This window comes from Cyclobacterium plantarum, from assembly GCF_011290685.1.
Classification (GTDB): domain Bacteria; phylum Bacteroidota; class Bacteroidia; order Cytophagales; family Cyclobacteriaceae; genus Cyclobacterium; species Cyclobacterium plantarum.
In genome coordinates this window covers 346,667-404,337 of sequence record NZ_JAANYN010000001.1, presented here as the reverse complement: position 1 = coordinate 404,337, position 57,671 = coordinate 346,667, and the positions used below count along the sequence as shown (strand labels likewise).

General features: G+C 43.6%; 51 protein-coding genes (1 of these 51 cut by a window edge). 20 read left to right on the top strand and 31 right to left on the bottom strand.

Translation table 11 applies throughout. The annotated features are described in order from the left end of the window. The 8 genes in view from G9Q97_RS01720 to G9Q97_RS01685 are tightly spaced (at most 57 nt apart) and all read left to right on the top strand, a layout consistent with a single transcriptional unit that may run on beyond the window. Positions 1–848: the 3' portion of a putative sugar nucleotidyl transferase gene (locus G9Q97_RS01720; RefSeq protein WP_166142515.1), read on the top strand. Its footprint begins 355 nt before the window's first position; only the last 848 of its 1,203 coding nucleotides appear in the window; the start codon falls outside the window, past its left edge; the stop codon is at positions 846–848. Between the two features lie 11 nt (positions 849–859). After that, a complete protein-coding gene (locus G9Q97_RS01715; protein ID WP_166142513.1) occupies positions 860–1,993 on the top strand; it encodes a DNA polymerase III subunit in 1,134 nt (377 codons plus the stop codon). Positions 1,994–2,050: 57 nt separating this feature from the next. Then, positions 2,051–2,494, top strand: coding sequence for an ATP-dependent zinc protease family protein (locus G9Q97_RS01710; protein WP_166142511.1), 444 nt, complete (start codon positions 2,051–2,053; stop codon positions 2,492–2,494). Beyond that, positions 2,494–3,402: a 30S ribosomal protein S6--L-glutamate ligase gene (gene rimK, locus G9Q97_RS01705; RefSeq protein ID WP_166142509.1), complete on the top strand. Its 909-nt coding sequence runs from the start codon at positions 2,494–2,496 to the stop codon at positions 3,400–3,402. Before G9Q97_RS01710 ends, rimK begins: the two co-directional genes overlap by 1 nt. Beyond that, on the top strand, positions 3,402–4,340 hold the full coding sequence (gene hemC, locus G9Q97_RS01700; protein WP_166142507.1) for a hydroxymethylbilane synthase: 939 nt from the start codon (positions 3,402–3,404) through the stop codon (positions 4,338–4,340). The genes rimK and hemC overlap by 1 nt, the downstream gene beginning before the upstream one ends. Beyond that, complete coding sequence (locus G9Q97_RS01695) at positions 4,333–5,184, top strand: peptidylprolyl isomerase (protein ID WP_166142505.1); 852 nt, start codon at positions 4,333–4,335, stop codon at positions 5,182–5,184. The genes hemC and G9Q97_RS01695 overlap by 8 nt, the downstream gene beginning before the upstream one ends. Then, the gene (locus tag G9Q97_RS01690) at positions 5,159–6,106 is read left to right on the top strand and encodes an SDR family oxidoreductase (RefSeq protein ID WP_166142503.1); all 948 of its coding nucleotides are present in this window, start codon (positions 5,159–5,161) and stop codon (positions 6,104–6,106) included. The genes G9Q97_RS01695 and G9Q97_RS01690 overlap by 26 nt, the downstream gene beginning before the upstream one ends. 42 nt (positions 6,107–6,148) lie before the next feature. Next, a complete protein-coding gene (locus tag G9Q97_RS01685) occupies positions 6,149–7,540 on the top strand; it encodes a sodium-dependent transporter (protein ID WP_166142501.1) in 1,392 nt (463 codons plus the stop codon). Between the two features lie 91 nt (positions 7,541–7,631). On the opposite strand, the gene G9Q97_RS01680 is transcribed toward G9Q97_RS01685, so the two are convergent. Together G9Q97_RS01680 and G9Q97_RS01675 are read right to left on the bottom strand one after the other, a co-directional pair. Continuing rightward, a complete protein-coding gene (locus tag G9Q97_RS01680; protein WP_166142499.1) occupies positions 7,632–8,198 on the bottom strand; it encodes a bactofilin family protein in 567 nt (188 codons plus the stop codon). Positions 8,199–8,325: 127 nt separating this feature from the next. Beyond that, the gene (locus G9Q97_RS01675; protein ID WP_291372159.1) at positions 8,326–9,375 is read right to left on the bottom strand and encodes a ParM/StbA family protein; all 1,050 of its coding nucleotides are present in this window, start codon (positions 9,373–9,375) and stop codon (positions 8,326–8,328) included. A 353-nt stretch (positions 9,376–9,728) separates the two neighbouring features. Here G9Q97_RS01675 and G9Q97_RS01670 point away from each other — a divergent pair, with 353 nt between their 5' ends. Beyond that, positions 9,729–10,331, top strand: coding sequence for a porin family protein (locus G9Q97_RS01670; RefSeq protein WP_166143444.1), 603 nt, complete (start codon positions 9,729–9,731; stop codon positions 10,329–10,331). Between the two features lie 19 nt (positions 10,332–10,350). Here G9Q97_RS01670 and G9Q97_RS01665 read toward each other — a convergent pair whose 3' ends face one another. From G9Q97_RS01665 to rpsT, 12 genes are all read right to left on the bottom strand, one after another. Next, complete coding sequence (locus G9Q97_RS01665; RefSeq protein WP_246255326.1) at positions 10,351–10,965, bottom strand: helix-turn-helix domain-containing protein; 615 nt, start codon at positions 10,963–10,965, stop codon at positions 10,351–10,353. Positions 10,966–11,435: 470 nt separating this feature from the next. After that, positions 11,436–12,014, bottom strand: a complete 579-nt coding sequence (locus G9Q97_RS01660) for a hypothetical protein (RefSeq protein WP_166142493.1) — start codon at positions 12,012–12,014, stop codon at positions 11,436–11,438. Between the two features lie 375 nt (positions 12,015–12,389). After that, entirely contained in the window at positions 12,390–13,496 is a 1,107-nt protein-coding gene (locus G9Q97_RS01655; RefSeq protein WP_166142491.1) for a hypothetical protein, read from the bottom strand. Positions 13,497–13,592: 96 nt separating this feature from the next. Beyond that, entirely contained in the window at positions 13,593–16,718 is a 3,126-nt protein-coding gene (locus G9Q97_RS01650; RefSeq protein ID WP_166142489.1) for an efflux RND transporter permease subunit, read from the bottom strand. 59 nt (positions 16,719–16,777) lie between these two features. Continuing rightward, positions 16,778–17,032, bottom strand: a complete 255-nt coding sequence (locus G9Q97_RS01645) for a hypothetical protein (protein ID WP_166142487.1) — start codon at positions 17,030–17,032, stop codon at positions 16,778–16,780. Between the two features lie 171 nt (positions 17,033–17,203). Then, entirely contained in the window at positions 17,204–18,769 is a 1,566-nt protein-coding gene (gene rny, locus G9Q97_RS01640; RefSeq protein WP_166142484.1) for a ribonuclease Y, read from the bottom strand. 70 nt (positions 18,770–18,839) lie between these two features. Then, positions 18,840–19,124 (bottom strand): cell division protein ZapA, encoded by a 285-nt coding sequence (locus tag G9Q97_RS01635; RefSeq protein WP_166142482.1) that lies wholly within the window; start codon positions 19,122–19,124, stop codon positions 18,840–18,842. 2 nt (positions 19,125–19,126) lie between these two features. After that, positions 19,127–19,414, bottom strand: coding sequence for a hypothetical protein (locus tag G9Q97_RS01630; protein ID WP_166142480.1), 288 nt, complete (start codon positions 19,412–19,414; stop codon positions 19,127–19,129). Between the two features lies 1 nt (position 19,415). Beyond that, positions 19,416–21,827 carry a phenylalanine--tRNA ligase subunit beta gene (gene pheT / locus G9Q97_RS01625; protein WP_166142478.1) on the bottom strand — a complete coding sequence of 804 codons (2,412 nt, stop codon included), beginning with the start codon at positions 21,825–21,827 and terminating at the stop codon, positions 19,416–19,418. A 54-nt stretch (positions 21,828–21,881) separates the two neighbouring features. Then, a complete protein-coding gene (locus tag G9Q97_RS01620; RefSeq protein ID WP_166143442.1) occupies positions 21,882–22,499 on the bottom strand; it encodes a DUF1684 domain-containing protein in 618 nt (205 codons plus the stop codon). 6 nt (positions 22,500–22,505) lie between these two features. Further along, positions 22,506–23,201: a RadC family protein gene (radC, locus tag G9Q97_RS01615; RefSeq protein ID WP_166142476.1), complete on the bottom strand. Its 696-nt coding sequence runs from the start codon at positions 23,199–23,201 to the stop codon at positions 22,506–22,508. A gap of 175 nt (positions 23,202–23,376) precedes the next feature. After that, positions 23,377–23,631: a 30S ribosomal protein S20 gene (rpsT, locus tag G9Q97_RS01610; protein ID WP_166142474.1), complete on the bottom strand. Its 255-nt coding sequence runs from the start codon at positions 23,629–23,631 to the stop codon at positions 23,377–23,379. A gap of 288 nt (positions 23,632–23,919) precedes the next feature. Here rpsT and G9Q97_RS01605 point away from each other — a divergent pair, with 288 nt between their 5' ends. After that, positions 23,920–24,978 carry a zinc dependent phospholipase C family protein gene (locus G9Q97_RS01605; protein ID WP_246255325.1) on the top strand — a complete coding sequence of 353 codons (1,059 nt, stop codon included), beginning with the start codon at positions 23,920–23,922 and terminating at the stop codon, positions 24,976–24,978. On the opposite strand, the gene G9Q97_RS01600 is transcribed toward G9Q97_RS01605, so the two are convergent. Next, positions 24,869–26,200 (bottom strand): pyridoxal phosphate-dependent aminotransferase, encoded by a 1,332-nt coding sequence (locus tag G9Q97_RS01600; RefSeq protein ID WP_166143438.1) that lies wholly within the window; start codon positions 26,198–26,200, stop codon positions 24,869–24,871. The two genes, G9Q97_RS01605 and G9Q97_RS01600, sit on opposite strands and share 110 nt — an antisense overlap. Positions 26,201–26,659: 459 nt before the next feature. Next, positions 26,660–28,339: an energy-dependent translational throttle protein EttA gene (gene ettA, locus G9Q97_RS01595; protein ID WP_166142472.1), complete on the bottom strand. Its 1,680-nt coding sequence runs from the start codon at positions 28,337–28,339 to the stop codon at positions 26,660–26,662. Positions 28,340–28,469: 130 nt separating this feature from the next. On the opposite strand from ettA, the gene G9Q97_RS01590 reads away from it, so the two are divergent. Together G9Q97_RS01590 and G9Q97_RS01585 are read left to right on the top strand one after the other, a co-directional pair. Next, the gene (locus G9Q97_RS01590; protein ID WP_166142470.1) at positions 28,470–29,720 is read left to right on the top strand and encodes a DUF349 domain-containing protein; all 1,251 of its coding nucleotides are present in this window, start codon (positions 28,470–28,472) and stop codon (positions 29,718–29,720) included. 77 nt (positions 29,721–29,797) lie between these two features. Next, positions 29,798–30,019, top strand: coding sequence for a DUF2795 domain-containing protein (locus G9Q97_RS01585; RefSeq protein ID WP_010855875.1), 222 nt, complete (start codon positions 29,798–29,800; stop codon positions 30,017–30,019). 85 nt (positions 30,020–30,104) lie between these two features. Here the strand turns inward: G9Q97_RS01585 and G9Q97_RS01580 are convergent, their stop codons facing one another. The 5 genes from G9Q97_RS01580 to G9Q97_RS01560 all read right to left on the bottom strand — a co-directional run bounded on the left by G9Q97_RS01580 (position 30,105) and on the right by G9Q97_RS01560 (position 34,108). After that, a complete protein-coding gene (locus tag G9Q97_RS01580; RefSeq protein ID WP_166142468.1) occupies positions 30,105–30,848 on the bottom strand; it encodes a LytR/AlgR family response regulator transcription factor in 744 nt (247 codons plus the stop codon). Then, a complete protein-coding gene (locus G9Q97_RS01575; RefSeq protein ID WP_166142466.1) occupies positions 30,845–31,888 on the bottom strand; it encodes a sensor histidine kinase in 1,044 nt (347 codons plus the stop codon). The genes G9Q97_RS01580 and G9Q97_RS01575 overlap by 4 nt, the downstream gene beginning before the upstream one ends. Positions 31,889–31,901: 13 nt before the next feature. Beyond that, positions 31,902–32,651 (bottom strand): LiaF transmembrane domain-containing protein, encoded by a 750-nt coding sequence (locus tag G9Q97_RS01570; protein ID WP_166142464.1) that lies wholly within the window; start codon positions 32,649–32,651, stop codon positions 31,902–31,904. A gap of 116 nt (positions 32,652–32,767) precedes the next feature. After that, complete coding sequence (locus tag G9Q97_RS01565) at positions 32,768–33,457, bottom strand: 2-C-methyl-D-erythritol 4-phosphate cytidylyltransferase (RefSeq protein ID WP_166142462.1); 690 nt, start codon at positions 33,455–33,457, stop codon at positions 32,768–32,770. Between the two features lie 3 nt (positions 33,458–33,460). Next, positions 33,461–34,108 (bottom strand): metal-dependent transcriptional regulator, encoded by a 648-nt coding sequence (locus G9Q97_RS01560; protein ID WP_166142460.1) that lies wholly within the window; start codon positions 34,106–34,108, stop codon positions 33,461–33,463. Positions 34,109–34,307: 199 nt separating this feature from the next. Here G9Q97_RS01560 and G9Q97_RS01555 point away from each other — a divergent pair, with 199 nt between their 5' ends. Further along, positions 34,308–35,126 (top strand): ZIP family metal transporter, encoded by an 819-nt coding sequence (locus G9Q97_RS01555; RefSeq protein ID WP_166142458.1) that lies wholly within the window; start codon positions 34,308–34,310, stop codon positions 35,124–35,126. Positions 35,127–35,142: 16 nt separating this feature from the next. Here the strand turns inward: G9Q97_RS01555 and G9Q97_RS01550 are convergent, their stop codons facing one another. From G9Q97_RS01550 to G9Q97_RS01540, 3 genes are all read right to left on the bottom strand, one after another. Beyond that, complete coding sequence (locus tag G9Q97_RS01550) at positions 35,143–36,123, bottom strand: 2-hydroxyacid dehydrogenase (protein WP_166142456.1); 981 nt, start codon at positions 36,121–36,123, stop codon at positions 35,143–35,145. Between the two features lie 217 nt (positions 36,124–36,340). Next, complete coding sequence (locus G9Q97_RS01545) at positions 36,341–37,408, bottom strand: zinc-binding metallopeptidase family protein (protein ID WP_166142454.1); 1,068 nt, start codon at positions 37,406–37,408, stop codon at positions 36,341–36,343. Between the two features lie 306 nt (positions 37,409–37,714). Continuing rightward, a complete protein-coding gene (locus G9Q97_RS01540; protein ID WP_166142452.1) occupies positions 37,715–39,274 on the bottom strand; it encodes an acyl-CoA carboxylase subunit beta in 1,560 nt (519 codons plus the stop codon). 220 nt (positions 39,275–39,494) lie between these two features. On the opposite strand from G9Q97_RS01540, the gene G9Q97_RS01535 reads away from it, so the two are divergent. From G9Q97_RS01535 to G9Q97_RS01525, 3 genes are all read left to right on the top strand, one after another. Continuing rightward, entirely contained in the window at positions 39,495–40,460 is a 966-nt protein-coding gene (locus G9Q97_RS01535) for a Ppx/GppA phosphatase family protein (RefSeq protein ID WP_166142450.1), read from the top strand. Between the two features lie 75 nt (positions 40,461–40,535). Further along, positions 40,536–41,615 (top strand): Ldh family oxidoreductase, encoded by a 1,080-nt coding sequence (locus G9Q97_RS01530; protein ID WP_166142448.1) that lies wholly within the window; start codon positions 40,536–40,538, stop codon positions 41,613–41,615. After that, positions 41,612–42,874: an NRAMP family divalent metal transporter gene (locus tag G9Q97_RS01525; protein ID WP_166142446.1), complete on the top strand. Its 1,263-nt coding sequence runs from the start codon at positions 41,612–41,614 to the stop codon at positions 42,872–42,874. Before G9Q97_RS01530 ends, G9Q97_RS01525 begins: the two co-directional genes overlap by 4 nt. A 521-nt stretch (positions 42,875–43,395) precedes the next feature. On the opposite strand, the gene G9Q97_RS01520 is transcribed toward G9Q97_RS01525, so the two are convergent. Both G9Q97_RS01520 and G9Q97_RS01515 read right to left on the bottom strand, forming a co-directional pair. Beyond that, a complete protein-coding gene (locus G9Q97_RS01520) occupies positions 43,396–44,097 on the bottom strand; it encodes a potassium channel family protein (RefSeq protein ID WP_166142444.1) in 702 nt (233 codons plus the stop codon). 12 nt (positions 44,098–44,109) lie between these two features. Beyond that, entirely contained in the window at positions 44,110–45,852 is a 1,743-nt protein-coding gene (locus G9Q97_RS01515; RefSeq protein WP_166142442.1) for a TrkH family potassium uptake protein, read from the bottom strand. 576 nt (positions 45,853–46,428) lie between these two features. Here G9Q97_RS01515 and G9Q97_RS01510 point away from each other — a divergent pair. Then, the gene (locus tag G9Q97_RS01510) at positions 46,429–47,061 is read left to right on the top strand and encodes a porin family protein (RefSeq protein WP_166142440.1); all 633 of its coding nucleotides are present in this window, start codon (positions 46,429–46,431) and stop codon (positions 47,059–47,061) included. 440 nt (positions 47,062–47,501) lie between these two features. Here the strand turns inward: G9Q97_RS01510 and tnpA are convergent, their stop codons facing one another. The 4 genes from tnpA to G9Q97_RS01490 all read right to left on the bottom strand — a co-directional run bounded on the left by tnpA (position 47,502) and on the right by G9Q97_RS01490 (position 53,337). Then, positions 47,502–47,954, bottom strand: a complete 453-nt coding sequence (tnpA, locus tag G9Q97_RS01505; protein ID WP_166142438.1) for an IS200/IS605 family transposase — start codon at positions 47,952–47,954, stop codon at positions 47,502–47,504. Positions 47,955–48,376: 422 nt separating this feature from the next. Continuing rightward, positions 48,377–50,569, bottom strand: a complete 2,193-nt coding sequence (locus tag G9Q97_RS01500; protein ID WP_166142437.1) for an amino acid permease — start codon at positions 50,567–50,569, stop codon at positions 48,377–48,379. An 85-nt stretch (positions 50,570–50,654) separates the two neighbouring features. Beyond that, complete coding sequence (locus G9Q97_RS01495) at positions 50,655–51,347, bottom strand: head GIN domain-containing protein (protein WP_166142435.1); 693 nt, start codon at positions 51,345–51,347, stop codon at positions 50,655–50,657. A 238-nt stretch (positions 51,348–51,585) separates the two neighbouring features. Next, entirely contained in the window at positions 51,586–53,337 is a 1,752-nt protein-coding gene (locus G9Q97_RS01490) for a DUF5060 domain-containing protein (RefSeq protein ID WP_166142432.1), read from the bottom strand. A 202-nt stretch (positions 53,338–53,539) separates the two neighbouring features. On the opposite strand from G9Q97_RS01490, the gene G9Q97_RS01485 reads away from it, so the two are divergent. The 3 genes from G9Q97_RS01485 (at position 53,540) to G9Q97_RS24740 (ending at position 55,960) form a co-directional block, all read left to right on the top strand. Further along, on the top strand, positions 53,540–53,938 hold the full coding sequence (locus G9Q97_RS01485; protein ID WP_166142430.1) for a DoxX family protein: 399 nt from the start codon (positions 53,540–53,542) through the stop codon (positions 53,936–53,938). Between the two features lie 308 nt (positions 53,939–54,246). After that, entirely contained in the window at positions 54,247–55,437 is a 1,191-nt protein-coding gene (gene fdhA, locus G9Q97_RS01480; protein WP_166142427.1) for a formaldehyde dehydrogenase, glutathione-independent, read from the top strand. Positions 55,438–55,546: 109 nt separating this feature from the next. Further along, positions 55,547–55,960 (top strand): hypothetical protein, encoded by a 414-nt coding sequence (locus G9Q97_RS24740; RefSeq protein WP_222851890.1) that lies wholly within the window; start codon positions 55,547–55,549, stop codon positions 55,958–55,960. 12 nt (positions 55,961–55,972) lie between these two features. Here G9Q97_RS24740 and G9Q97_RS01470 read toward each other — a convergent pair whose 3' ends face one another. Continuing rightward, positions 55,973–57,217 carry a serpin family protein gene (locus G9Q97_RS01470; protein ID WP_166142425.1) on the bottom strand — a complete coding sequence of 415 codons (1,245 nt, stop codon included), beginning with the start codon at positions 57,215–57,217 and terminating at the stop codon, positions 55,973–55,975. Between the last annotated feature and the right edge of the window lie 454 nt (positions 57,218–57,671).

Below are 57,671 nucleotides of genomic sequence, written 5' to 3'. Positions count from 1 at the left end.
AAAAGGTGAATTATGAAAAAGACATTCAATTACTAAGTAGAAACTGGCACATATTTCAATGGAACGGTAATGAAATCCGCAAGGATTTTGACCTGCTGACAAAAAGACGTGTGTCCTGGGGCACTGACGACCCACACACGCATTTGTATCAGGAACCCAATATTTTTATTGAGAAGGGCGCAAAAATAAAGGCCGCCATACTAAATGCTACAAATGGCCCTATATACATAGGTAAAAACGCAGAGATAATGGAAGGTGCTTTGATCAGAGGCCCTTTTGCCCTTTGTGAAGATGCCACTATCAGCATGGGAGCAAAAATAAGGGAAAACACTACGGTTGGTCCAAAATGCAAAGTAGGCGGAGAAGTTTCCAACGTGGTTTTCATGGGCCATAGTAATAAATCGCATGATGGCTACATGGGAAACAGTGTGATTGGAGAATGGTGTAATTTTGGTGCCAACACAGTAGTTTCCAACCTGAAAAACAACCACATGCCCGTAAAGGTATGGGACTATACCAAGGGTGGTTTCAGCGATACCGGATTGCAGTTTTGCGGGGCAATGGTAGCAGACCATGCTAAACTGGGAATTGGATCCACCTTGAATACTGGTACCGTTATCGGAGTAGGGGCTAATTTATTTGGGGAAGGCTTTCCAAGGAAATTTGTTTCTTCTTTTGCCTGGGGAGGTGCTTCGGGATTCAGTACCTTTAAATTGATGCGGTTTGAAGAAACTGCTCAAAAAGCGATGGCCTTTAAAGGAATGGAATTTGACGAAAAAGAAAGGGCTATATTGCAGAAGGTATTTGAGCTCACCAGGCCTTACCGGATTTGGGATAAGGAATTTTAAATAATAACACCATGCTTTTTTCATCTATCCCCGGTCTCGGGGAAACCAAACAAAAGCTTATCAAGGCCATTCAGAAAGACCATCTGGCCCATGCCTTACTTTTTCATGGAAAAGAAGGCAGCCCAAACCTGGCCCTGGCTTTGGCCATGGCTACCTATATCAACTGTAGTCAGCCGGGAGAGGAAGATGCATGTGGCAAATGTCCCTCCTGTTTAAAAATGGGAAAACTGGTCCACCCTGATCTGAATTTCGCGATTCCGCTGCCAGCTTCTTCAAAAAAGAAAGCAGAAAAAAAAGAGGAGGAACAACCCGATTTCGCAGCCTTCTGGAGGAATTTTGTTTTGGAAAAACCCTATGGTAATTTTCAGGATTGGAGTTTACATCTGGGTATCAACAAACCTTTGAGTATTTCCAAAGCGGCAGCAAGGCAGATCGTAAAAACCCTTTCCCTTAAATCCTTTGAGGGCGGCTACAAAATGATGTTAATTTGGGCTCCTGAGACCATGAACCTTTCTTCCGCCAATGCCCTGCTTAAAATCCTGGAAGAGCCTCCTGCAAAAACCATCTTCCTAATGGTCAGTCAGCAGCCGGAAAGTCTATTGACAACCATACTATCGAGAACCCAAAAAATCCATGTCAGAAATTTTACCGATGAAGAAATCCAAAATTACCTGGTGGATCAATCACTATGTGGGAGAATGGAAGCGCAGCAGATTGCCCCACTGACAGACGGCAACCTGCGCGAGGCTATTTTACTATCCCAAAATGTTGCAGACAAAAACACCTTGCTCTTCAGGGACTGGTTGAGAAACTGTTATAAAGCGGATATTCAGTCCCTTATTGACTTTGCAGAACTAATAGGGACTGGCAGTAAAGAGGTACAAAAATCTATTTTATTGACTGGAATAAACGTAATCAGAGAATCCCTGCTCAACAGGACCCAATTAACAAACCTGATGCGTAGCAGCGAAACTGACAGGGAGTTTATTGTGAATTTTAGCAATACCGTGCTGAATGATGAAAAAATCATGGAAATTTATCGGGTACTCAATGATGGCCACTACCATATTGAAAGAAATGCAAATTCCAAAATTCTGTTTTTGGATATGGCTTTTAACCTGGCCAAAATAATCCGGACAGTCTAGCCCATAAAGCTATGGAATTATCCTTGTAAGTTATTGAAATAAATTACCTTTGAACCAATGGAAAAAACAATTTTAGGGAGGAAAGAAAGTATTAGTCTGCCGGAATGGGACATTGGTAAAATAAATGCGAAAATAGATACCGGTGCATACAATTGCACCATTCACGTCTCACGGGCCACTGAAATACAGGAAAGGGGAAAAAAATTATTGGAGTTTATTCCCCTGGAACCCTCCCATAAAGCCTTTTCAGGAAAAAAAATACAAACAGCAAAGTATAAAGTAAAAAAAGTGAAAAATTCCTTTGGCCAGATGGAAAAACGCTACCTGGTGCTGACTTCGCTGACTATTGGAGACGCTTCCTTTCCGGCAGCATTTACCCTTTCCAACCGATCAAATATGAAAAATGCCGTGTTGTTGGGAAGAAAAATCCTGAAAGGCCGGTTTTTGGTAGACGTGGATAAAGTTAATTTGGCCGGAAACCCTAAGCCTAAAAATCAGTGATGAAAATAGCCGTATTGTCCCGAAATTCAAACCTGTATTCTACCAAAAGATTGATACAGGCTATCAGGGAAGCAGGCCATGAAGCCATGGTGATCGACCACTCTGCTTGTGATTTGATTATCGAGCAAAATGGTCCTTATATTCTTTATAAAGGAGAGAAGCTCAAATCAATTGATGCCATTATTCCCAGGATAGGGGCGTCTGTTACTTTTTATGGAACTGCTGTGGTCCGACAATTTGAATTGATGGGTGTTTTTTCTGCAGTGGAGTCCCAGGCCATAGTACGCAGCCGGGATAAATTGAGATCTTTACAGATTTTATCCAGAGAGGGTCTGGGAATGCCAAAAACGGCATTTACCAATTTTTCGAAAGGTGGAGAAAAACAGTTGGTGGAGATGGTTGGAGGTGCACCGCTTATCATCAAACTGCTGGAGGGTACCCAGGGTCTGGGAGTTGTATTGGCTGAAACCAGAAAAGCCAGCCAATCGGTCATTGAAGCTTTCCATGGCCTTAAAGCACGCATTATTGTCCAGGAGTTCATAAAGGAAGCCAAGGGAGCGGATATCAGGGCTTTTGTAGTAAACAACAGGGTGGTAGGTGCCATGAAGCGACAGGGAGCAGATGGGGAATTTCGGTCTAATTTACACAGGGGAGGAAAAGCAGAAGTCATAAAACTGAGCCGACTGGAAAAAGCAGCCGCTTTAAATGCTGCCAAAGCGCTCGGCCTTTCAGTTGCTGGCGTGGACATGCTCCAATCTGACCGCGGTCCATTGATTTTAGAGGTAAACAGTTCTCCGGGGCTGGAAGGGATCGAAAAAGCTACAGGAATAAATATTGCCGGAAAAATCATTTCCTATATAGAAAGTGCAGTGGAGAAAAAAACCTTAAAAAGAAAAAACGAGCAGTAATGGATCCGATTCGCATAGGGACAAGGGGAAGCAAACTGGCGCTTTATCAGGCCCACCATGTAGCAGACTTATTGACAAGCAAGGGCATTTCATCTCAGATTGTCATCATTGAAACCAAAGGGGACAAGGTACTTGACGTGGCCATTTCAAAAATTGGCAGTAAAGGCGTATTTACCGAAGAATTAGAAAACCAGTTGGCGGAAGGTAAGATAGACATTGCCGTGCATAGTGCCAAAGATTTACCTTCGCGACTGCCCGAAGGATTTGAAATCATTGCTTTTACCGAAAGGGAAAAGGTGAATGATGTCATCATCAGTCACCAAAAAGAATTCCCGGAACTCAATAACCGGGAGAAACCATTGGTGCTTGGCACTTCTTCCACCAGAAGAATCGCTACTTTAAAGCATTATTATCCAAATGTAAAAACAACCGATATTCGGGGGAATTTGCAAACCAGAATTGCAAAAATGGAAAAAGGGGTCTGTGATGGTTTGCTATTGGCTTTTGCAGGGGTACATCGGATGGGGTATGACCACCTGATCCGAAAAGAATTGGACTTGAAGCAATTTATTCCGGCAGTGGGCCAGGGCAGTATAGGTATAGAAGCCCACCAACTCCTCCCCGCGGAAATTAAGGAATCCATTTCTCTGGCCGTTAACCATGTTCCTACAGCTGTCTGCCTGCGGGCGGAGCGGAGCTTTTTAAAGGTTTTGGAAGGTGGCTGCAGTATTCCTGCCTTTGCCCTGGCCCAATGGAAAGGGGACCTGGTGGAACTGAAGGGCGGGTTGATGTCACTGGATGGGAAAAACAGACTTTATGATCTCTTTATTGGTCCGGAACAAAATGCGGAAAGTTTGGGTCACCAACTTGCTGAAAGCATATTGACCATGGGAGGGGATCAGGTTTTAAAAGAAATCAAGAAAACGCTAAATGAATAGGTTGAAAATAATCCAATGGATAAGCTGTGTGGCCTACCTTAGCCTTTCCCTTTCCTGCGCCACGGAAAAGGATTACCTGGTGACCATAGACACCAAATTTGGGAAGATGTATGCCGTTTTGTATGATGAAACACCCCGGCATAAGGAAAATTTTATTGATCTGGCAAGTTCTGGAAGGTATGATTCTACTGAGTTTCACAGGATCATCGATGATTTTATGATCCAGGGAGGGGACGTATTTACCAGGGAGGGCTTACCGAAAGAAGAATGGTACACGCTGCCTGCGGAGTTTGACCCTTCCCTTATCCATGAAAGGGGAAGTATTGCCGCTGCCAGGCAGGGTGACAACCTGAATCCGGAACGGGAATCCAGTGGTTGTCAATTTTACATTGTGGAAGGCCGGGTATATGAAGAGCAGGAGCTAACTACCGATATGCGGAAGCTGCAAATGGCTTTTTCAAAATACATACAGCTGGACAGCAATATGGGATTAAGGGAAAAATACAGTAAACTTTACCAAAATCAGGAATTTGATAGTTTAAATGCCCTAATGCTTTCCAAAAAAGCAATGATGGAACAATTTTTTAACTTAAATTTGGGAAAAGACATCCGGGAAAATCAAGTCAGGGCATACACCAGTATAGGGGGAACCCCACATTTGGATGACACCTATACCGTATTTGGAAAAGTAATCAAGGGTCTTGATGTAATGGAAGCGATAGCGCAACTGGAAAAAGGACCGAATGACAAACCTGTTACACCCGTTTACATCAAAGTAAATGTTGAATTAGTGGCTAAGAAGAAAATATCTGAAGATTATGGATATCAATATCCTGAAGAGTGAAAAACCAAAAATATTAATTACAGGAGCCAACGGTCTGGTAGGACAAAAAATTGTCAAGAAAATTCTTATTGACGGGAAGTATGATGTCATAGCCACAGGAATAGGAATCTGCAGGTTACCAGGGGAATGGGAAGGATATGATTATGAGGAAATGGACATTACCCATTTCAAAGAGGTAATGGAGGTATTCCGCATCTATGCTCCGCAATACGTTATCCATGCAGCTTCTATGACAGATGTAGACAGATGCGAGGTAAGCAGACACAACTGTTACGAGCAAAATGTGAAAGCCACTCTAAATATAATTCAGGCTTCCACCCAATGCCAATCCCATCTGATCTTTATTTCAACTGATTTTATTTTTGATGGCAAAAATGGTCCTTATGATGAAGCAGACAAACCAAACCCTTTAAATTATTATGGCCAAACCAAACTGGAGACAGAAATAGCCATCCAAAAGTACCCTTACAAATGGGCTATAGTAAGGACCAATCTGGTATATGGCATTTCCCATGATATGAGCCGTTCCAATATCATTCTTTGGGTTAAAAAAGGATTGGAACAAGGTAAAACGCTTGAATTGGTAGACGATCAGTTCAGGACACCAACATTGGCAGAGGACCTGGCGGAAGGCTGCCTTCTCATTGTAGCCAAAAAGGCCAGTGGGATTTTTAATTTGTCCGGAGAGGAGTTACTTACTCCCTATGACATGGCCATAATAACGGCAGGTTTTTTCCATCTGGATGCCACAAAAATCAAAAAAACAGATTCCAGCCATTTTGGGCAGGTGGCTAACAGGCCCTTGCGAACCGGGCTAATCATTTCCAAAGCCAAAGAAATTCTGGGCTTTAGTCCAAAAAGTTTTGCCGAAGGAATTGGTATTATGGCAAAACAAATTAAATTAGCTGAATATAAAACCTGACTTCTTTTTTCTTTTTGTACATCACTCAACTCAATTAACTATATGCAAAAATCTATTAAAACACCCTCAAGAGGGCAATGGGGATCCTCATTTGGTTTTATTATGGCCGCTGGAGGATCGGCAGTGGGTTTAGGTAATATTTGGCGGTTCCCATATATAACAGGTCAAAATGGAGGTGGTGCATTTGTTTTTGTTTATGTGCTTTGCGTCTTATTGATAGGTCTTCCACTACTCCTGAATGAAATTGCATTGGGTAGAAAATCAGGCAGAAACCCGGTAGGAGCGATTAAAACAACAGGGGGAAGTAAATTCTGGCAATCAGCGGGTGTTTTGTGTGTCATGGTTTGCTTTGCTGTTTTGAGTTATTATTCTGTCATTGCGGGATGGACCATAGGTTATATTTTTACTGAATTGATCAATATACCGATCGACTTTGAAGATTTTGTCCAAACACCCTTATACGTCATTCCCCTGTGCATGATCTTTATACTCATGACCATCATGGTGGTATTGGGAGGCATTTCCGGTGGTATTGAAAAAGCTGCCAAATTTTTGATGCCCGTTTTGTTTCTCATTATCATTCTCATTGCAGCCAGGGCCGTAACCTTGCCCGGAGCAAGTGCGGGTATAGAATATTACCTTTCTCCGGATTTTTCCAAAATCAACGGAAAAGTAATCCTTTCAGCCCTTGGACAGGCTTTCTTTAGTTTATCTGTTGGTTGGGGCTTAATGATAACCTTTGGTTCCTATTTGCCCAAAAATAACAATGTAATCCGTTCATCCGGATGGATAGCCGGTATGGACAGTATGGTGGCCTTAATGGGTGGTTTGATGATTTTTCCGGCCCTCTTTGCCCTTTTGCCAGGAGTGAGTCCAGACGAAGGTCCCGCTCTTGTATTCAATGTTCTTCCCAGGGTTTTTGATCAAATCGAACCTTTTGGAAATATCATAGGAGGCATGTTCTTTCTTCTATTGCTCGTAGCGGCCCTCACATCGAGCATTTCCATGCTGGAAGTACCTGTAGCCTATTTTATTGATGAAAGAAAATGGTCCAGAAAAAAAGCCGCATGGACCATAGGTATTGCCGCCATGATCCTAAGCATACCCTCATCCCTAGCTGCAGTACAGGGCAATTTCTTTAACAAAATGGGTTTCAACTTCTTTGGAAAACAAATTTCAGGCTTCTTCGATTTAATGGATTTTTTCTTCGGGACGCTAGCCATTGTGGTCATCTGTCTGATGCTAAGCCTATATACCGGCTGGATAAAAAATGTCAAAGAATACGCAGGAGAGTTATCCATGGGTTCAGCTTCGTTTGAAGGCTTCCCAAAAAAGGCATGGATCTTTTTTATCAAGTGGATATGCCCCATCGTCATCATTCTTGTATTGTTAAACATGGTAGGTGTTTTTGGAGAACCGGGAGAAGGTGGCTAAGATTATTTGGCGGAGGAAAATGCATAAAAAAATGGCAATCCCAGAAGGGATTGCCATTTTTTATTTTCCTTAGAAAATCTGTGAATTTACTTTACCAGGACCTGGGATAATCCATGTTAGTATCAGAATCGCCATCTGTTGAAGAATCGGTATACGTCTTTGTTTTGGGCTGGGATATGGGCTTCACCGGCACCTCCTTGTTCCTCTTCGTAGTGGAGCGATCATCTAACATGGAGTAAAGCTCCTCTCTGCTTACCGAATTGATTTTGCTTGATTTGGAAGCTTCCTCAACTTCTTTGGGTGCCAATACCTGAATACCACTATTGATTTGGGCTCCCTTGTGGATAAAAATGGAACTGGTTTTGATATTACCTGAAACCTTTGCATTGGCATAAATGGTCGTTTCTCCTTTAATGAACAAGTCACCAACAACTTCTCCGCTAATGCTGATTTCTTCTGCAATGATATCGCCGGTAATAGAGGCCTTTTCTCCCACCACTACTCTTTTATCGGTCCGAATACTGCCTACCAATATTCCGTCCGCACGTATATCACTTTTAGAGATGATGTCTCCTGTAAGTTCAAATCCAAGTGACAAAACCGTCACTTTTCCCACATTTGGTTCTTCGTTTTGTTGCTTGTTGGATCCAAATTTCATCTGATTATATTTTGATTTTCAAAGGTCATATTTTATCCCTTCTGAAGGTTCCCGACTTTCTGGATAATCTCCTATGATGGACTTCATCCATTTGTGTGTCGGCTGAGCCATTTTTGATTTTATATGACTAATCTTCTTTTTCTTGTTTGAATGTAGTAAGGATAGTTGAGCTGTTTCCCAGGTCCAACCCAACAGCCTTATCCTTAGCCCCTCCACCTATGGCCAAACTATTATAGCAATAACCTATCGAAGCCATTTGTTCTGGAGAATCTGGAACATGCACATTTAATAACCCATCAAATTCATCCCTGAAAAGATTTACCAACTCCACATAATTGGCCCCACCTCCGGCCAAATAGAGATCTGCGGATTTAGAAAAATCACTATCGGAGAAAGCTTTTCTTATGGATGGGGAAATCACGTCATTGTAATATTGGGTGATCACCTGCTTGCGCAATTCTCTTAAGTCTAAACGTTTTCTGTTTAATATAATTGTACCCTCACTAAAGTATTGATCGATCTGATGTTCGGTTTTCAGATCAAGGTAATTGTCCTTCTGAAGCTCTCTGGTAATCAGATTAATGGCATACCGCAGTCCAAAGGTGGACACACTTGACCTTTGTACCAAGCCTCCTTCTGTGCTCAAAATGGCTTCCATAGTACCATAGCCCAGACTTATCATAAAGAAATTTTTTGGTGCATCACTGTACATTTGCCTTACAGCCATACTGCAACCCACCACTTCGGGAATTACTGCTACCCTGTCTACTTCAACAGCCATTTTTTTTCTGCCCCCTCCACCGAAGGTCTGGGTATCATATTCAATTATGTGTTCATTTTCCAACAACCGATATGCATTTTCCTTAAAAACCTGAAAAGTGGAAAATGGAAAACCTGTAGTCACTGTAATGGGACTACCCAACTTCTGGGAGGCCAAAAGAAGTCCGGCTTTCAAAAAGATTTTGTAATCAATTTCTTCAGGTGAACTATTGATGTTTCTGTGAGGCGATGTACCTTCAGACAATGCCAAGTCCCCAACCAAATAACCAATATTGTCATGGTAAATTTTAAGTCCCGAGACCAAATCCTTTGCCACGTTCCTGAGCTCAAGATTACTGCTTTCCAATACACTGGGGTACTTTATTACTTCTATCATGGAATTTTTATTTGCTTTTATCTTTTATAAAACAATTTACCAAGTCCTTTTTCTTAAATATAAGATTAAAAACTATCAAGACCTTAGAAAGTTAAACAAACCATTTCTTTGAAATTTAGGCTTCTTACAAACTTAATTATTTTTCATCAATATATTAAGGAAGCAGGTGACTAACCTTCAGTATAAAGACAAATTAAAGGAACCTTTGCGAAATAACAAGCTACTGCGGCAAGTTTATGCCCATAATTTTGTATTTGATATAAAATCAAGCAATTTTGTATTCTGTCAATAAAAAATTTCAATACCATCTCGGTATCCTGATCGTTTCAAAGCTGGTTTATTTCATGCTGCAACTCAAATTAAAAGGATCCACCATGAAAAAGGTGCTCAAAAATAACCTTATTTTAATGATTTTCCTGTTGGCTTTCGTCCAAACACATGCACAGGAATTTTCTATTGGACCCAAAATCGGTATATCTCAGGGGAATATTTCCGTTAATGGGACAGACTTTACCAAAGGCAATGAAAAACTGGGGTATCATGCGGGTTTATTTGCCAGGCTGGGTGGAAACCGTATTTATATCCAACCCGAAGTGCTATACACCAATACAGGGGGCGAATTTCAAAATTCACAGGGAAACAACACGGTTACCTATACCGCCAGTTTCGATAGAATTGATATCCCTCTGATGGGCGGATTTAAAATCGCCCGGGTTTTCAGGGTTCAGGCCGGCCCAGTGGCCACATTTATCATTGACAGTGAGTTTAGCTCAGGCAATGCTCCCGGTAGCTTTGATCCGGATTATAACAGCACCACTTTAGGCTACCAGGCAGGTATTGGATTAGATATTGCCAATATGATTTTAGATTTTAAATATGAAGGGGCTTTGGGCAAACATGCAGAGTCAATTGCAGGTTTCGCCACAGATCAAAGGCAAAATCAATTGATGCTTTCATTGGGTATTCGTCTTTTTTGAAAGTCATACGAAATCCCACTTAATGTGGAGACTTACCCACCTGATCTAAAAATATCCTGGGTTTTTGATTCAGTTTCTTAAACTGGCTGGGCGTTAAACCCGTTACTTTCTTAAATTGAGCAGAAAAGTGCTGTACGCTACTGTAATCAAGACTCCAGGCGATTTCGCTGATATTCATTGATTCGTAACTCAGCCATTCCTTTGCCTTTTCAATTTTTAAGCCGATAAAATATTGCTCGATGGACATTCCTTCCATACTGCTGAAAAGATGACTCAACCTGCTGTAGGGTAGACCTGTTTTACTGGACAGCAAGTCTGAAAGCGGTGCCTCACCTTTCATGTCACCCCCCTCCAACAGCTGAATTAAGGTAAGCTTCGTCATTTCTACCCAAACTGTTTCCCTGGACCTGGCCAAAGAAAATCCCAAAGCCGTAAGCTTTTCCTCAAAGTCTCTTAAAAATGATTCATCAGGCCTTTGCTCAAACAGCACCTGACCGAGTTCAACCCGCTCAAAATCCACCATCATGGATTTGAGAACCTCCTGTACAGCCATGATACATCTTGGGCATACCATGTTTTTGATCCCGACTTTATGCATGGTATTCAAACAAGGTAAAGGGAAAATAAATTTCATAGTTAAAAAAACGGATCAGTCCCCCATTGCCTGTTTGTATTTTCCCTGGCATTGATCCTAAATATTTAAGAGTTGGACAAAATTACCTGAAAGACCGCATGAACCTTCCCCGAAAACCCTTTTTACGGCTCTTTTATGAGGGAAAAAGATGTGGCAACCCCTTCTTAACATGGGCTTACCTGGCCCGTCTCATTTTGAGTCTTCTGATGACATTCATGTGAATTAGTTGTAATTCAATGGATTGAAAAACCCCTTGTAACCCGGGTTTTTAATTCTCCAGCTGTCAAAGTTTGAGAAGACTATATTTCCCTGAAATTAGGTCAGAGGCAAGAAAAACATTCCGTTGCAAAACCAATTGATTTTAAATGGAATTATCCATAAAACGGACTGGCTTTCCGATTTCAGGATCTCATAAAAAAAATAGGCTGCCCGAAGGCAACCTATTTGCATTGTTGGTGGCTAAATTTATATTATAGTGCGGAAATATAATTTCCAAATCCGCTTTTATCAGATACCTTGAAGCTGATGTTCTCCAACGATCCTATTTTTTCAAACTTGAATTTTTTGCCGAAAGTATCACCTGAAATTGCTTCTTCGAAAATCAATTTTCCCTTTTCGAAAATCTCAAGTTTCTTTTCGGTACCATCCAGGTTTTTCAAAACAAATGCGAGGGTTTGGTTATCCAGAACCTGCACTTTTGCAAAATAGGTTTTTTCGACACTTTTAGGACCTAAGTAAACTTCAAAATCTTCCAGTTTCCCTGCCTCAGCAGCAAAAACCTCAACCTGATAGTTGCCCAAATCCAACTTGTTCAAATCATAATTTTTGAAAAAAACCTTTTCGGCTTCAATGATATCCCTGAAAATCACCCTGTTGTCTTCATTTTTGAATGCCACAGTGATTCTTCCCTCGGGAATTCCCATGTATTTCAACTGGAATTTGTTTTCACCTACCTTTTCAAGGGTAACGATAGGGTTTTCAACAGGTGCTGTAGCGAATACCGCCGTGCTTAAAGAAAAAACGAGTAATGTTACAATAATTAATCTCATGGTAATAAATTTTTAAAGGTTTAGACACTTTTAAAACCTCTTCCCGGGAACCTCCCGAAAAATTTTTGTTTGAGGCTAATTATTTTGGGCGGGTAATTGAATTACTTACGTAAGTATGACACAAATGTAACAGAGAGGATTATACATTGCAAATATATCAATGAAAATATGTAAAAATTAACTATTAATTAATATAAATAGTTAAATATTATGTATTCCTAAATTTAAAAGTAGTGTATGTATGGAACAAAAAATAAGAAACAGGGTGATTTTTTCACTTTAAATACAGGAATAAACAAAATAAAATTTTTTTTAAGGGTAAAAATTGCCCGAAAATAAAATAATATTAAAATAAAAACAGGGACAGCATCTTATTTAATCTAATTCATTGAAATTCAGTTTATAAAAAATATTGTACTCCCTTTCCACCTCGGGCTCGAGATTATCATTAACATAAATAAAACCGTTTTCATCTGCAAAATCCAGTGCCCCATGCACTGGTAATCCATCCAAAACCCCAATTTGTTCTCCGTTGTCCACGACCATATAATAGGGTTTTGCAAAAGCCTCCAAGGCCTCTTTAAATTCCGGTAAATTGTAGTATTGCTCTGATTTGGACCTCAGCTGGGTAATGAGATCAACAGGTATTTTTGTCTTGAACTCAACCAGTAACCGCTCACCGACATACCTGACATAGGTAAAATTGGGATAATCTGAGTAACCTTCCACCTCCTGTCCCCTTTCCGGAAGTCCTTCGGGTAGAAAGCGATGGGACAATTCCACTACCTTTTTCAATTCAGGATATGCTTTGGAAAAATCGTATATAAAAAGTTGATTGCCAATTGCCGGTAAAATGGCCATTTCATGCAGATGGCGGTGATAAGCCACAATGGGTTGGCTTTGCCCGACAAAATCTCCCATCTTTCGGGGAGTCCATTCCTCAGGGTAGGTTTCCAAAAGGTCCAATTGTCCGTTTTCTACGGCATAGGCAAAGACTGTTTTAACCTTTTCATAATATTCCGGCGTTTGAATTTTATCCTTTTCGATGGTTTTGGGATCAAATAAATTTTGCTCCTGCCCAATAATAATCCCTTTTCCCGATTTAGTAAAACTTCGGAAAAAAGTACGATAACTATAAATGGACATGGCGTAAATATCCAATTGAATGGGTTCCAGCAATTTCACCTTCTTTCCTTTCATGTCAAAAATGTGGTAGCCGTTGAAAATTCCCTGGGCCACCCAACGGTCCTGGTCCAAAAATCCATATCCAATCGCTCCATTGGCCCCCACCCCATCCGGGCCTTCATTCAGGATGTCATATTCCTTTAATACAAGGCCTTTATCGTTTACCAGATAAGGCTTTCTGCTCCTGGTCCCCCGCATCAGAAAATGACCCGTGCTCTCCAGGTAATCATCAATGACCAGGGGACTGAGTTCGTCTACCATGATGCTGTCTACCAGACCCAAAGTCAGTTTTGTCATTGGCCCAGATTCTTTCTGATTTTCAGACCTCTTGCATGCATTGCAAAAGAAAAACAATAAAAGGGCGTAAATGCATTTGTTCATAAAAACCTGGTATTAATCATTTTTGGTATTTTTTGGTGCAGACTGCTTTTTCCACAAGAAAACAGGTAAAGCCAGGAAAACACCTACCATGCTAAAAAGAAGGCCTCCAATGGTACCAATGGCCAAAGAAAACCAAAAAATTTCATTCTGCCCCTCCATGACAAAAGGGATCAGACCAAAACAGGTAGACAATACGGTCAATAAAATTGGGGTCGCCTTCCCGGCTACTGCTTTTAACACATTTCTGTTATACTTTCCTACCGTCCTGTTATTTAAATCATTGACTATAAAAATAGCTGCATTGACCGCCAATCCCCCCAACATCACAAAGGCAGCATAGCCCCCCTGATCAAAATAAAAATCAAATACCGAAAAAATTAGGAACAAGCCTATGAAAGAAATGGGTATGATGAAAATTATAAAGAGGGGTTGCTTGAAATTTTCAAACAATATGGAACAGATAAAGAAGATTCCCAAAACCAGCACCAGGAGCAAACCATATTGTCTTTTGGCCTGATCGTAGTTCCAGGTATAGGTCTGCCGGCTCGCGGAATAACCTATAGGCATACTGGCCTTCATTTCTTCCAACACTTCATCCAGGTATTCCCCGCCAAATTTGGCGGAGCCCATGTAATCAAAGGAAACCAGACGAATGTATTGCCGGTCTTCTTTATGCAGGGCATTGGTGGTAGTCTCTTTTTGGAGGGAACCAAAGCCTGAAACTTTAAAGATCCTGTCTTCCCCTGTGATAAGGCTGCTATTTTCCAAATCGTACCTGGAAAAACTGTCAGATTGTTTTTCTCTCACTACCAGGCCATATTGCGCTGAAGCCACCTCCAAAAACAAAGAAGGCTGTTCGTGTCTGGACATGTCATTGAGGGCATTCACCAGCTCATACTGATTTGCCCCGGCCATGGCGAGCCGCTGCTGGTCCAGCCTCAGGACATACTCCTCTGTTTTCTGCTCGCCATAACTCAGTCTTTCATTGGTGTTCACTTCCTGTATCCGGCGATGAGACAATAGCTTTTCTGCCAGAATTTCGGCTTGTTTTTCCAACTCCGTAAAGTTGTACCCTCTCAATTCGGCCCGAAATGAAGGAATCCCTTCCCCGCCGGGACCGGTATAAAAGCCCTGCCCTACCCCATAAATATTCCATCGTACCCCGCTCCAGTCGGTGGATTTCATGGCCAGTCTCCCTTTGAGCCTGTAGGGGAGGGCAGAGGTTTCGTGGGCTTCTTTAAAGGTAATCTCTATCCTGGCACTTTGCCCCGAATTGACGCTAGTCACAAACTTATCTATCCCCTCCACTCCTTTGAGGTAGTCTTCAAATTCTCTGATTATAAAATCCATCTGATCCAGGGTGTTGCCAAAGGGCAAACTGGCATTGACTATCAAACGTGTCCTTTCGGCTTCCCTGTAGGCCGATTTTTCAAACACACCCCGCACAAACATCCTCAGTGTACCACCCAATGCCTTGTCCACATAGGGCCGTATTTCTTCCTGATATACCGTGCTTCCCACAGAATTGTTGTACCATTCCTTATCTTCCCATTTTGCGGGAAGATAAAAAATGGGCAATCCAAAAAGGAGCAACAATGCCGTGATGAAGGCCTTCCTGTACCTGGCAAAAAATGAAATGGAACGAGAAAACACATCGAATGCCCTGACCCTTTTCCTCAAACTGGAAATGGTAAGTCTCCTGCCCCGGGCCCGGGCCCTTCCAAAAAGCAAATCATAGATGGCCGGCGTAAACAGCAAGGCCACCAACAGGGAATTGCCCAGCATCACCGCCACGACAATAGAAAATTCACCTAAATTTTTACGGTCCTCTTCTGGCAACAAAAACACCATCAACAAAGCTGCAATGGTCGTCAGCGAGGCTGCCAGCAATGCCAAAAAGACCTTTCTGTTTTTATGTTTGTGCAAATGGTCGATCATGATAATGGCATTGTCTACGATCAAACCAAATGAAATGGTCAACCCGGCCAGTGAATACAGGTGTATGTCGACTTCAAGCAGGTAAAGCATGATGACGGTGAGACTAACATTCACCAAAATACCCAGGAATAAGGTAAGCAGATAGCGCAGATTTCTGTTGATCAGAAAGATAAATACAATCAATATCAATATGGATAGCCCCGATCTTTTATAGATTTTTTGGAGTTCCTTTTCCAGGAAAGAGGTATTGTCAAATTCCAGCCTCACATCCATGCCTTCGGGAAATAAGGCACTGGCAGTATTTACCTTGTCCTTGATGTTTTGGGCCAACAACACCTTGTTTACTCCATCCCGGCTGTAAATGGTCAGGTTTACGGAATTGTTGCCATTGATTCTGTAGTATCGCTGTGGAGCCGCTTCTTCCATGGTCAGGGTAGCTACGTCTTTAAGGAAAATATCCTTACCCTCAATCCTGCCTATAAGCAGGTTTTCCAGGGCCTCCAGGGAATGAAGGGAACGGTCAATTTCCAGAAAAAGCGATTCACCGGACACATTCATGGCCAGGCCCGGGTAATTTTTACCAAAGGAATTCCGCAATTTATTCTCCAAAAAGGACCTGGAAAACTGAAATGCCTGAAGTTTTTGAATATCATAGGTTACGAAAAGGTACAGTTCATTGGCCCCCCTTACCTCCATTTCCTCAATCGCCTCAATACTGTTCAGGGAGGCTACCAATACATCCTCCGTAATTTTTTTAATTTCAAAAGAGGCGAAAGGGCCATTGATACTAAACGTAAGGATGGGGCTTTTTTCCTGGATGCTCCTTTGCGAGGACTGGGTGATCACAGGGTAGCTGACTTTACTGTCCATGGAGGGATATACCTGCCGGATCAATGCCGCCACCTCAAATTTCTTGTACTCCATATCCGTGTGCTTGTCAAATCTAAGCTGAATGGATCCCTGGTTATAGTTGGAGACAGATGTTGTCTTTTTTAGCTCAGAAATTTGAGATATTGCCCCTTCCAATGGAGAAGTGGCGAGTTTTTCCACCAACTCCGGAGAGGCACTTCTTACCGAAAAGCTGATATTCAAAACCGGCTCCTTTTCTCTTGGATTGAGGTCCACCGACAATTCCGGCAGTAAGGCGAAGCCTATGATGGAGACTACGAAAAAGGCGATGACCAGACGAAAGGGTGTCATGTTTTAAGGGTTAAATATGAAGTATCAGCCTTATGCATGGTTGTATATTTTATTGGATCTCATAGAAATAAAAGGCCACATGGTCCAATTCTTCTTCCACCTTGTAAATCAAACATCAGAAATTCCGACCTGTCCGGTTTAATATCCATGATATTGAGTTCTCCCAGGTAATCGATTACCAAACTGTCCGTGATCACAAATTGGGGTATAAAGTCATCGCCTGATTTATTTTCATGGCCGCTATTGCTACAGGAAAGGCTCAAACCGATCAGCAAAACCATTAGGGCAGGTTGGAAACGGCTTTTGGAAAGCATATTCAAAATTTGAATATTTAGTTGATCTTTTTATCTAGAACTCAATAAAACTAAAAAAATAATTTTTAAAACAAAAATATTTTGCAACTTTTAACTTGAAATGAAAAAAGGGCAGCTTTCCTTCCGGACCGCTACCCTTTTAATATTCTTTGGGATGCTATTGACTACACCCTATTTGGCATAATTCACAGACCGCATCTCGCGGATCACCGTGATTTTAATTTGTCCGGGATATTGCATTTCTTTTTCTATTTTTTGAGATATCTCGAAAGAGAGGCGACCGGCAGTTGTATCATCCACATTATCCGCATCTACCAAAACCCGCAACTCCCTGCCCGCCTGCATGGCAAAACATTTGTTGACCCCATCAAAGCTCAGGGCCAGGTCTTCCAGGTCTTTGAGCCTTTTGATGTAGCTGTCCATGATCTCTCTTCGGGCCCCTGGCCTGGAACCGGAGATGGCATCACAGGCCTGCACAATGGGTGAAAGCATGGAGGTCATTTCTATCTCATCATGGTGGGCTCCGATGGCATTGATGACCTCGGGATGCTCTTTGTACTTTTTGGCCAGCTCCATTCCTAAAATGGCATGTGGCAATTCGGCTTCTTCGGGATACACTTTCCCGATATCATGCAGCAATCCGGCTCTTTTGGCCAGCTTGGCATTGATGCCCATTTCTGCAGCCATGGTAGCACAGAGCTTGGCCACTTCCCTTGAGTGTTGCAAGAGGTTCTGTCCATAGGAGGAACGAAAACGCATCCTGCCTACCATTTTGATCAATTCCGGATGCAGGCCATGGATGCCCAGGTCAATACAGGTTCTTTCTCCGATCTCTATGATCTCCTCATCAATATTTTTTTCCGTTTTGGCCACCACTTCTTCTATACGGGCAGGGTGGATCCTGCCATCTTGAACCAACCTGTGCAAGGACAAGCGGGCTATTTCCCTGCGAACCGGATCAAAACCGGAAATGATAATGGCTTCCGGGGTATCATCCACTACAATTTCAATACCTGTGGCCGCTTCCAGGGCACGGATATTCCTTCCTTCCCGACCAATTATCTTTCCTTTGACGTCATCGCTTTCAATATTGAATACGGAAACACAATTTTCAATCGCGTGTTCTGTTGCTGTACGCTGTATGGTATCCAAAACAATTTTCTTGGCCTGCTTGGTGGCACTCAGCTTTGCCTGGTCCAGAATATCCTTGATATGCGAAGAGGCTTTGGTAGTTGCTTCATCCTTGAGCATTTCTATCAACTGATCCCTGGCTTCTTCACGGGTGAGCAAGGCCACTTTTTCCAGGTCGGTAATCCGCTGCTGGGTTACCTTATCCAACTCGTCCTTCCTAACCTGAACAGCATGCAATTGGGCACTTAAATTTTCCTTTTTGCTGTCCAGTTCGGCTTCTTTGCGCTTGAGCTGTTCCATCTCCTTGGACAAAACCTGCTCCCTCTGCTTGAGTTTGTTTTCGTTGGTAATGAGGATGTTTTTCTTTTTACCAACCTCGTCTTCGAATTCGGATTTGAGTCGAATATACTTCTCCTTGGCCTCCAGTATTTTATCCTTCTTAAGCCCTTCTGCTGTAATTTCGGCTTCCCTTATAATGCTTTTGGCTTTTTCCCTGGCTTCAGCTTCTAACTTTTTGCTGTTATTTTTGATAAACAGCCCTGCGAGTAAAGCTCCAAGCAAAATGCCCACAGCCCCTGATAAAATGATGTATATTGGTATTCCCATAGATATATTTGAGTTTATCTACCGGAAAAAAACATCGTCCACTGTGATGGGTTAAAAGCGGCTATAATTATTAAAGTATGGCTTCAAGGCGTTGGTTTACCTGCAGGATCACATTTTTAACCTGCTCGCTGCCCTCGGTATGATCTTCATTTAACTCCATGGATTCTACCATGCAATCAAAAGCCACCATGGCCAGCAGGTCCTGTCGGTCCTCTAGTCCAAACTCTTCCCTATACTTTTTAATTTTATCGTTAATTAATTTTCCAACCCGCCTGATTCTGGCCTCCTCATCGGCCTTCACTTTCATAGGATATTCCCTATCTCCTATTTTTATTCTGATCGAAAGTGTTTCCATATTTATTCAGACAGGTAAGTAATAATTTTATCGATTTCCTTTATATAGTCATCAATTCTTCCCTTCAATTCAGCAGACGCTTTATTTTCTACCGGTATGTTTCTTACAATTTTACTAATTTTAATTTGATTTTTAAAATCCTCCAATGCTTCTTCCTGATCTGATAGTTTTTTTTGGTACTCCAAAAGTTGATTTTTAAGGGCAGTATTTTCCTCTTCAAGCCTGCTGAACTTCTGTTCAACCTGCTCAGACAACCTTTCCAACCTATGAAGCTCATCGAAAACCCTCATTTTATTTTCTGATCAAAGCACCGGTATTATTTTCAAACATGGCCATTAATTTATTCATGGTTTTATCTATTACTTTATCTGTTAAGGTCTGTTGGTCATCCTGCAGATAAAAACTCAAGGTATAGGCCTTTTTACCTTTTTCCACTTTATCTCCCCTATAAACATCAAATACATTGATCCGTTTAAGTAACTTCCCGCCTGCCTTGAAGGACAATTGACGCAATTGATCAAAACTTACTGCCTCATCAATGACCAAAGACAAATCTCTTCTGACTTCCGGAAATTTTGAAATTTCCTGGAATTTCTCCCTGCTTCTGGCAAGTTTGGCCAACACGTTCCAGTTCAATTCGGCAAAATAAACCTCCTGCTTCACTTCAACCATTTTGCTCAGGGCACCTTCCAGCAATCCTATTCTTCCGAACTCCTGTTGCTCTGCTTTCAATACAAGACCAAAAGCATAGGGAGCTTCCTCAACCACATCTAGCTCCGTTTGAGGGATGTTTAGCTTGGTCAATAAGGCTTCTACTATGGCATATAAGTCCGAAAAACCTACCGGTCTTACCGCCTCAATCCAGTTTTCATGCCTGGAATTTCCAGTCATAAAAAGAGACAACATTTTCATCTCTCTGTACCCCTCCTTCTTTCTCGAATAAACGGATCCAAATTCAAAAAATTTTAAATCCTTTTGTCTCCTGTTGATATTGTGCGCCAAAACTTCCAGCCCGGTAAACAGTAAGGATTGCCTCAAAACACCCAAGTCCTCGCTCAACTTATTCAATATCACCACATCTTCCCTGGAATCCAGGAAGGAGGACTTTTCCGAGTAAGACGATTTCGTGAGTGAATTGGTGATTATCTCACTGTACCCCATTCCTGCCAGCATTTCCGAAACCCTGTATTGCAATTTGTTCAAGTCCTTCTCAGGATGTTCTGCTAAAAAGTCAGACTGATAATTTTCTTCAAGAGGGATGGCCTCAAATCCGTAGATCCGGAGTATTTCTTCGATGATGTCTGCTTCCCTTGTTACGTCTACCCGGTAAGGCTTAACCAATGCCACAAATCCCTCGGCTGTTTCACTACTCACCTGGATATCCAGGGATTCCAGGATTTTTTTGATTTCACGGCTGTCAATTGCCTTACCGATTAACCTGTCGATATGCCTGAATTTTACCGGAACCTGAAAGTCGGCTACAGGCTCGGGATAAAGGTCCGTAATTCCGGAACTGATGACTCCGCCTGCCAGTTCTTTGATCAGCATGGCTGCCCTTTTCAGTGCAAAGACCGGCATGTTGGGATCTGTGCCACGTTCGAAGCGAAAAGAGGCATCTGTTTTGATCCCGTGGTGTTGTGCCCCTTTACGGATAATATCGGCACCGAAACAGGCACTTTCCAGGAAAATTGAGCTGGTGGTTTCACTCACCCCGGAATCCAGTCCTCCCAGGACACCTGCCATGCACAGCCCTTCTTCCCGGTCACAGATCATCAATTCCTCTCCGGTCAGCTTTCGTTCTTTTCCCTCCAGGGTGATGAATTTTGTTCCGGAAGGTAATTTCTTTACCTGTATTTCTTCTCCCTTAATTTTATCCGCATCAAAAGCATGTAAGGGCTGGCCCAGGTCATGCAAAATAAAATTGGTCACATCCACCACATTGTTGATAGGATCCAGGTCCAGGGCTTTCAGATAATCCTGCAGCCACTTGGGAGAGGGCCCAATTTTCAAACCGCTAATGGTTAACCCGGCGTACCGGGGACAGTCTCCGCTATCGGCCACGGATACACTGATGGTTCGCTCTTCATGGTCCACTTTAAAGTCACTGACATCTGGTAAAACCAATACTTTGCCCAACAAAGCCTTTAAATCCCTGGCCACGCCCAAATGGGAAGCTGCGTCGGCCCGGTTAGGGGTGAGTCCGATTTCCAGCACATCTGTGGTATTTATGTCAAATAATTTAACAACTGGGCTTCCGTTGGGTAAATCAGTCTCCAAAACCAGAATACCTTCATGGCTGCTACCCAGCCCCAATTCATCCTCAGCGCAAATCATCCCCTGAGAAACTTCTCCCCTGATTTTGGCCTTTTTGATTTCAAATGGCTTGCCATCATTTGTGTAAAGGCTTGTTCCTACAGTAGCCACAGGCACTTTTTGTCCTTTGGCCACATTGGGAGCGCCGCATACTATGGGCACAATTTCCTCACCAATATCCACCTCTGTCAGGCTAAGTTTATCCGCATTTGGGTGGGGCTCACAACTGACAACTTCCCCAACGACCACCCCCTTAAGACTTCCTTTTATGGATTCATAGGTCGTCATTCCTTCCACTTCCAATCCGGAAGCTGTCAATAAATGGGCAATTTCCTCAGAAGAATGATCAAAAGGAATATAATCTTTAAGACGGTTGATCGAAATTTTCATTATTATGATTTTGACTTAAATACAAATTTACGATAATTGGCCTCTACTGAAAGGTTATTTATCGTAATTTTTCTCCCCCGCCTTGATGGGAATTTCAAGAATATTTTCCCGAGGCGGAATAGGGCAGGCAAAATCAGGGTTGTATGCGCAATAGGGATTAAAAGCCAGGTTGAAGTCAATGGTAATGGAAGATTGCCCATCTTGCCTGAGGTTTAAATACCGACCTCCTCCATAAGTTTCTTCCCCGCTGGTTTCATCCGCAAAAGCAAGAAAAAAATTCCGCAGATCCGTTTCATCCTCGGCTTGAAGCAACAACAACTTTACTGGTTTTTCCGCCAACTCAAATTCTGCAAAAGAATGCCTGATATAGCGCTCTATAGATCCATCTGTCATGGGAATCTCCAGAATTCTTTTATTTGCGACAGGCACCATCCTTGCCCGCACTTTATATGATGGATCAATGGGATAAAAATCCAGGGAGTCCAGCTCTTGTTTCTGGTCCTCCTTGAGAGGCGACTCCATGTTGAACTTCAAAAACTTAAATTGTCGTTCTCTTTCCGCTTCTATGGTCTCCTGATACAATTCGGGGTTTTCCGTACCTGTAAAGGTATAAATCAGGGAAATTCCTATCACCAGGGCCACTAAAGTCCAAAATATGCTGTTTTTATTCATTTTCATTTAAATCATGCCTTCATCTGCAAAGCTAAAATAGCCAACATCTGTGAAAATAACATGATCTAATACAGGAAGCTCCAAATTTTGACCCACCAGGCACAATTTTTTGGTAAGGTTGAGATCCGCTGTAGACGGCTTAAGGCTTCCTGAAGGGTGATTGTGTACCAATATTATCGCATTGGCAAGGTATTCCATTCCATATTTAAAAATCAATTTGGGATCGGCAATGGTAGCCGAAGTGCCGCCCTGGCTGATCAATTGCTTTTTGATGACCAGATTACTGCGGTTTAAAAATAGGGCATAAAAAAATTCGACAGATTCGTCCTGCAATTCCTGACGCATTAACTGATACACATCTGCCGAAGAGTTGATTTTGGTTTTTTTCTGGGGTTCAGCTACCTTTCGCCTTCTTCCCAATTCCAGAGCACTAACGATGCTTATGGCTTTTGCCTCTCCTATGCCTTTGAATTTTTTTAAATCATTGACAGAGAGTTTGGCAAGTTGGGCCAGGTCATTGCCTACGCTCTTCAGGATGATCCTGGACAGGTCCACAGCACTGAGGTACCGGGTACCGGACCCAATTAAAATGGCAATCAGTTCCGCATCCGTTAAATGGGACTTGCCCCTGAGTAATAATTTTTCCCTTGGCCGGTCTTCTTCTGCCAGTGCAGAAATGCGTATTGATCGATAATCTTCCATGGTAAAAAATCAATGCTGACACAAAACAAGCACCCTGGCCAAACCAATGCGCCACCAAACCCTACTACATTATCGTTGATTTCAGCGGAGTACCCACTAAAAATATAAAAAATTAGACATAAAAAAAACCCTGCTTCTCAATGCAGGGTTTTTTTTATGTTTTGAATTGACCGGTTTACGAAAGGGTATTTACGAATTTGGTCAATTTTGACTTTTTATTGGCTGCATTATTTTTGTGAATCACATTTTTCTTGGCCAGCCTGTCGATCATGGAAGTGACTTGTTTCAACAGTTCCTGTGCCTCAGACTTGTCCTCCGTGTTTTTCAATCTTTTGATAAAGGTCCTGGTAGTTTTGGCCTGGTACCTGTTCCTCAACCTTTTGGCTTCATTTGCACGAATTCTCTTTAAAGCCGATTTGTGATTTGCCATATGTTTTTATGATTAACTTTTTCTTGTTCTTTTATGGATCGCAAATTTAACTGTTTAATTTTTAATTGCAAAACAATTGCCCAAATATACCCTGAAATCTGCTAACCTTTCCACTTTTGTTGATAATCAGCAGCTTGTTTAGCTCCAACGCTTAAAATCTGAAAGGTTTTTCTCTCCCCATGAACCAATGATACAAACGTACGTCATCTTTTAGTTTATCTTAAATCATGATTTTAATTTTCTCTATAATTTATTAAATTATACATTCATTTATACTTGTATTTACCCATGCGGATGGTCTTTTTGATGGTGGTCCTACAAATTACCAGCCTGAACCAGGTTTCGGGCTGGGGCTTTTATGCGCACAGATTGATCAACCGCCAGGCCGTTTTTTCACTCCCCCCGGAACTGATGGTATGCTTTAAACCCCACATCCGGTTTATTAGTGAAAAAGCAGTAAATCCAGACCGGAGGAGGTATGCCGTAAAAAGAGAAGCCGAAAAACACTTCATTGACCTGGATGTTTACGGGGATAGCGCTTTGGTATTATTGCCAATCTTCTGGTCCGATGCGGTCAAGCAATTCGGTGAGGACAGCCTCCGTATGTCTGGTATTGCTCCATGGAGTACTTACCAGACATTTTTGCAATTGACCCGGGCATTTGAGCGAAAAGATTTACAGGCCATTCTGCGCCTGGCAGCAGATCTGGGTCATTACATTGGAGATATTCATGTCCCTTTACATACCACCAAAAACTATAATGGGCAATTTACAGGACAATACGGCATTCACGGATTTTGGGAAAGCCGACTCCCGGAGCTTTTTGCTGCTGATTACAATTTTTTTGTCGGAAAAGCGGAATATATTCCCAATCCACAAATCCTGATATGGGAAACCGTCGGGCAATCCCATGCCGCACTGGACTCGGTTTTGGCTTTCGAAGCAAGACTGACTGCACGCTTCCCGGAGGATAAAAAATACAGCTTTGAAGAAAGAGGCGGGATCAACACCCGGGTTTATTCAAAAGCATTTAGCCAGGCATACCACCAACTGCTGGCCGGGCAGGTGGAACGACAGATGCAGCATACCATAAAAATGATAGCTGACTTTTGGTATACAGCATGGATTCTAGCCGGTCAGCCTGATTTGGAAGTAGACTCCGAACCCTTGGAAGAAAGGGACAGCCTGTTTGTGCCTGATAATTCATTAAAAAATATCCGGCAACATGAAACCAGCATCAATGGTTTGCCAGAACTTTTTTGGAAGAGTTCAGGTAAACCCCAATACTTTTGGCCAATCTTTCAAAAGTATCGCGAAAAACGTCCTCGTTTTCTTCCAATAGGGTGACCCTGAATCCCCTCAAATCTGAACAAAAAGAACTAACGGGCACCACACAGATTTTTTCTGAGGCCAGCAAATTATACACAAACCGCTTGTCATGGGGCATTTCCTTTTCCTGCAGCCATTTATCAAGGTAATCTCTAACTCTCTGATCGCTGACAGGCAAGGATTGATGCTCATCCAGTACGCCTTCATCGAAGATCACGGTATTGTAAAAGGCCCCTTTTGTTTTGTTAAACTTTATGCCTTTTACACCTCCCAATACCTCCTCCATGATCCGGCTTCTTGTACCAATGGCCGCATTGGCTTTTTTCCTGTAGGCTTTATAATTCGGGTGACTCATGATTTTGGGGATTGCCAACTGGGGAAGGGTAGTAGAACAAACCTCTATCATTTTGGCATTCTCCAGCGTGGTACAGAGTTTTGAAAACTCCTCCGAGGTATGTTTGTTATAAAACTCCATCCAACCACAACGGGAACCCGGCCAGGGAAATTCCTTGGAAATACCCTTAAGGGAAATTCCGGGAAGGTCCTTCCCTAATATTTCTGAAAGCCCAATAGCCTCATACCCATTATAGGTGATATTTTGGTAAATTTCATCAGCGATCAACAACAGGTTAAATTCCCGGGCTATCTCCACAAAACGATCCAACACCTCCCTGGGATAGACCATGCCGGTGGGGTTATCTGGATTGATGATCAGTATCCCCACTATGGAGGAATTGTATTTTACCTTATTGTACAAATCATCCATGTCTGGATACCAACTGTTGTCGGGATCGAGATTATAGGTAATGGGACTGGTATTGGCATGAGCGGCCTCAGCTGAGCTGTGGGTTGAATAGGCAGGTGAAGGACCAATGATCCTGGCAGTCGGTATAAGAAACTGATAGAGTTTGGCTATACCATCCCCCAATCCATTGAAAAAAAGAATGTCTTCAGGACCAATCTGAACTCCCCCTTTTTGGTTGTTGCATGTTGCCAGAAACTTTCTCGTGGCCATCATGCCCTTGCTGTCGGCATAACCATAGCTGTGATCATCCTGCACCAAGCCCGCTACGATTTCCTTCATCCAATCGGGGATGATGTTGTTTTTTTGAATGGGGTCACCAATATTCTCCCAGGTAATGTCATACCCCAACTCTTCGATCATGCGGGCTTTTTTTACTATGCCCCTGATCTCATAATTCAATTCCTCAGCTCCCGGACGCAATAACAACTGTCTCATCATAAATTCTGCGGTATTCCCTATTAAAATACAAAGAAACAAAAAAGCCTATTAAGCCATTCACTTTTAATAAAAAAAAGAAAAGCTTACTGCTCTCCGATACATGCTTTTCTGAAATTCCAATTTGAAGTGCATGAATTACATAATCAGCCAACCGGAGTTTAACCCCTAATTAAATACTTTTTACTGAAAAAAACTGTCTTAACAAACTGAATCAGAACAAATCCATTAATTTACAAGGGAATGAGTCCTTTATTCTTAAAAATTGAATGTTTTTTACCTGAATTCAGAACATTTTCGGAGAAAGTATACCTGCCCCATTTCTATAAAAAATAAATTTCTGAAATCAATGGCTTTATTATGGGACATATACCATATCCGGATCAAAAAGAAAGGCACCTGGAAATCAGGTGCCTTTCTTTCCTGCTAAGGGAAATTTTAAAATGACCATTAAAGCCACTACATCAATTTCTTGTATTTAATCCTCCTTGGACTTACATCGCCCAGTCTTTTTCTTTTGTTTTCTTCATAGTCCGAGAAATTTCCTTCAAACCAGTAAACGGAGCTGTCTCCCTCGAAGGCGAGAATATGGGTACATATCCTGTCCAGAAACCACCTGTCGTGAGAAATGATCACTGCACATCCTCCAAAATTTTCCAAAGCCTCTTCCAGCGACCTGAGGGTATTGACATCCAGGTCATTGGTAGGTTCATCCAGTAACAATAAATTCCCACCCTTTTTCAGGGTCATGGCCAAATGAACACGGTTTCTTTCCCCGCCGGAAAGTACACCTACCTTTTTTTCCTGATCTGCTCCGCCAAAATTAAAGCGGCTGACATAAGCCCTGGCGTTGATTTCCTTATTTCCCAGTTGGATAAATTCATTTCCTTCAGAAATAATCTCGTATACAGACTTTTTGGGGTCCAAATCATCATGTTCCTGATCTACATAGGCAATCTTAACAGTTTCTCCAATTTCAAAATGGCCGGCATCAGGTTTTTCCTTGCCTGTAATCATATTGAACAAAGTGGACTTGCCCGCTCCGTTGGGTCCTATCACTCCTACTATGCCTCCCTGGGGAAGCGAAAAAGTAAGGTCATCAAACAGCAATTTGTCGCCAAATGCTTTTGAAACACCTTTTACCTCGATCACCTTGCTGCCCAGACGAGGGCCTGGTGGGATGTAAAGTTCAAGTTTCGCTTCTTTTTCCCTTGCCTCTTCTCCTACCAGTTTATCGTAAGCATTTAACCTGGCCTTACCTTTAGATTGTTTGGCCTTGGGTGACATGCGGATCCATTCCAACTCTCTTTCCAGCGTTTTTTGTCTTTTGGATTCCGTTTTTTCTTCTTTTTTCAAGCGGTCCTGCTTTTGCTCCAACCAACTGGAATAGTTGCCCTTCCAGGGTATTCCCTCACCCCGGTCCAGTTCCAGTATCCAGCCTGCCACATTATCCAGAAAGTAACGGTCGTGGGTCACTGCAATGACTGTACCCTTGTATAATTTAAGGTGTTGCTCCAGCCAAAGCACTGATTCGGCATCAAGGTGGTTGGTAGGTTCGTCCAGCAGCAATACATCCGGCTCTTGTAAAAGGAGTCTGCATAGGGCAACCCTTCTTTTTTCTCCTCCGGAAAGATTTTCGACAATTGCATCAGCCGGGGGCAACCTGAGGGCATCCATGGCTTTTTCCAGCAAGGTTTCCAATTCCCAGGCATTGGCAGCATCCAGTTTTTCCTGAACCTCCCCCTGCTGGTGGATCAATTTATCCATGGCATCAGGATCTTCCATCACGGCGGGATCCATGAATTTTTCATTAATGGATTCAAATTCTTTGAGCAGGTTGATGGTTGATTCAACGGCTTCTTCCACTACTTCTTTTACTGTTTTGGCAGGATCCAATGCCGGCTCTTGCTCCAGCATTCCCACAGAATACCCCGGAGACCAAACCACTTCCCCCTGATATTCGGTGTCCTTACCGGCAATGATGCGTAGCAGGGAGCTTTTACCGGAGCCATTAAGGCCTAACACGCCGATCTTGGCACCATAAAAAAATGACAGATAAATATCTTTAAGTACTTTCTTCTGTGGGGGATAGATTTTAGAGACCCCGGCCATAGAAAAAATTATTTTTTCATTACTCATGGTTCTTTTACGTTTAATTTAATCAACAAAGATGGTAAAAAATCCGCTTTCTTAGGATAAATGAAGCATTATTAATTAATTTGCAGAAATTGGAAAAACCACATCAGAATTACAACCAACCTTGCTGATCATGACGGAGCATCCTTATGGATATATAAAAGAAGACAAAATTTATTTAAAGGGTTTTTTAGGCCAGGAAGACCGGGTTATCGGAGAGGTGAAGGAGGATGAGGCATCCACAATCCGCTATTTCGAAGACCGGTACAAAACGATAAAAGCCAAAGTAGAAAAACTTAAATCAGACATCCAGGAAAACCAGAACAAGGGTTCCTTTCTGATGAAACTGATCCACCTGAAAAATTCCTTGATGAGTTATGATGGATTGGGAGATTTTCCGGCTTTGATACGGGAACTGGAGGAGCAGGAAGCTTATCTGGAGGAAATCATCCAATCTAACCGGAAGAAAAATCTGGAAATCAAAGAAGCCTTGATAGAAGAGGCTGAAGCCATTAAAAACAGTACTGATTGGAAAGAAGCTTCTGAAGCATTTAAGGAACTTAAGCTGAAATGGCTCAAAACGGGACCTGTGGAGAAAGAGATCGAAGAAGAAATAGAAAATAGGTTCCAGTCTATTCTGGACGTGTTTTATGGAAACAGAAAAAACTATTTTGACGGACTGGCACTTCAGGCAGAACAAAACATAAAGGTCTACGAAAACTTACTCGAACAAGCGCGGGAGGCCCATGACATGGCCGACGTAAAAACGGCATTTGAAATCAGCAAAAAAATTCAAAAGCAGTGGAAAACTTCTGGAAGGGTTCCTGCGGCGAAAAGACAGCCTATTTGGGATGAATTTTCGAAATTAAACAACCGGATTTTTAGCAGGTATAAACGAATGGCTCAAAACGCACCCAAGCTGAGTCCTGGCCTGATGATCAAAAAAATAGAAAAGTTGGCTGAGGAGATGAAGTTGCTTTCCCGGGGAAAGGTAGATGGAAATAAATTGGCTCAGGCCAAAAAGTTGCAGGCGGAATGGAAAAAATTACCGCCAAAAAAACCCAGGAACGCACAACAAAGTATTGGTTCATTCGTATTCTTTTCCGAAATCGTTTTTGAAAAATCCTTTCTGGACAATCTTTGTAATTCAAAATACCCTGGATTTGAAAACAAACCTATTGAGGAGCAAATCACCATCAAATCCGGTTTACTTAAAGATTTGATTGCGAGAGATCAGCGGGAGCTGACCACTGTAAAAGAAAATGCGGAAAATTTCAGGACCCAGGAAGATGGTTTTGACCAAATGATGCGAAGAAAAATCGGCGCCTACAAACGAAAAGTCGATGTTAAAAACCACATATTAAAAGAACTTACAAACAATTGAACCATAATTGGTTGAGATTTAAAAAGAATTTATATTTTTGCACCCCGTTCAAGGGGACGTATAAACTTGTGTAGACTATGTATTGGACTTTAGAACTTGCCTCCTATTTGGAAGACGCTCCGTGGCCTGCCACTAAAGATGAGTTAATTGACTTTGCTATCCGTTCAGGGGCACCGTTAGAGGTGGTAGAAAATCTTCAGGAGTTGGAAGATGATGGTGAACCTTATGAAAACATTGAGGAAATCTGGCCCGATTATCCAACCAAAGATGATTTCTTCTTTAACGAAGATGAATATTAAAAATCAACGTCTTCCTCAAACGGAAGACGTTTTTTATTCCACTCCTCTCTAAATATTTTTTTGAATACCGGTTGGCTGTTACTTCTTAGATCCTCAAAGCTTTTCTGAGTTTTACCATGCCCGATTTGCTCACTGGTAGTTGGGTGCCATCCTTAAGGTACACCAGGTAATTTTCTTTTTGATAGGATTCTATTTTAATTATTTCCAGAATATTGGCCAAATAAGATCGGTGAACCCTGATAAACTCCAAAGGATCCAGCATTTTTTCAAGATCGCCCATGGTAGTTAATTTCAGGTAGTGTTTACCCTCTGAGAAAATTTTAACATAGTCGCCGTCTGCCGAAATATAGGCGATATCTTCTACCGGAATGATGTGAATCCTATTGCCTGTTTTGACCACCACACGGCGAAGATATTCTCCAGATAAGTGCTCTCTTATCAGCATATCGGCTTTTTTAGTGGGATCGACTGATTTATGGTTTTCACTCAATACTTTATCCAGAGCTTGTTTCAACCTTTCCTTAGAAAAGGGTTTCAACAAATAATCCAGGGCTTGCTGATCAAATGCCTTGATTGCGTAAGCATCATAAGCAGTGGTAAAGATGACTTTTGGGGGTTTTTCCAGAAGTTCGAGCATTTCAAATCCATTTATTTTTGGCATTTGAATATCCAAAAACACCAGATCAGGCTGCATTTCAGTGATGGCTTTATGCCCTTCAAATCCATCATTGCAAACACCAACCACCTGGACTACAGGAAAATCCTCCAGGTAATCCTGCAGCAGGTCCTGCGCCAATGGTTCATCGTCTATAATCAGGCAGCGTATCATAAAAGAAAGGGAATTTTTAATGTGGCTGAAAATTGACCGTCCAAATGGCTGTAGGAAAGCAGGTCTTTCCTGCCGAAAATGAGGAACAACCTTCTTTCCAGGTTTTTTAGGCCAAATCCGGCACCAGTGGCTTTCCCCGGATTTTGTTCTGTTGGATTCTGAACCGAGAGTGCCAACATGTTTTCCCGTTTTGTCGCCTTTATCCGGATGGTAATTGGTCCGGTGGTGCCGTATAGCCCGTGCTTCACCGCATTTTCCACCAAGGTCTGAATCAAAAGCGAGGGAAGTTTTACCTCAGTCAATTCAGGGGGAATTTCAATTTCATAGCCCAAACGATGACCGAACCGAATTTTTTCCAAAGCAAGGTACTGTGAAATAACCTTAATTTCATTTTCCAGGCTTTCCCATTTCTTTGGATCCTTATTCAAATTTTCCCGATAGAAATCGGCCAGGCCCTGAACCATTTCCCTGGCTCTCTCAGGATGCTTGCCCAAAAGCGCATTGATGGAATTCAAACTATTGAACAAAAAATGCGGCTGCATTTGCTGCCGCAGGTAATGTAACTCCGCATCTGTGGTCAGCTTCTGTCTCAACTCTCCCTGTTGCATCAGTTGAAAACTTTTTACGGTGGTCTTTCCTGACATTATTTGTAAAGTTACCAGGTGAAATAACAACAAACCCACAGTAACCCGGATTGGAAGAGACACATCAAAAAGGGGTAAAAATTCCTGGTCCCCCAACAATTCCCCTTTCCAAACCAGCCTGCAAAGAAAAACCAGGGCCAGGCTAAACAATAGCGAAAACATCAATGCCGGCCAGGTCCTGAATTTTCCAATCGGGTAATAATACACCATCAGGTTCAACCCAAAAACGCCCAATCCAAAAGCCAGCATGCACATAAGCCCATCCTGAAAGGCCCATACCCAATCCTGGTGCTGGAAAAAGGAACAGGAAAACAGGCCCACAAAAACCATCAAAAGGAAGGATACATCGTCAAGCAACTCCCCGGTAATCCTGTATGATTTTCCTGTGGTATTCATTTTCCGGCAACTATCAATAAGAGGAGATTTCTATTCCCCCAAAAATAACCGAACCGGTGATGAGCAATTTCTTCTCCGGATCCTGGGTAGCCTGGTGCAGGTACCGCTTGTCTTCTACTCCGGCTGCCAGATTGCTCACTCCCAACTGAACATCCCAGTGGGGCGGGACAATGAGCTTGACCCCTCCAAAAACTACCGAAACCTTCAATACTGCCTGCTCCTGGATATCGGCATGCATCAAATCTACATCCGTACCGCCAAAAACAGTGGTGATTTCACCGCCTTTGAAATTTTTAGAAATCACCTTTCTCTTCAGACCACAAAAAAGGGCTTCCACATTCAGGTAGTCGGAATTGTTCTTCATTTCTCCTTCAGTGGCCCCTCCTGTTCTCAGCTTTTTTTCCCACTTGTCATAATTCCCTTCCCAATCCTTCCAGTTGATCGCCGGATTATTGTTCTTTTTGAAAATGATGAAAAGGCCAAGCACAATTAAGCCTACCGGCAGCAGGTATGGACCCAATTCATAGGGAAGAAATATTTTATCCCTCAGCAGAAAAAAGCCACCTATAAGCAGCAGCACTACCGAACCTGTATTCTGGAACCCATTCTTATAGCCTGAATACAGCCCGATAGCGATCAATATCATGGGCCAGGAAAATAACCAGCCCGGGATGAATATGCCCGATTGCTTTAAAAGGAGCAGGGCACCAATGACTAAAATCAGAAGCCCAAGGGCATGATTTCCGTTTCTTTTGTTTTTCATGGCATGTAATGTTGATTAATGGGTCGAATATACCGGCTGAAAATCGTTTTCTAAAGGTCAATCCTGTAAATCCAAAGCAGGCATCGGTAAACAGCATGGTTTTCCCGTTAAACCTGTCACCGGGATTTATTAAGCAGGAAGTCAGCATACACCAAATCTTCAGGCGTGGTCAGCTTAATGTTCTCCAGGTTACCTGGAATCAGGTGGACCTCCCAGCCCTGATTTTCATAAACTGTAGCGTCATCGGTAAAGAAATCCCTTTCGCCAACAGCAAATGCTGCTTTGATTTTTGCCAACTGAAAAGTCTGCGGCGTCTGGACCAAACGGTACTGCTGCCTGTTCCGATATGAAGAATGGCCGTCATCAAATACCTCCCTGATGGAATCCTTTAATGAAACGGCGGCCACCGCACTCCCTCTTTTTGCCGCCTCCACATAACTTTCGTGAATTACTTCCAAACTTACAAATGGCCTGACACCATCATGTATGGCTACCAGCCCCTCTGTGGAAGCGATGCCCTCAAGCCCATTACTCACACTTCCAAACCTGCTGGCTCCTCCTTTCACCAAGGTATGGGGAACGGAAAAATCATGGGCCAAACACAAATCCCTCCAAAAGGAAAAATCCTTTTCAGGGAGTACCAAAAGTATTTCCATTTTCTCGTCATAGGCATGAAACCTATTTAAAGTATGCATCAGTACCGGTAAATCACCAATGATTTGATATTGTTTTGGTACAAGCCCTCCCATGCGTTTCCCGGAACCTCCTGCAACTATAATGGCATATTTAGCATCTTTATTTCCCATGGCTCAACTCACCAATAATTTGGAACAAACCAAAGCGGAAAGCACCTCCCGATGACCTGAATACTCGACTTTCATGTTCCTGTCAAAAGCCTCCACTTCCAGAACTTCTACTTTTACACCAAGTGCCAGCTCCTTGCTATTAAGATATTTCAAAAATTCATCAGAAGTATGGCCCAGTGCTTTCAGTTCAACCTGCTCTCCAGGCTGGCAATCTGCCAGCGGTCGGTATTCCTGCACAGCAATCTGCCCGTTTTTGTTGGGAATAGGAGAACCATGCGGATCTCTCTGGGGATAGCCCAGCAATTCATCCATCCGGTCAAAAAATGCCGGGGACTGAATATGCTCCAGCTGCTCAGCAATATCATGAACCTCCTCCCAGCCAAAACCCATTTTCTCTACCAGGTACATTTCTGTCAACCTGTGTTTCCGGATTATCCTCGCGGCCATTTTCCGGCCTTTGTCCGTTATCTTTAGTGGTTTGTATTTTTGGTATTCCAACAATCCCATACCTGCAAGTTTTTTTACCATGCTGTTGACGGAGGGCAGACTAACCTCCAATGCCTGGGCTATGCCCGTGGTGTTTACCTCATCAGTGGATATGGCCTGATTAAAAATTGCTTTTAAATAATTTTCTATAGACTGGCTGTTCATGAACTCAAATTTGAAAACAAATATAAAAAATAATTAAAATAAATTTGTTAGTCTATTCTAACTATTTAAATTTGCCAAAGCTAAACACTGCTGAAAATTCTTGTTTGGTAAATCATAAGCAGAAATTTTCTGGCTTTAAATTTATCTCTGCCAGGAAAATCAGAAATATATTTCATCACGCTACCAAAAAATCAAGCGCATGTTTGACAAAATCATCGAATATTTGGGAAGCATTTCGCCCGTTAATGCTGCATTCATTGCCACTTTATTCACATGGCTTCTGACAGCTTTAGGTGCGGCCTTTGTCTTTTTTTTCAAACAAATGAATCGGCCTCTTTTAGATGCCATGTTGGGTTTTACGGGAGGGGTAATGATCGCTGCCAGCTTTTGGAGTTTGCTTGCTCCGGCCATCAGCATGAGTGAGGGGGAGGGATTCATTAAAGTATTCCCCGCTGCTATCGGATTTGTGGGGGGCTCCTTGTTTATATTTTTTCTCGACAAATTTCTTCCTCATCTCCATGTAAATTTTAAAAAAGCAGAAGGCATAAAAACCCCATGGCAGAAAACCACCCTACTGGTTTTGGCCATTACCATGCACAATATCCCGGAAGGTTTGGCGGTAGGGGTTTTGTTTGGCGGCGCAGCCTCTGCTATTTCAGAGGCCACTATCTCTGGGGCAGTAGTTCTGGCCCTGGGTATCGGCCTTCAAAATTTACCGGAAGGCATTGCCGTTGCCGTTCCCCTTCGCCGCATGGGCATGAGCCGGAGAAAAAGTTTCTTTTTCGGTCAATCATCCGCTCTAGTAGAGCCAATTGCCGGGGTACTTGGCGCAGCAGCTATTACTATTTTTACGCCTGTCCTCCCTTATGCGCTGGCCTTTGCGGCTGGAGCCATGATTTTTGTAGTCATCGAAGAAGTAATACCTGAAACCCAGCAGGATGGGAATACCGATCTGGCCACGCTGGGCTTTATTGGAGGCTTTACCATCATGATGATCCTGGATGTAGCCCTGGGCTAAAGGTTTTGACCTGTTGTTACCGCGTTTGATACACTTCAGGATTGACCGGATAAGGAATTTCCTTTCCCTTTAGTCCGGCAATGATGTTTTCCACGGCACAGCGGGTCATTTCATCCCTGGTCTCCTTAGTGGCCGAGCCAATGTGGGGAAAGACCACGGCATTGTCCATGTCCAGCAAGGGGTTGTTTGCTTCCATGGGTTCTGGATTGGTCACGTCGATACCTGCTCCCCAAATGATCTTTTGATCCAGAGCTGCTATCAATTCCTCCTCCTGATGAACCCCTCCCCTTGCGGTGTTGATGAAAATGGCCGAGGATTTCATCTTTTTAAACTGCTCCATGCCAAACATTCCCCTGGTTTCCTCAGTCAAGGCGGTATGGACAGATACCACATCACTCTGCTCCAGCAATTCATCAAAGCTTACCTTTGTGGCACCATAGGCCTCTTCTGCCCTTTTATTGCTGCTGCGGTTGTGATAGAGTATTTTCATGCCCCAGGAACGGGTGCAAATTGCTGCAAGTTCGGCTCCTATTCTTCCCAATCCAACAATTCCCAGCGTTTTACCCGCCAGATCAAAGCCCAAGCCCTCGGTTGGCTTGGCAATACCCCATTCTCCCTTCTTAATTCTCTTGTGATGGTACAAAGCCCTCCTTGCTACTGTCAGCATGAGTAACAAGGCGGTTTCAGCGGTGGCTTTGTTCAGTACATTGGGTGTATTGCCCACAGGTATGCCTCTCGCGGTAGCCGCTTCTATATCCACGCCATCGAAACCTACAGAATGAAGGGCCACTACCTTGAGATGTTTACATTGCTCAAAAAAATCTGCATCCAGACCGGCCTGACCCGCACTTAAAAAAGCATCATGCCCCTTACAAAACTGAATGGCCTGCCCCCGGTCCAATATCGGCTTTTCCTTCCAGACGGTATAGGCGATTCCTGCTTCTTCCAGCATCCGGTAACCACGTTCCGGGATGATTTTATTGATAAATACTTTCATTGTTTAAAATTTAGACACTTCCGTAAATCCGCATCCCAATCCTATACTCAACTGATTAAGAAGGAGTAAAACCTGTCAGGTTTCATCTACTCAAAGATCGTTGTTGTTTGAATATCAACAAAAACCTGACAGGTTTGGAGATTTTAATTATTTTAAAATACCGGCAAGAACCAAAATTCATGATTTTTATAAAACCCAAGCATTGCCGGAATGAATTTTATTTCACATATCTGAAATCAAAATCGGCATCAAAATCTTCCAAAAAGCCAACAATCAATCCGATCACGTTTTCGATATCCTTTTTGTTTGCCGTTTCCACTGTGGTATGCATGTACTTGATCGGAAGGGAAATCAAGGCGGAAGGAACACCCCCATTGGAATAAGCAAAAGCATCGGTATCAGTGCCGGTACTTCGTGATGAAGCGGATCTTTGGAAGGGAATGTCTCTGCTTGTGGCACTTGCTATGACCAGATCCAACAACTTTTTATGAACAGCTGCCCCACAAGTAAGTACCGGTCCATTACCGGCAGTGTAATCCCCGCTGGTGATTTTGCTGTACATGGGAGCGGTAGTGTCATGACAGACATCAGTGATGATGGCTACATTGGGCTTGATATTGGCAGCGATCATCTCTGCCCCACGCAAGCCTATTTCTTCCTGAACGGCATTTACAATATACAGCCCAAAAGGTAGGGACACCTTGTCTTGCTTGATTTTGCGGGCCACTTCAGCAATCATGTAACCGCCAATTCGGTTGTCCAGCGCCCTGCCTGAATAATATTTATTGTTTAACTGGGTCAACTCATCTTTGAAAGTTACCACACAACCCACATGGATGCCCATCTCCAACACTTCGTCTTTTGTTCTGGCACCTACGTCTATGAAAATATTCTCCATTTTGGGAGTTTCCTCCTTGGCTTTATCCCTTACATGTATGGCTGGCCAGCCAAATACCCCGGGTATTATCCCCTTATCAGTATGAATATTTACCCGCATGGAAGGTGCTATCATATGGTCCGATCCACCATTTCTGATTACATAGATGTATCCTTCGGGTGTGATGTAATTGACAAACCAGCTGATCTCATCTGCATGGGCTTCAATCACCACCTTGAATTTTGCATCAGGATTGATCACCCCAACTGCCGTACCATAAGCATCTGTAAAATAGTCATCCACAAAAGGGCGGACATAATCCAGCCATATCTGTTGCCCTGATGCTTCAAAGCCTGTTGGCGATGCATTGTTTAAATATTGATAAAGAAATTTTTCGTTAGTATTCATTGGTGATTTTTTTTGAATGCCTTGCATTTATCAAAGGCAGTTTTGCCTTCTTGTTGTTCTAAATGAATTAAAGGGTAAAAATACAGATTAGATGGGGTTAAAAAAACGTAACCGTAGATTTAGACAAAATAAACCCATGCCTGAGTGGCATGTGAAGCCTAAACCTATGTGCAATCCTGGACGCCTTTTGAGCTATCTCCTCTTTACAAAAAGCATCGCAATGCTATGAACATGCTCGTTTTTTGTACCTTGAAATAACTGAAAATCCACTACCGCCTTTCCCCTCATTCAAGCGTTGAGGATACACTAGAGGGGTATGTTGCCGTGTTTTTTTCTGGGCAATTGATCTACCTTGTTTTCGAGCATCTTAAAACCCCTGATCAACTTGAAGCGCGTCAGGGAAGGCTGAATTACCTCATCGATAAATCCTCTTTCGGCCGCCAGATAGGGATTGGCAAACTTCTCCGAATATTCCTGCACTTTTTCTTCCAGCCTTTTTTCGGGATTTTCTGCCTGGGCAATTTCATTTTTAAAAATAATGGCAGCTGCTCCTTTAGGACCCATGACCGCAATTTCGGCTGTGGGCCATGCGAAATTCAAGTCCGCACCAATATGCTTGGAGTTCATCACATCATAGGCCCCTCCATAGGCTTTTCGGGTGATCACTGTGATCCTGGGAACGGTAGCCTCTGCAAATGCAAAAAGCAGCTTTGCTCCATGACTGATAATACCGTTCCATTCCTGATCTGTACCCGGCAGGAAACCAGGGACATCCACCAGTACCAAAAGCGGGATATTAAAACTATCACAGAATCTGACAAACCTGGCGGCTTTAACCGAGGCGTGTATATCCAGCACGCCGGCCAGTGCCGCAGGCTGGTTGGCCACGATACCAATAGACCTTCCAGCCAATCGGCCAAAACCAACCAGTATATTTTTGGCAAATTCCTCATGCACCTCCAAAAAACCACCTTCATCCAACAGGGCAGACAGCAGCTCATGCATGTCATAGGGTTGATTCGGCCTTTCTGGTATAATCACATCCAAAATAGGGCGGGTTTCATCAGCAGGCTTGTAATGGGCCAAAGGAACATCGTCCTCACAGTTTTGTGGTAAATAGGCCAGCAATTTGCGGACTTCCTGCAGGCATTCCCATTCATTCTGACAGGAAAAATGAGACACCCCACTCTTGGTAGCATGGGCTGTGGCTCCTCCCAGTTCTTCAGCACTGACATTCTCCTGGGTTACCGTTTTGACCACATTGGGGCCGGTCACAAACATGTAAGCGGAACTATTTACCATAAAAATAAAATCCGTAATGGCAGGAGAATACACTGCCCCTCCCGCACAGGGACCCATTATCACTGAGATTTGAGGAATTACCCCGGAGGCTTTGGTGTTCCTGTAAAACACATCTGCGTAACCTCCCAATGAGTTGACCCCCTCCTGTATCCTGGCCCCACCAGAATCATTTAACCCAATCACAGGTGCTCCGTTTTTCATGGCCAAATCCATGATTTTGCAGATTTTTTCCGCATGCGTTTCTGAAAGAGATCCACCAAACACAGTAAAGTCCTGAGAAAACACATACACCAGGCGCCCTTCAATGCTGCCATAGCCGGTCACCACCCCATCCCCCAAATACTGTTGCTGGTCCAGGCCAAAATCCCTGCTCCTATGTACCACAAAGCGATCCAGCTCTTCAAAGGAGTCCTCATCAAGTAACAAGAGTAGTCTTTCTCTGGCACTGAGCTTTCCTTTTTCATGCTGAGCCTGCATCCTTTGCTTTCCCCCTCCTTTAAGGGCAAGTTGGTTTTTGGCGTCAAGTGTTTCAAACTTTCCCGGCTTGTGTTTTTTTTTCTCCATATCAATCAAATATAGTCAGTGGAGAGCAATAGGAAAAATATGGGCCTTTCTTATTTTGAAGCACGTGCAGGTATGGATTTTAGGTATAAAAAACTGTATTATTGGGACAAATAAAGAGATAGTGAAGATTCCACCCCCCTTTCTGGATTTAAAAAACCCTGCCTGTCCTACTTAATCAATAAACTTTATATATTCGCAGAAACTTTTGAAGACCAGGTTCATGAAAAATAAGGCTGCCGTAATAGACATGGGAACAAATACCTTCCATTTACTCATGGTGGCATTGGGTGAAAATAGTTTTGAAATTTTATACAAAGAAAAAGTACCCGTGAAGATCGGTCAGGGAGGTATCAGTCAAAACCTGATTTTACCAGATGCCCAAAAAAGGGCCCTTCATACCCTTCGCCACTTTAAGGAATTGCTCAAGGGAGAAAAAATTGACCAAATATTCGCTTTTGCGACCAGCGCAGTAAGAAATGCAGCCAATGGAAGGGCCTTCGCACAAGAGGTATGGGAACAAACCGGTATAGTTATTCAGGTAATTGATGGAGAAAGAGAGGCGGAACTCATCTATAAGGGTATCCGGATGAGCGGATGCCTGGACCATTCCAGTACCCTGATGATGGATATCGGGGGAGGTTCCGTAGAATTCATCATTGGTAACGAAGAGCAAATCGATTGGAAAGGTAGTTTTGAAATTGGGGGACAGCGCATGCTGGATCTTTTTCACTATCATGATCCCATCTTACCTGAAGAAATCGACAAGCTCAACCAGTATTTGTTTCAACACCTGCAGCCCCTGATCCGGGCCATACAGCAGTACAACCCACAGCAACTGGTAGGTGCCTCGGGCACCTTTGATACCCTGACGGATATTTACCTCGCCGGCAATCAGCAGCCCAAACCGAAAAACCAGCACAAGCACCTGCTTCCCATCCATTCTTTTCAGGAAATTGCCGCCAGACTCATTCACCTTACCAAAGATAAAAGACTTGCCATTCCGGGGATGATCCCCATGCGCGTGGATATGATCGTGGTGGCCTCCTGCCTGATCCGCTTTATCCTCAACCATTTGGCTCCTCAGGATTTATTATGTTCTACCTATTCATTGAAAGAAGGCGTACTGGCTGAAATGATAGAAAAAGTAGCTACCGGTAAGGACCTGACGGTTAACTCCTGGCAATAATCCGGAACAACATTTCCCTTATTCTTTAACTTTTTGCACTTTTGTGCCATTGTTCCACCCTTTTCTCCTGCAAACATGCATTTTGACTTAAGCCAGTTAGAAAACTTCACCAAAAATATTTTAATAAAAATCGGTTGCTCCGAAAAGGATGCTTCCACAGCCGCAAAGGTACTTTTGGCTGCCGACCTGAGGGGAGTGGATTCTCACGGCGTGGCGCGACTTTCGGGTTATGTGCGTTTATGGGAAGCCAATAGAATCAATGTCCGGCCCGATATCAGGATCACCCATGAAACCCCAAGCACCGCTGTAGTGGACGGGGATGGGGGCCTGGGCCTGGTAGTCGCACCTTTTGCCATGAAGGTCGCTATGGGAAAAGCAAATATTGCAGGTACAGGCTGGGTATCTGTCAGGAATTCCAATCACTATGGTATCGCAGGAATCCATGCCATGGAGGCTTTGAAACAAGACATGATCGGCATATCATTGACCAATGCCAGCCCGCTTGTCAGTCCCACCTTCTCCAAAGAAAGACTTTTGGGCACCAATCCCATTTCCGTGGCCATCCCGGCGGGTAATCAGCCCCCATTTGTTTTAGACATGGCCACCACTACCGCTGCCAATGGAAAACTTGAAATCCTGCAAAGAAAACAAAAAGAAGCTCCCCTTGGCTGGATTCAGGACAAGGAAGGACGGCCCAGCAGCAGCCCGTTTGCTGTTAAGGAGGGTGGGGCCCTCTTGCCCCTGGGCGGAGACCGGGAGCATGGCTCCCAAAAAGGCTATGGCCTGGGAGCCGTGGTGGATATATTTTCAGCAGTCCTGTCCGGTGCCAATTATGGCCCATGGGTACCTCCCTTTGTAGCTTTTCTGGAGCCTCATCCCCATCCGGTAGGTGAAGGCCTGGGGCATTTCTTTGGGGCCATTCGGGTGGATGCCTTCAGACCTGCAGACGAATTCAAAAGTCATATGGACAATTGGATCAAAAGGTTCAGGGAAGCAGAACCGGTGGCAGGCCAGGAAAAAGTGTTGATTCCGGGAGACCCGGAGCGGGAACTGGAAACAGAAAGAAGACAGCAAGGCATACCTTTGCTGGAACCTGTTGTGGAAGACCTGAAAAATCTGGGCGATCGGTTAGGTGTTGATTGGGTACAAAAATGATCCGAGGTGTAAGGTTCCGGATATTTCTGAAAACCCTGGGTCCGGGCATACTCTTTGCCAGCACGGCCATAGGGGTATCCCATCTGGTACAAAGCACCCGGGCGGGAGCTGAATATGGATTTGCCCTGGTGGGTTTTATCCTGGCGGCCAATCTTTTCAAATGGCCTTTTTTTGAGTTTGGCTCCCGTTATGCCACAGCTACCGGCCGATCTTTGATCGATGGCTACCAAATAATCAGCCCCTGGTTTTCCAGGTTATACCTGCTGATTAACCTGCTTTCTATGTTTTTTGTCAATGCGGCCGTTACCTTTGTGGCCGCCGGATTTCTTCAAAACCTCTTTGCCATTGAGCTGCCTGCTGCGCTTTACTATGTTCCATCCCTGATCCTTTTGCTTTTTTCCTTTGGTTTTCTGGCTCTGGGAAGGTATTCCCTGCTGGATACCGGAATCAAAATCATCGGTTCATTCATGCTGATCAGTACCTTGCTGGCCTTTTTTATTGCTTTGCTTAAAGGACCGCAAAATCCTGTCGTTTTTGAACCGCTTTCTGCCAGAATAGGTCTGGAATCATTGCCTTTTATCATTGCCCTTATGGGCTGGATGCCATCGGCCATTGACTCCTCCACCTGGAACAGCCTTTGGACCATGGAGAGAAGTAAGCAAAGCGGCTACCTGCCTTCTGTAAAGGAATCGGTATTTGAATTCAATTTGGGTTTCTGGACTTCAGCCATGCTTTCCCTTTGTTTTGTGGTTTTGGGTGCTTACTTATTGTACGGCACCGACAACGGCCTCCCCGACAACAATGTGGGTTTTGCTTCCGGGGTGGTCAGCCTCTATGCCGCCCAATTGGGATCGTGGACTTTTCTGATCATTGCCGCAGCAGGGTTTACCATCATGCTGGGCACCTGCATCGGGGTAATGGATGGCTACGCCAGGTCCACCGCGAGGGTGATCTCCGTGATGCAGGGAAAGGCCGAAAAGCCTGCTGCCTACCTCTGGTGGCTGGGCTTGATCACTTTAGGGGGATTTCTGGTCATCACTCTGTTTATGGATGCTTTTAACCAGCTGGTAAGCCTGGCCACCACCATCTCCTTTCTGATCGCACCGGTCATTGCCCTGCTAAATTACAGGCTGGTATTCAGCGACCACCTGTCCAAAGCAGACCAACCCGGAACCGCCATGCGGCTGCTTTCTCAGGCAGGAATTGGATTTTTAGGGTTGTTTTCTTTGGTGATGATGTATTATTTGTGGTGGGGGTAAAAAACCCGGTAGTTTTATCGGCACACCTGTTCCAGGAAAAAATATCCCGCCCCGTCAGGGCTCAGACCAATTAAGTCATTCTATAACGATGGGCTGCACCCATCGCTGGGATGTCTCGCCCTTTCATGGCTGGGTTGAATGGAAACCTGGAGTAGTTCTAACAGTAAAGAAAATTCAAATCCAAAAATATTTTAAGTTGAATCCGAATGAAATTTATTCCAAATCCAAGCACTGAAAGTGCGGAATACCAAAGCACAGGGTGAAGCCCTGTGATAGCATCCCCTACCGGAACCCAAGCCCTGTAGGGGCGAAACATGTTTGGTCATCCCCACTTCTGGTACAGAATCTAAAATACAGACCTGCGTCCTGGACGGGCAGAACATCTAAACACGGGGTGTTTCAGGTTCAATTAACAAATCGTGTTGCAATATGCGTTACGATAAAAAATGAATCCCTTTCAAGATCACGCTTCCGCTGAAATATTTTGTCCGAACAGCAATAATAAAAGAGTGACGAAGTATTTACCTACTCTCATGGCCTTTTTGCTTTAAGAAATCCTGTAGGTCCCTGTTGGCACCGTAGAGTACCAATATATCGGATTCTTCCAGGTTTTGGTCAGGAGTCGCAATCCCCTGAATGCGCATTTCTTTGCGGCTTTTACCTAGCAGACTTTTGACTTCTGTTTCCTTCATGATAGTAAGCACAAGTAAGTTATATTTCAACCTGAATCCTACTTCACGGATGGTTTGGCCAATACATTCCTTAGGGACATTGGCTTCAATAATGCTGAAATCATCGCTTAGCTCAAAGGAATCCACCACATTATTCAGGCACAATTTTTTTGCCCATCGCTCAGCAGTCTCCTCTTCGGGATGGACGATCTCATCCACCCCTATCGCCACCAGCACTTTTTCATGGAGTGAGTTGATCGCCCTGCTGATCAACCGCTTTACCTGCATGTTTTTAAAAAGGGCCGTGGTCATGATATTGGAACCCTGGTCTTCTCCTATGGCGACGATAACTACGTCTGTGTCGTCCAGGGGCAATCCGGTAACGGCAAACTCCTCGGTGGCATCCATGCAGATGGTATGCGAGATTTTCTCTTTATACAAATCAACCTTTTCCATACGGTTGTCTATACCGATTACTTCATTGCCCTGTGCCGTGAGTTTTTGTGCCAGAGAGGCTCCAAAATTTCCCAGTCCTGCGATAATAAACTTCATGGTCTGAATTTTTTAATTGATCGTTAATTCCTCCAATGGATACCGGTAATTTTTACTTTTTACTTTCTTAAAAACCGCAATGATAATGGTCAGCATACTCACTCTGCCCACAAACATGATGACAATGAGAATCAGTTTGCTCTGGGTGCCCAGGCTTGCGGTAATGCCCAGGCTTAAACCTACCGTACTGTAGGCCGAGAAACATTCAAAGCCAATATCCATCAGGCTCTTTTCACTGTCAAATATCGAAATCAGCATGATCCCCATACCAATGACGATCAATGAAAGGGAAATGATGGCAAAAGCCCTGCGGATGGAAATGGCTGCAATCTCCCTCCCAAAAACCTCTATTCTATCTTTCCCCTTGGCCAGGCTGAGCATGTTTAGCGTGGCAATGGCAAAGGTGCTGGTCTTGATGCCCCCTCCAGTGGAGGCGGGAGAAGCACCGATCCACATCAGCAAAAAAACCATCATGATAGTGGGAAAAAGCATGGCCGCCGTATCTATGGAATTAAAACCTGCCGTGCGCGGCGTCGTAGCTCCAAAGAGTGCCGTTACTACCTTTCCCAAGCCAGAGTGTTCGGACAAAGTGTTGTCGTATTCCAGCAGGTAAAAGGCCACAAAAGCAATAGCCGTTATGGAAAATGTTGTAATTAAGGTAATGCGGCTGTTCAGGTTCAATACCCAGGGCCGGAAACCAGCCTTATTTTTACCAAACGAAACCCGCTTCCTGATTTGGTATTTCAGGTAATTGATGGAATTGGCAACAATTGGAAAACCCAGACCGCCCAGGACAAAGGTGCCGATGACGGTTAACTGAAGGGGGTAGTTGAATTTGAAATCACTTTCGTACAAACTGTTGGGTAAGGTGGAAAATCCAGCATTGCAAAAGGCGGATATGGCATGGAATACCGCAAAAAATAACCGCTCATACTGAGACGAATAGTGTTGGGCATCCAAACTGCTGTAAATCAAAGTTCCAGATGCCAGTTCAATGCTGAAGGTAATCAGGATGATGTATTTAAGGGTAGAAAAGACTTCGCCGATCTTCTTGGAGCTGGTGATATCCGTAAGTGCCAGTTGATTCTCATAGGTGGAACCTCCCCTAAAAAAGTAACTGAAATAGCTGGCAAAGGTCAGAATACCCAGTCCGCCGATCTGAATAAGTACCATGATGATAATTTGCCCAAAGAGGGTAAAATAACTCCCTGTATCCACCACGATAAGGCCTGTCACACATACTGCACTGGTGGAAGTAAAAAGCGCATCCGTAAAGGAGATACCCTCATGGGTAGCTTTGGGAAGCATGAGCAGGAAGGTGCCAAATAAAATGATAAGCAGAAAACTGAAAACAAAAAGCTGTGCCGGATTGAGTACCGTTCGTTTGTAATTTAGTTTAACCTCCGAAAACTCCCTGATAAAGGTAAAAAGGACCGCAATCCTCACCCAAATGGGATTTTCCAGCAACAAGTCGGTTTCAAAAGGAACGCCCACAAAGAGGAATTGATAGTAAATCCAAAGCGTGAAACAGATGGATAAAAAATCAAAAATGAAGACCTTTCGCTTTAACAGGGCTTGATTTTGCAGGTACCTGGCAAAAGTAGATACAATGCCAATCCCCAGGACCACAAAGTAAAACCCATCAAGCAGCTGCTGTAACCAGTCACTTTGTGTATAGCCAAAATCCGAAACAAAGGCAATGATGCCAAGGACACTGATCCACAATGCAATCCTGTAAAGTAATTTCAAGTTCATTAGCCAAATGTCAGGATGCTATAGGGTATAATTCATTTTTGCTGACAATTCATTTCCAGGTGTATCCCACCTTATTTTTAAAGCCGGAAGCGGCCCAAAAGTAAAGAAAATAATTTACAGCTTTTCTAATGAGGGCATAATTTCCCCTGATGTTAATAACAATCCCTCCTTCTTTCAAAAAGCTGGCATTTATCAGGATTGAGTCAAAATCTTTATTTCAACTTTCAATTTCGGAAGATGATTTATCAAGATGGACCAGAAATTGTCATAATAATCGAAAGTATCCCGCCCCTACAGGGCTCAGACCAATAGAGTCAAAATATCTTACCCCTTAGACTATATGGGCCTTTTTGGGAATTCCGAAAACACCTCGTTAATGGTATTCAAAATTAAACCTATCTTATTAATCATTTTCAAGTATTTTTAGTTACATTTAATAAGTACTGTTGGATTGGTGAAAACATGCCTTTGTGAATCTGAAGTTGGGATCGCACCAAATTTCACCAGAAAATCGCTGGCTTTTTTAAGGAAATGGATACAAAAAATAATGACCTTTTATCATAAACTACTCTGATTATGAAATACAGAAATAGGATGGTTGCCCTTTTTGGCCTTGTACTTTTTTTGAGTGCTTCCTGGGACGGGTACGGACAGACTGGTATTCGGGTAGGAATTACTGGTGGGGTTAATGCCGGTCAGCTTAAAAACAGTATTAACCTGACAGATAGGTTATGGAAGTACAATGCAGGGCTTGCATTTGCAAAACCACTTTCTGGAAATTTTTCCCTGGCAAGCGAACTGGTCTACAGCAAACAGGGTAGCAGCATAGACGGGTCTCAATCGAACAAATTACTTACCCATTTTGACTACATCGCGCTTCCTGTCCTGGTTCGTTTCAGACCAGGTGGGAAAAATATTTTCCTTCAGGCAGGTGGCAAGTTTGGGTATCTGCTAAAAGGTGAAAGGTTAAATACAAACAATAGTTCTCCAAATGACATACCACATCTCCGCCATTGGGATGCAGGAGCTTTGGCGGGTCTGGGATATCGGTTGAGAAACCATATTGTATTAGATGTCCGCTATTATCACGGACTGACACCTTTGATTAAAGATCATTGGATATTGGATGGCGATTTAAATCCAATTTTTTATGGGGCCGACCGATTGGTTCACCGGGTTTGGTCGATGAATCTGACCTATTATCTCTGAGAAGAAAATATACCGCCCCGACAGGGCTCAAAACATTCTGTGACCTCCTTTTACGATGGGGCTGCAGCCATCGCTGAGGTATCACGCCCTTGTAGGGCTGGAATTATGGGTAAGCTCTTTGAGATGGAATGCATTTATTTCAAATGTGTTTTGTGCCGAAAAAGTTTAGTTGAATGTAAATCTGGGGTAGAACTATATAATAAAGAAATCTTAAATCCATAGACTATTTTTGGGACATATCAGAATAAAAATTGCTCGAAATCCAAGCACTGAAAGTGCGTAATATCCAAGCACAGGGTGAAGCCCTGTGAAAATGGATAATGCCAACCCAAGCCCCGTAGGGGCGAAATAAACCGACAAGAAGATAATACTCAACCAAATAAAAAATACATGAAACCTATTTATCTCAATAAAACCAAAAATTTACAAGCCCATTTCCCCTAATCCCAAACATATCTCTCATCGTATTCAACATTATATTTTTTTAAAAACGCCCGGTACTCTTCCTGGAATGTCCTTTTGGCATGGTGGGTATGTTGGTTGGAAATGTATTGGATTACGGTGTCCACCTCAGTGGGTTTTACTGAAAAGGCACCGTAACCCTTTTGCCAATAAAAGTTTTCCAATCCTGCTCCTTGTGTCTTCACCCATTTTGAGGAATGACTTTTTAAATCCTCCATTAAATCTACCAATGCCCTCTTTTTTGATAGCAAGCAGAGAATGTGAACATGGTCGGTGTAACCACCAATTTTTTTTACGGGACATTCCATGTTATTACAAATCCCTCCCAGATAACGATGGAGCGCATCTTCAACCTCATTTCTAATCAATGGCATTCGGTTTTTTGTACTAAAAATAATATGGATATAATTTCTAACGTGAGACTGTCCCATAATGCGTATATTAAATGCCTCCATTTGAAGAGGAATGGGTAAATATCTGATAACTTATCCCTTATAAAAATATTTCATTTTTGATTTAATCGCAAATTTGGTTGTCAAGGATCAATTAATTTTTAACGGGATTGCGAAAAGAGTAACATATCCCACCCTTTCAGGGCTGGAAAAACACGAGTCACCCTTTTACGATGGGCTGCACCCATCGCTGGGAGATTTCGCCCTTTCAGGGCTGGAATTTTGTATAAGCTCTTTGGGATGGAATGTATTTATTTCAAAAGTGTTTCTTGGCTGAATGGAATACGAACGGGTACCCAAGCACTGAAAGTGCGCCATATCTAAGCACAGGGTGAAGCCCTGTGATAGCATCCCCTACCGGATCCCAAGTCCTGGAAGAGCGGAATATATTCCGCTATCCATTACCGCAGCACCTGATCAAATGCTACCTCCTGTGCGGCCAAAACAAACACCTTGGTAGGAAGGGCTTTGGTCTTTTCTTTTAAAGAACGATAATACTCCTCAAAGCCATCCCCTTGCTCCGGTACAGCCAATCCCATCATTACAAGATCACTTTTTCTGGATTCTCTGGCCATAATCTCCCAAAAATCCAGGCCCTGGGCCACGAGGATCTGGTAAGCAAAACCGGTACGCATGCCGGCAAAGATATTGTCCAGATTTTCCTTTGCCCCATTGTAGGCTTCCTGAGTGGGTACCACCATTTTCACATTTACTTCCGCCTGTTGCCACTCCCTGCTATTTTTGAGCAGGTAGGCCAGTATGATCATCAGACTCCCGTTTTTTTTCAGACCACCCCACCAAATGTCAATCACCTCTTTCTTTTTAAAGCCCTGGTTATTATCATCCTGAACGATTATTACATTCTTTTTCGATTTAAAAAAATGTCCGATCATTTTCGAATAAGGCCGCAGGTGTCCTGCTTCCCTGGTATCTCCCAACAAAATGGTATTGGGCACCAATTGACCCAGCCCATAGGCATTCACCAGCTGGGTGCCGCCGGTAAATGGGTCGGGTGCCCGGAGTACCCGCACCAGGGCCTGAATATTTTTGTTGCCCAGAAAATCCATGATCTGAGTTTCATAATCCTTCACCTTTTCCTGCGGAACATTAGACTCAGAAATGATGGTGCTGACAGTAAAAAGGGCATTTCCATTGGTAATATCATCCGCAAGTTCTATCAGTCTCCAGCGTTTTACCGGAGAGCCTGACAATACCAGGATATTGGGCCGCCAGCTTTTGGCATCCCCTTCCTTTTCCAGCCTCAGAATAGCATAACGGATTATAGAAGACAAAACCCCTCTGCCCAATCCGCCCCATGTGGCGGTTATTTTTCTTCTTTTCAACCAGATAAAAATAATGGCAATGACCAGAAATGCGGCAATGGTGGCCAGCGGATTGATTAAAAACATCACTCCCGCACATCCCAGGGCACCCAACAATGAAAAAATCCAATGTACCTTGAACTTGGGCCTGAATGAAGGGTTTTTCAGTAACCTTTCTATGCCTGCGGTAATGTTTAAAACCGCATAAGTAGTCAGGAAAAACATGGTCAGTACAGGTGCAATCAGGTTAAGGTCTCCAAAGTAAACCGTCACCAGAGTCAGGGCAATGGTAAACAAAGTAGCTGCCTTTGGGATTTTCTCCTTTCCGGCCACTTTACTGAAAAAACCAGCCCATTTCGGCAGGATTTTATCATTTGCCAATGCCTGAAGCACCCTTGGGGCTCCTAGCAGACTGCCTGTTGCGCTGGATAAGGTGGCTCCCCAGATTCCCAGCAGGATGGCTCCACCCCATATCGCAATACGTTGCATGATCATTGGATCCTCCACCAGGGTCGCCGCATCTGCCCTGCCTGCTAAAATGATCGGCAAAAGCATGTAGATCACATATCCCACACCTACCGCCATAAAGGTGCCTTTGGGAATGGACCTGGCTGGATCCTTCAAATCTCCGGACATGTTGACACCTGTCATGATCCCGGTAACGGCAGGAAAAAAAATGGCAAATACCTGCCAGAAACCCACAGACTGAGCGGCAGGTACACCCCATAACTCGATCCTTGATTCTTCCAGCGGACTTCCCAGTACCAGGGAAACCAGCGATAGTCCTATCAGCACCATAATAACATATTGTGCCTTAATGGTAGCCTGAGTGGAAAACAAGGCCAGGCCACCTAAAACCAGGGTGGTACAGATGCTGATCCAGCGGATCTCCAGACCCGGGAACACAGCCGATAAACTTTCAGAAAACCCTATGATATACAGGGAAACGGATAAGGCCTGGGCCAAATAAAGCGGGATACCCACTGCTCCACCGATTTCTGCCCCCAAAGACCGGCTGATCAGGAAATAGGCCCCTCCCCCCTTGACAGGCGCATTGGTAGCAATGGCTGATATGGAGAGTGAAGTCAGAAAAGTGATGGCAGTGGATAGCGTGACAATTAGCAATGTACCGATAAGGCCCACATTACCTACCACCCAACCAAACCTCAGGTACATGATAACACCCAATATGGTCAAAAGGGAAGGGGTAAATACCCCTCCAAAAGTACCCAATTTGTGACTTGATTTACTTTTGTCCCTCTTCCCTGGCATATCCCTTGGTTTGAAAGGCCAAAAAAGAGAAAAAAAATACCATTTCCCAAATCCGGGAAGTTAATCCCTTACCTGGTCGTTTGCCTTATTCCTGGATCAGGGTACCGGAACCGGACATCTTAATTTGTTCTACTTTGGGATCGCCCTGGTAAACAATGTCTCCGGAACCAGATGCATCCACAGTCAGTGCCATCACCTCTCCGAGGGCTGTATTTCCCGAGCCGGATTTTTTTACCACTACCTCATTGGCGCGCAGGTTTCCAGCCAGGAAGTCACCAGCTCCAGATTGGTTGACCCGAATCTGGTTTACATTTCCCTCATGGATACTAAGGATTCCCGAGCCGGACTGGTTGATATTTAATTGGGGTGAATATAAGCCCGGAATATCCAAATTTCCAGAGCCTGAAACATCAATGTTCATTTCCTGGTCCAGCTCCAGCGGATCCAGGAAGAGAATATCTCCGGAACCTTCCGTGCTTATCGCCTGTAAACCTGTATATACTACCGTTATCTCAACCTGGTGTTTTTTGAATTTCCCTTTGTCCAATTTGATTGCTAAAACCTGATCTTTAACTTCCGTCAATACCTTTTCCAATTCAATATTAGAGGCTGTCAGGGTGGCGGATGGCTGTTCGCCCTGTTTCATGATCAAATTCCAGCTCCCGGATGTCTTTAACCCGGTGAAGGGAGCAAGTTCTCTGGTTTCTTGTTGCTGAGCGCAGAGCAAAAAGGGAAAAATCAGGGCAATAAATAATCCGGAAAGCAGGGCAGGTCTCATAACAATAGGATATTGATGTTTCTAAATTTACAAATTTTATTCAAAAAAGACCATTAAAACCTTAAAGGTTTGCATCAAATTTCGCCATCATTAATTAGGGTAAATCAAAATTTTCTTACAACCCAAAATCCGCAAACCTGTCAGGTTTTACTCTTTCCCAATTAGTTGAATATTAGATTATATGGTGGATTAAGGGGAGAAATACCTTTCGGATTTTGTTGATGCCCAAAAAATAAAGCTATTGCCTTTGGAGCCAAAGTACCCAGGATTTATCATTTGCAGTGGGAGGATGACCCAAGTGTACCAGACCTGCTTCCGGTACCCCTACCGGTGCGCCTGTGGTATAGCTTTCCCCCAGTGCAGGATCAAACCAACGCAGCATGTATTGGCCTTCGGAGAGCCGCAAATTGGCCTCTCCCCCTTCCCTTAAATACAAAACATGGTGTTGATTTTCATCGGTTAGTCCCCATATTTCAGCATCCTGTACCTCAAAAGGCTTCAAATGCTGAAAAGGGATATCGTTGTCCAGAAAAAATGATTTGGCCCCTGTCATTGCCTGCCAGTAAGCCTCGTACAGCTGGTAATCTTCTATACTCAGGTCCCTTCCCTTTCCAATATAAAATTCAACACCCGCTGCTCCGGCCATCAAGGCCGCCCAGAGGGAATTTTTGCTCCAGGTCTCCAGATCCGGAAATTCAGGATTGGTATAGGGCTCATCATAGCTTACTACCCATGGCTTGCCACTCCTGGCAGATTCTTCCTTCCAATGTAAAATGCGTTCATAACCATAGTATGGATCTTCAAAGTTTCCCTGATAGCTGATGCCTGAATAGGCGCTATCACCGACAAGACCTTCAAAAATAGCATCCGTATCAGATGGTCCGTTGTGCACGACGATCAACTCAGAATAGGGCAATAATTGTTTCAAATAAGCTGCAAATTGCCTGCGTTGGGCAGTAGTATTGCCTTTTCCGTAAGTAGGCTCATTGTCCCAGCCACTTTCCTCTCCGATATTCCAGGTGACGGCATTCAGGTATCCAAACCGGGCTGCCATTTCCCGGTAAAAAATCTTTCTGGCAGTGGCAAATTCCCCACCCTCCTTGTGTTCGAAATAGGATTGGTTTTCCTGCTCGGAAAGCACCAATTGGGGCATCACACCTTCCGTCATCATGTGGTCAAAGAGCAGCTGCCATTGATCCAGCTTGGAAAGGTCGTATTGATAATAAGCATCATGCCCGGTCCAGGGAAAAGCCTGCTTGCCATCCCCGTAGGCATTCATCAACATGAAATAATGAGCATTGATCCCCTGGCTTTTCAGATAGTTGATTACCCCGATGATCCCCTTTCCCTTATTTTCGTGCCAGAGCGGATCGCCACTTTTCCAATCCTTGACATGTGTGGCATAAGACCGCTCAGAGCTTGTTCCATCAAATTCCTCATATTCCAAAAATACTTCCGGGGAATTGGCTCCCATCTTCAAAAAATAGCTTTCGTCGGTAAACTGTAAGAAGTGCTCCCCTACATACTGGAGTTTGCCTTTGCTCAAAAAACCAGGTGCTGAGGCATCAGGAGGCAGTATGTCAAAGCTGCCGGTATCACCATGAAAAGCCGATCCCTGTGACCAATCAGGATCCTGACTGATGGCTACTTGTTCCCCTTGAATAAACCTGGCTTCAAAGGTCCATTCTCCCGGGACAAGAGGTAATAAGTGGGCCCGCCAAATATTTCCTGCTGAAACTCCAGTCTCACCCGCTATTCCATCCCCGGCAAAGTAGCCCGGAATACGCATCTTCTGTCCATCCGGGCCGGTAAAAACCACCTGCAGCCTGTAATCCAAAAATGTCTTTTCTTCTTCCGCTGCATGGGGCCCTTCCCAGGAAAACGTCAGTTTTTGGTAAGCCTTTAATTCCCCAGATATTTTGGCCTGCTGGGCAAATAATGTTACAGAAATGGTCAATGACAAAAACAAGAAAGTAGCCAAATGCTTCATGGTTTATTGGGTTTTTCGCTCAAGTTAAGCAATTGTAAAACCAAATCACAGCAAGTTAATTTTATGAATCTACGCCAACCAATCCCCAATTCCCGAAATTGACCACATTTCTATCTTTTAAGGTTTTACCCGTTGATTGATTGGTTATTGCCAGATATTTATTAAATTCATTCATTCATCTAATCAAAAAACAATAAAAACTATGGAAAAGTACCTTGGAAAATTTGCACCACAACTGTATGCCATTTTGAGAATTGTAGCGGGCTTTTGTTTTGCCATGCACGGATCCCAGAAGTTAGTCGGCTGGCCGGGAGGCGATGAACCCAAAGAATTATTTTCCATGATGGGGTTTGCAGGAATAGTGGAACTAGTGGGTGGTATCCTTATCATGATTGGCCTTTTGGGAAGCATAGCAGCTTTTATCTCCAGTGGTCAGATGGCTGTAGCCTTTTTTATGGCCCATGCTCCCCAGGGTTGGAATCCCCTGATGAATGGTGGTGAAAAAGCAGTGATCTATTGTTTCCTCTTCCTGTTTATTGCTGCATCAGGTTCCGGTATATGGAGCGTGGATGGGAATAAAAAATCACCCGCTGCCGGATAGTTATTGATGGCAATCGACAGATAATAAAAACTTCCAATTCAATCGTTGCCCACTGGTATTCCAAATGGGCAATCGATCAACCGAACAGACCGGACACCCATACCGTCGGCATATTCCGCAGGAAGGGTTTTTCCGGTCTTTTTTATTTGGATGTGGTCAACATTTAATTTTTCATGCTTTATTCTATATATATCATTGGGATTTTTGGTGAAAATCATTACATTAATCTCCTATATTAATTATATGCCTAATTTTCGATTTCAGTAATCGATTCAATAAATTCAATTTTAAACCAAAACCAAATAACCATGTGTAAAAACCACGGCGTAGCTTACGTCAAACCCGGAGAAGTAGAAGTCAGAGAGATTGACTATCCCAAACTGGCCTTAGGTGACCGAAAGTGCCATCATGGGGTCATCCTCAAGATCGTTTCCACCAACATTTGCGGAAGTGACCAGCATATGGTCCGGGGCCGTACCACAGCTCCTGAAGGCTTGATTCTTGGACACGAAATTACCGGACTCGTCATTGAAGCCGGCCGGGATGTGGAATTTATCAAAGAGGGTGACCTGGTATCCGTTCCTTTCAATATTGCCTGCGGACGCTGCCGCAACTGCAAAGAAGGTAAAACTGGCATTTGCCTCAATGTAAACCCTGCAAGGCCAGGTGCTGCTTATGGCTATGTGGACATGGGGGGCTGGGTAGGCGGCCAGTCGGAATATGTGATGGTGCCTTATGCTGATTTTAACCTGTTGAAATTCCCCGATAAGGATCAGGCCATGGAAAAAATCAGGGACCTGACCTTGCTTTCAGATATCTTCCCCACCGGCTATCATGGAGCAGTTACGGCAGGAGTTGGCCCCGGCTCAATTGTGTATGTGGCAGGTGCCGGCCCGGTAGGGCTTGCCTGTGCGGCTTCCTGCCATTTGCTTGGAGCAGCCGTAGTGATTGTGGGCGATATGATTCCCGAACGATTGGCTCAGGCCAAAAGCTTTGGCTGTGAAACCATTGACCTGAGGAATAAAACCCCGCTTGCCGATGCCATCGCCGAAATCGTGGGTGTGCCCGAGGTAGACTGTGCCGTGGATTGCGTGGGATTTGAAGCCAAAGGCCATGGTGCAGATGCCGACAAGGAAGCTCCGGCCACCGTACTGAATTCCGTGATGGATATTACCCGTGCCGGCGGAAGCATTGGCATTCCCGGCCTTTACGTCACCGGAGACCCGGGAGGAATTGACGCAGCTGCCAAAAAAGGAAGTCTGAGTATCCGCCTGGGACTGGGATGGGCCAAGTCTCATAGTTTTCATACCGGACAATGCCCCGTGATGAAATACCACCGGCAACTGATGCAGGCCATCCTGTATGATAAGGTACAGATAGCCAAGGCAGTCAATGTACAAGTGATATCCTTGCAGGAATCGGTGCAGGGATACAAGGACTTTGACGGGGGTGCGGCCAAGAAATTTGTAATCGATCCACATGGTTTGATCCCAAATTGATCGAATCGGCTACCGTTCTGCGATGGCCTGAAAGGTATTTTTACCTGTAAGAAAACAACAGAAACCCGGACCGGGCTATTTTATCCGATCCGGGTTTTTTTTAACACCCATGAGAGCTTATCTGCGCAGCACTACCTGCCAAAGTCAAATGAATGCATTTAGCCCCGGAAAACGACCCAAAGGATTTATGAGCCTCCGAATACTTCTCAGCAGCCTGATGCTAGGCACCCTCACTTTCTTCGCTTGTGAAAGCCGGGAGGCAAAAAACAAAAAACCCAATGTGCTTTTCATTGCCGTAGACGATTTACGTCCGGAATTGGGTTGTTATGGCGTTGACTACGTACATACACCGAACATCGACAAAGCAAGCGGAGACACCCTGGAAATCAATCTGTTTGATAACCGGGAGCAACCCCTGCCCCATCAAAATATCCGGGTAGACCAGCCACAACTTGTCTCTGACCTGAAGAAAAAACTGGAGGCCATCGAGCGGGAAAAAACAGACTTTTTCTCTGCACTATAAACAGGTCGGGATTCAATCCAATAATGATGGGTCTCCCAATTTTCCCATAAAAAGAATGGCACCGCTGTGTTTTTCCTGAATAAAGAAGACAAAAGGCTTATTCAGCTTATATTCTGAGTAAGATGGGAGACTTGTTTCTCTGATTTCTACAATAGTAGCAGCGGCTGCCTCACTTCCTTTTTCATCTACTTCAATCAAGGCCTCATGGATTACCCGGCTAATTTTCAAAGGACCGGTAGCATTGGCAAACAAACGGGTAAAATTACCTGGGTGACTTTGAAAAGGAAGTGTAAGCCCCATGTCTATCAGGTCATTTTTCAGATTATCTACTTTATAGCGCATTTTGAACTTCGGCATGTGCAGTAGCAGATTCACTTCCCTGGCCTCTTCCCGGAACTGCTCCAACACCTCCAGATCCAGTCCCTCCAGCTTTTCCTGCAATCCTTCATCCGAGGTCAAAATCCCAAGACTATACTGCCCGGTGCTGTATGGGATTTCCAGGTAGTCCAAACCACCTTCCGTGTGGAATTTCAGGGTTGTGGCCTCAGCCAACTGCATCATATCGACCTGCACCTCAGCCCCATCGGAGGTGGTGAAAGGAGCTTTTTTGGTTTGACTCTCATCGAATCGGTACTTCCAGTCTGCCTTGAAGTAGATGGCATTGACCAGGTACATGACCGCACTGGCCGGGACCTGATCCAACATATCCTTGATCAGTCCTTCCGTATTCGTTTCAATCCACCGATTGATGATGTCGGCTGCCTGAGGATTGGCCATGTCCAGGGAAGCCAATTCGGCCCCATAGGATTCACGAAGACTACTGGCAAAACCTTCATCCAGGGTATAGCCTTGCTTGTACCAAATGGCATTGGCGATGGATAAACGGACCTTTGGATCCAGTTCCATCAAAAATCGGGTAAGGGTTCCGGCCGCTTCGTTTGCCTCTTCTATATCCATACCCTCAAAATGGAGAACCTGCCTGAATTGCTCTAAAGTCTCCCCCTCATTTCCATTCATGGCCATGGCAAGTGCGAGGTGAACGCTGTAAGGGCTGAAAAACTGGTTGGGTGCTTCCTGGGTTTGTAGCTGGCTAAAGAGATCCATTGCAAAAGAAGAGCTGCTGTTTACCAGAGAATGCTCAGCCATTTGGAGTGTCCGGATATTGGGCTCCAACGGTTCGTCCTTTCCACTCCAACCATTACAGGACCAGAACAAGCAACAAAGAGAAACAAAAAGATAGCATTGTGTCGATTTCATGGTAGCATCCGAATTTGGTTATTACCCAGACGCAAAATAAACCTCATCTGCTACAATGCTTATCGGAAAAAGTAACGTTCATGATCACTCTTTTTCCTGCAAGACCTAACATTTTATTAAACGAAGAAATCCGGATGACAATGTTTTGTTTTCAAAACATGGAAATTTAGGGCTGTTCGTGGCACCAGGACTGAAAATCATCAATGGGAGGATATAATCAAAATCATTATTAAATGACCAATTGGGAGTTAAAGGTTATTTTTGGAATTTAAACCTTTTATTATTGTATTTTTTTGATTTAACCAAATGATCAAAACAAAAAATGCTTCTCCCCACAAACCTGCTGCACATCTCCCTAGAAAAATCGGGGCAGGCTCGGCTTTTTGTCGGGCCAGCGCGCTTTGGGCATTTAAAATATAGTTTTTCTATTTTAAAATTTTTCTTAAGTAATACC

What these genes read in the sequence shown, in the direction of transcription:
- G9Q97_RS01470 (WP_166142425.1), bottom strand. Translation starts at nt 57,217, where the DNA reads ATGAAATCGACACAATGCTATCTTTTTGTTTCTCTTTGTTGCTTGTTC.
- G9Q97_RS01550 (WP_166142456.1), bottom strand. Translation starts at nt 36,123, where the DNA reads ATGAAAGTATTTATCAATAAAATCATCCCGGAACGTGGTTACCGGATG.
- G9Q97_RS01695 (WP_166142505.1), top strand. Translation starts at nt 4,333, where the DNA reads ATGAATAGGTTGAAAATAATCCAATGGATAAGCTGTGTGGCCTACCTT.
- G9Q97_RS01585 (WP_010855875.1), top strand. Translation starts at nt 29,798, where the DNA reads ATGTATTGGACTTTAGAACTTGCCTCCTATTTGGAAGACGCTCCGTGG.
- G9Q97_RS01645 (WP_166142487.1), bottom strand. Translation starts at nt 17,032, where the DNA reads ATGCTTTCCAAAAGCCGTTTCCAACCTGCCCTAATGGTTTTGCTGATC.
- G9Q97_RS01495 (WP_166142435.1), bottom strand. Translation starts at nt 51,347, where the DNA reads ATGAGACCTGCCCTGCTTTCCGGATTATTTATTGCCCTGATTTTTCCC.
- G9Q97_RS01565 (WP_166142462.1), bottom strand. Translation starts at nt 33,457, where the DNA reads ATGGGAAATAAAGATGCTAAATATGCCATTATAGTTGCAGGAGGTTCC.
- G9Q97_RS01525 (WP_166142446.1), top strand. Translation starts at nt 41,612, where the DNA reads ATGATCCGAGGTGTAAGGTTCCGGATATTTCTGAAAACCCTGGGTCCG.
- pheT (WP_166142478.1), bottom strand. Translation starts at nt 21,827, where the DNA reads ATGAAAATTTCGATCAACCGTCTTAAAGATTATATTCCTTTTGATCAT.
- fdhA (WP_166142427.1), top strand. Translation starts at nt 54,247, where the DNA reads ATGTGTAAAAACCACGGCGTAGCTTACGTCAAACCCGGAGAAGTAGAA.
- rny (WP_166142484.1), bottom strand. Translation starts at nt 18,769, where the DNA reads ATGGGAATACCAATATACATCATTTTATCAGGGGCTGTGGGCATTTTG.
- G9Q97_RS01715 (WP_166142513.1), top strand. Translation starts at nt 860, where the DNA reads ATGCTTTTTTCATCTATCCCCGGTCTCGGGGAAACCAAACAAAAGCTT.
- ettA (WP_166142472.1), bottom strand. Translation starts at nt 28,339, where the DNA reads ATGAGTAATGAAAAAATAATTTTTTCTATGGCCGGGGTCTCTAAAATC.
- G9Q97_RS01685 (WP_166142501.1), top strand. Translation starts at nt 6,149, where the DNA reads ATGCAAAAATCTATTAAAACACCCTCAAGAGGGCAATGGGGATCCTCA.
- rimK (WP_166142509.1), top strand. Translation starts at nt 2,494, where the DNA reads ATGAAAATAGCCGTATTGTCCCGAAATTCAAACCTGTATTCTACCAAA.
- G9Q97_RS01690 (WP_166142503.1), top strand. Translation starts at nt 5,159, where the DNA reads ATGGATATCAATATCCTGAAGAGTGAAAAACCAAAAATATTAATTACA.
- G9Q97_RS01535 (WP_166142450.1), top strand. Translation starts at nt 39,495, where the DNA reads ATGAAAAATAAGGCTGCCGTAATAGACATGGGAACAAATACCTTCCAT.
- G9Q97_RS01650 (WP_166142489.1), bottom strand. Translation starts at nt 16,718, where the DNA reads ATGACACCCTTTCGTCTGGTCATCGCCTTTTTCGTAGTCTCCATCATA.
- rpsT (WP_166142474.1), bottom strand. Translation starts at nt 23,631, where the DNA reads ATGGCAAATCACAAATCGGCTTTAAAGAGAATTCGTGCAAATGAAGCC.
- G9Q97_RS01520 (WP_166142444.1), bottom strand. Translation starts at nt 44,097, where the DNA reads ATGAAGTTTATTATCGCAGGACTGGGAAATTTTGGAGCCTCTCTGGCA.
- G9Q97_RS01540 (WP_166142452.1), bottom strand. Translation starts at nt 39,274, where the DNA reads ATGGAGAAAAAAAAACACAAGCCGGGAAAGTTTGAAACACTTGACGCC.
- G9Q97_RS01485 (WP_166142430.1), top strand. Translation starts at nt 53,540, where the DNA reads ATGGAAAAGTACCTTGGAAAATTTGCACCACAACTGTATGCCATTTTG.
- hemC (WP_166142507.1), top strand. Translation starts at nt 3,402, where the DNA reads ATGGATCCGATTCGCATAGGGACAAGGGGAAGCAAACTGGCGCTTTAT.
- G9Q97_RS01580 (WP_166142468.1), bottom strand. Translation starts at nt 30,848, where the DNA reads ATGATACGCTGCCTGATTATAGACGATGAACCATTGGCGCAGGACCTG.
- G9Q97_RS01555 (WP_166142458.1), top strand. Translation starts at nt 34,308, where the DNA reads ATGTTTGACAAAATCATCGAATATTTGGGAAGCATTTCGCCCGTTAAT.
- G9Q97_RS01575 (WP_166142466.1), bottom strand. Translation starts at nt 31,888, where the DNA reads ATGAATACCACAGGAAAATCATACAGGATTACCGGGGAGTTGCTTGAC.
- G9Q97_RS01490 (WP_166142432.1), bottom strand. Translation starts at nt 53,337, where the DNA reads ATGAAGCATTTGGCTACTTTCTTGTTTTTGTCATTGACCATTTCTGTA.
- G9Q97_RS01670 (WP_166143444.1), top strand. Translation starts at nt 9,729, where the DNA reads ATGAAAAAGGTGCTCAAAAATAACCTTATTTTAATGATTTTCCTGTTG.
- G9Q97_RS01710 (WP_166142511.1), top strand. Translation starts at nt 2,051, where the DNA reads ATGGAAAAAACAATTTTAGGGAGGAAAGAAAGTATTAGTCTGCCGGAA.
- G9Q97_RS01515 (WP_166142442.1), bottom strand. Translation starts at nt 45,852, where the DNA reads ATGAACTTGAAATTACTTTACAGGATTGCATTGTGGATCAGTGTCCTT.
- G9Q97_RS01605 (WP_246255325.1), top strand. Translation starts at nt 23,920, where the DNA reads ATGCGGATGGTCTTTTTGATGGTGGTCCTACAAATTACCAGCCTGAAC.
- G9Q97_RS01560 (WP_166142460.1), bottom strand. Translation starts at nt 34,108, where the DNA reads ATGAACAGCCAGTCTATAGAAAATTATTTAAAAGCAATTTTTAATCAG.
- G9Q97_RS01635 (WP_166142482.1), bottom strand. Translation starts at nt 19,124, where the DNA reads ATGGAAACACTTTCGATCAGAATAAAAATAGGAGATAGGGAATATCCT.
- G9Q97_RS01590 (WP_166142470.1), top strand. Translation starts at nt 28,470, where the DNA reads ATGACGGAGCATCCTTATGGATATATAAAAGAAGACAAAATTTATTTA.
- G9Q97_RS01530 (WP_166142448.1), top strand. Translation starts at nt 40,536, where the DNA reads ATGCATTTTGACTTAAGCCAGTTAGAAAACTTCACCAAAAATATTTTA.
- G9Q97_RS01600 (WP_166143438.1), bottom strand. Translation starts at nt 26,200, where the DNA reads ATGAGACAGTTGTTATTGCGTCCGGGAGCTGAGGAATTGAATTATGAG.
- G9Q97_RS01500 (WP_166142437.1), bottom strand. Translation starts at nt 50,569, where the DNA reads ATGCCAGGGAAGAGGGACAAAAGTAAATCAAGTCACAAATTGGGTACT.
- G9Q97_RS01680 (WP_166142499.1), bottom strand. Translation starts at nt 8,198, where the DNA reads ATGAAATTTGGATCCAACAAGCAACAAAACGAAGAACCAAATGTGGGA.
- G9Q97_RS01570 (WP_166142464.1), bottom strand. Translation starts at nt 32,651, where the DNA reads ATGAAAAACAAAAGAAACGGAAATCATGCCCTTGGGCTTCTGATTTTA.
- G9Q97_RS01660 (WP_166142493.1), bottom strand. Translation starts at nt 12,014, where the DNA reads ATGAGATTAATTATTGTAACATTACTCGTTTTTTCTTTAAGCACGGCG.
- G9Q97_RS01545 (WP_166142454.1), bottom strand. Translation starts at nt 37,408, where the DNA reads ATGAATACTAACGAAAAATTTCTTTATCAATATTTAAACAATGCATCG.
- G9Q97_RS01665 (WP_246255326.1), bottom strand. Translation starts at nt 10,965, where the DNA reads ATGAAATTTATTTTCCCTTTACCTTGTTTGAATACCATGCATAAAGTC.
- G9Q97_RS01510 (WP_166142440.1), top strand. Translation starts at nt 46,429, where the DNA reads ATGAAATACAGAAATAGGATGGTTGCCCTTTTTGGCCTTGTACTTTTT.
- tnpA (WP_166142438.1), bottom strand. Translation starts at nt 47,954, where the DNA reads ATGGGACAGTCTCACGTTAGAAATTATATCCATATTATTTTTAGTACA.
- G9Q97_RS01620 (WP_166143442.1), bottom strand. Translation starts at nt 22,499, where the DNA reads ATGAATAAAAACAGCATATTTTGGACTTTAGTGGCCCTGGTGATAGGA.
- radC (WP_166142476.1), bottom strand. Translation starts at nt 23,201, where the DNA reads ATGGAAGATTATCGATCAATACGCATTTCTGCACTGGCAGAAGAAGAC.
- G9Q97_RS01655 (WP_166142491.1), bottom strand. Translation starts at nt 13,496, where the DNA reads ATGACAAAACTGACTTTGGGTCTGGTAGACAGCATCATGGTAGACGAA.
- G9Q97_RS01630 (WP_166142480.1), bottom strand. Translation starts at nt 19,414, where the DNA reads ATGAGGGTTTTCGATGAGCTTCATAGGTTGGAAAGGTTGTCTGAGCAG.
- G9Q97_RS24740 (WP_222851890.1), top strand. Translation starts at nt 55,547, where the DNA reads ATGAGAGCTTATCTGCGCAGCACTACCTGCCAAAGTCAAATGAATGCA.